Annotated in this window: 54 protein-coding genes and 1 tRNA gene (2 of these 55 cut by a window edge); 40 read left to right on the top strand and 15 right to left on the bottom strand. The window is 60.7% G+C overall.

The window, feature by feature from the left end; all coding sequences use genetic code 11:
* Window positions 1–1,554, bottom strand: the 5' portion of a protein-coding gene (locus tag J7E41_RS02550) for a M10 family metallopeptidase C-terminal domain-containing protein (protein WP_214989861.1). 708 nt of this gene lie to the left of the window's left edge; the window shows 1,554 of its 2,262 coding nt (coding positions 1–1,554); it begins with the start codon at window positions 1,552–1,554; its stop codon lies beyond the left edge, outside the window.
* A gap of 241 nt (window positions 1,555–1,795) precedes the next feature.
* On the opposite strand from J7E41_RS02550, the gene J7E41_RS02545 reads away from it, so the two are divergent.
* The 3 genes from J7E41_RS02545 to J7E41_RS02535 are packed head-to-tail and all read left to right on the top strand — an operon-like array spanning window position 1,796 to window position 4,692.
* Window positions 1,796–3,466, top strand: a complete 1,671-nt coding sequence (locus J7E41_RS02545) for a vWA domain-containing protein (RefSeq protein WP_214989859.1) — start codon at window positions 1,796–1,798, stop codon at window positions 3,464–3,466.
* 30 nt (window positions 3,467–3,496) lie between these two features.
* A complete protein-coding gene (locus J7E41_RS02540) occupies window positions 3,497–4,069 on the top strand; it encodes an RNA polymerase sigma factor (RefSeq protein ID WP_214989857.1) in 573 nt (190 codons plus the stop codon).
* The gene (locus J7E41_RS02535; protein ID WP_214989855.1) at window positions 4,066–4,692 is read left to right on the top strand and encodes a hypothetical protein; all 627 of its coding nucleotides are present in this window, start codon (window positions 4,066–4,068) and stop codon (window positions 4,690–4,692) included. The genes J7E41_RS02540 and J7E41_RS02535 overlap by 4 nt, the downstream gene beginning before the upstream one ends.
* A gap of 61 nt (window positions 4,693–4,753) precedes the next feature.
* On the opposite strand, the gene J7E41_RS02530 is transcribed toward J7E41_RS02535, so the two are convergent.
* A tRNA-Arg gene (locus tag J7E41_RS02530) sits at window positions 4,754–4,830 on the bottom strand.
* Window positions 4,831–5,047: 217 nt separating this feature from the next.
* Between J7E41_RS02530 and J7E41_RS02525 the strand changes: the two genes are divergently transcribed.
* From J7E41_RS02525 to J7E41_RS02475, 11 genes are all read left to right on the top strand, one after another.
* Window positions 5,048–5,764, top strand: coding sequence for a Crp/Fnr family transcriptional regulator (locus J7E41_RS02525; protein WP_214989853.1), 717 nt, complete (start codon window positions 5,048–5,050; stop codon window positions 5,762–5,764).
* An 87-nt stretch (window positions 5,765–5,851) separates the two neighbouring features.
* Window positions 5,852–6,394, top strand: a complete 543-nt coding sequence (locus J7E41_RS02520) for a sigma-70 family RNA polymerase sigma factor (protein ID WP_214989851.1) — start codon at window positions 5,852–5,854, stop codon at window positions 6,392–6,394.
* A gap of 104 nt (window positions 6,395–6,498) precedes the next feature.
* Window positions 6,499–6,732 carry a RebB family R body protein gene (locus J7E41_RS02515; RefSeq protein WP_179448658.1) on the top strand — a complete coding sequence of 78 codons (234 nt, stop codon included), beginning with the start codon at window positions 6,499–6,501 and terminating at the stop codon, window positions 6,730–6,732.
* Window positions 6,733–6,750: 18 nt separating this feature from the next.
* Window positions 6,751–7,323 (top strand): hypothetical protein, encoded by a 573-nt coding sequence (locus J7E41_RS02510; protein WP_214989850.1) that lies wholly within the window; start codon window positions 6,751–6,753, stop codon window positions 7,321–7,323.
* An 82-nt stretch (window positions 7,324–7,405) separates the two neighbouring features.
* Entirely contained in the window at window positions 7,406–8,044 is a 639-nt protein-coding gene (locus J7E41_RS02505) for a hypothetical protein (protein ID WP_214989848.1), read from the top strand.
* A gap of 28 nt (window positions 8,045–8,072) precedes the next feature.
* Window positions 8,073–8,555 (top strand): hypothetical protein, encoded by a 483-nt coding sequence (locus J7E41_RS02500; protein ID WP_214989846.1) that lies wholly within the window; start codon window positions 8,073–8,075, stop codon window positions 8,553–8,555.
* A gap of 83 nt (window positions 8,556–8,638) precedes the next feature.
* Window positions 8,639–8,953, top strand: coding sequence for a RebB family R body protein (locus J7E41_RS02495; RefSeq protein ID WP_005783676.1), 315 nt, complete (start codon window positions 8,639–8,641; stop codon window positions 8,951–8,953).
* Window positions 8,954–9,003: 50 nt separating this feature from the next.
* Window positions 9,004–9,318, top strand: coding sequence for a RebB family R body protein (locus J7E41_RS02490; RefSeq protein WP_003187551.1), 315 nt, complete (start codon window positions 9,004–9,006; stop codon window positions 9,316–9,318).
* A gap of 293 nt (window positions 9,319–9,611) precedes the next feature.
* Window positions 9,612–11,054, top strand: a complete 1,443-nt coding sequence (gabD, locus tag J7E41_RS02485; RefSeq protein ID WP_214989844.1) for an NADP-dependent succinate-semialdehyde dehydrogenase — start codon at window positions 9,612–9,614, stop codon at window positions 11,052–11,054.
* A gap of 186 nt (window positions 11,055–11,240) precedes the next feature.
* Window positions 11,241–12,518, top strand: a complete 1,278-nt coding sequence (gabT, locus tag J7E41_RS02480; protein WP_214989842.1) for a 4-aminobutyrate--2-oxoglutarate transaminase — start codon at window positions 11,241–11,243, stop codon at window positions 12,516–12,518.
* A 137-nt stretch (window positions 12,519–12,655) separates the two neighbouring features.
* Window positions 12,656–13,864 carry an HDOD domain-containing protein gene (locus J7E41_RS02475; protein WP_214989840.1) on the top strand — a complete coding sequence of 403 codons (1,209 nt, stop codon included), beginning with the start codon at window positions 12,656–12,658 and terminating at the stop codon, window positions 13,862–13,864.
* Window positions 13,865–13,866: 2 nt separating this feature from the next.
* On the opposite strand, the gene J7E41_RS02470 is transcribed toward J7E41_RS02475, so the two are convergent.
* Together J7E41_RS02470 and desA are read right to left on the bottom strand one after the other, a co-directional pair.
* The gene (locus tag J7E41_RS02470; protein ID WP_214989839.1) at window positions 13,867–14,877 is read right to left on the bottom strand and encodes a GGDEF domain-containing protein; all 1,011 of its coding nucleotides are present in this window, start codon (window positions 14,875–14,877) and stop codon (window positions 13,867–13,869) included.
* A gap of 487 nt (window positions 14,878–15,364) precedes the next feature.
* Window positions 15,365–16,549, bottom strand: a complete 1,185-nt coding sequence (gene desA / locus J7E41_RS02465; protein ID WP_214989837.1) for a delta-9 fatty acid desaturase DesA — start codon at window positions 16,547–16,549, stop codon at window positions 15,365–15,367.
* A gap of 166 nt (window positions 16,550–16,715) precedes the next feature.
* Here desA and dibA point away from each other — a divergent pair, with 166 nt between their 5' ends.
* The 6 genes from dibA (at window position 16,716) to J7E41_RS02435 (ending at window position 22,998) form a co-directional block, all read left to right on the top strand.
* Entirely contained in the window at window positions 16,716–18,626 is a 1,911-nt protein-coding gene (gene dibA, locus J7E41_RS02460) for a phosphodiesterase DibA (RefSeq protein WP_214989835.1), read from the top strand.
* Between the two features lie 254 nt (window positions 18,627–18,880).
* Window positions 18,881–19,063: a sulfur starvation response protein OscA gene (gene oscA / locus J7E41_RS02455; RefSeq protein ID WP_003170956.1), complete on the top strand. Its 183-nt coding sequence runs from the start codon at window positions 18,881–18,883 to the stop codon at window positions 19,061–19,063.
* Between the two features lie 77 nt (window positions 19,064–19,140).
* Window positions 19,141–20,151: a sulfate ABC transporter substrate-binding protein gene (locus tag J7E41_RS02450; protein WP_214989833.1), complete on the top strand. Its 1,011-nt coding sequence runs from the start codon at window positions 19,141–19,143 to the stop codon at window positions 20,149–20,151.
* A 158-nt stretch (window positions 20,152–20,309) separates the two neighbouring features.
* Window positions 20,310–21,128, top strand: coding sequence for a sulfate ABC transporter permease subunit CysT (cysT, locus tag J7E41_RS02445; protein WP_155585435.1), 819 nt, complete (start codon window positions 20,310–20,312; stop codon window positions 21,126–21,128).
* A gap of 13 nt (window positions 21,129–21,141) precedes the next feature.
* Complete coding sequence (cysW, locus tag J7E41_RS02440; protein ID WP_155585436.1) at window positions 21,142–22,014, top strand: sulfate ABC transporter permease subunit CysW; 873 nt, start codon at window positions 21,142–21,144, stop codon at window positions 22,012–22,014.
* A gap of 3 nt (window positions 22,015–22,017) precedes the next feature.
* Entirely contained in the window at window positions 22,018–22,998 is a 981-nt protein-coding gene (locus tag J7E41_RS02435) for a sulfate/molybdate ABC transporter ATP-binding protein (RefSeq protein ID WP_214989831.1), read from the top strand.
* A gap of 151 nt (window positions 22,999–23,149) precedes the next feature.
* On the opposite strand, the gene J7E41_RS02430 is transcribed toward J7E41_RS02435, so the two are convergent.
* Window positions 23,150–23,674 carry a DUF962 domain-containing protein gene (locus J7E41_RS02430; RefSeq protein WP_214989829.1) on the bottom strand — a complete coding sequence of 175 codons (525 nt, stop codon included), beginning with the start codon at window positions 23,672–23,674 and terminating at the stop codon, window positions 23,150–23,152.
* Window positions 23,675–23,757: 83 nt separating this feature from the next.
* On the opposite strand from J7E41_RS02430, the gene J7E41_RS02425 reads away from it, so the two are divergent.
* On the top strand, window positions 23,758–24,444 hold the full coding sequence (locus J7E41_RS02425) for a Crp/Fnr family transcriptional regulator (RefSeq protein ID WP_214989827.1): 687 nt from the start codon (window positions 23,758–23,760) through the stop codon (window positions 24,442–24,444).
* 37 nt (window positions 24,445–24,481) lie between these two features.
* Window positions 24,482–24,847 (top strand): response regulator, encoded by a 366-nt coding sequence (locus J7E41_RS02420; protein ID WP_214989825.1) that lies wholly within the window; start codon window positions 24,482–24,484, stop codon window positions 24,845–24,847.
* A gap of 9 nt (window positions 24,848–24,856) precedes the next feature.
* Here the strand turns inward: J7E41_RS02420 and J7E41_RS02415 are convergent, their stop codons facing one another.
* Entirely contained in the window at window positions 24,857–25,861 is a 1,005-nt protein-coding gene (locus J7E41_RS02415; protein WP_214989823.1) for an AraC family transcriptional regulator, read from the bottom strand.
* 101 nt (window positions 25,862–25,962) lie between these two features.
* On the opposite strand from J7E41_RS02415, the gene J7E41_RS02410 reads away from it, so the two are divergent.
* The gene (locus J7E41_RS02410) at window positions 25,963–27,042 is read left to right on the top strand and encodes a fatty acid desaturase (protein ID WP_214989821.1); all 1,080 of its coding nucleotides are present in this window, start codon (window positions 25,963–25,965) and stop codon (window positions 27,040–27,042) included.
* On the opposite strand, the gene J7E41_RS02405 is transcribed toward J7E41_RS02410, so the two are convergent.
* From J7E41_RS02405 to J7E41_RS02395, 3 genes are read right to left on the bottom strand one after another with little or no spacing between them, the layout of a single operon-like run.
* Window positions 27,014–28,624 (bottom strand): arylsulfatase, encoded by a 1,611-nt coding sequence (locus J7E41_RS02405; protein ID WP_214989819.1) that lies wholly within the window; start codon window positions 28,622–28,624, stop codon window positions 27,014–27,016. The two genes, J7E41_RS02410 and J7E41_RS02405, sit on opposite strands and share 29 nt — an antisense overlap.
* A gap of 14 nt (window positions 28,625–28,638) precedes the next feature.
* Window positions 28,639–29,454, bottom strand: a complete 816-nt coding sequence (locus J7E41_RS02400) for an ABC transporter ATP-binding protein (protein ID WP_214989817.1) — start codon at window positions 29,452–29,454, stop codon at window positions 28,639–28,641.
* Window positions 29,451–31,049, bottom strand: a complete 1,599-nt coding sequence (locus J7E41_RS02395; protein ID WP_214989815.1) for an ABC transporter permease — start codon at window positions 31,047–31,049, stop codon at window positions 29,451–29,453. Before J7E41_RS02395 ends, J7E41_RS02400 begins: the two co-directional genes overlap by 4 nt.
* A gap of 286 nt (window positions 31,050–31,335) precedes the next feature.
* On the opposite strand from J7E41_RS02395, the gene J7E41_RS02390 reads away from it, so the two are divergent.
* Entirely contained in the window at window positions 31,336–32,316 is a 981-nt protein-coding gene (locus J7E41_RS02390; RefSeq protein WP_214989814.1) for an ABC transporter substrate-binding protein, read from the top strand.
* A 169-nt stretch (window positions 32,317–32,485) separates the two neighbouring features.
* Here the strand turns inward: J7E41_RS02390 and J7E41_RS02385 are convergent, their stop codons facing one another.
* Entirely contained in the window at window positions 32,486–33,406 is a 921-nt protein-coding gene (locus J7E41_RS02385) for a LysR family transcriptional regulator (RefSeq protein ID WP_214989812.1), read from the bottom strand.
* 182 nt (window positions 33,407–33,588) lie between these two features.
* Here J7E41_RS02385 and J7E41_RS02380 point away from each other — a divergent pair, with 182 nt between their 5' ends.
* Window positions 33,589–34,494: a TauD/TfdA dioxygenase family protein gene (locus J7E41_RS02380; protein ID WP_214989810.1), complete on the top strand. Its 906-nt coding sequence runs from the start codon at window positions 33,589–33,591 to the stop codon at window positions 34,492–34,494.
* A 188-nt stretch (window positions 34,495–34,682) separates the two neighbouring features.
* Here the strand turns inward: J7E41_RS02380 and J7E41_RS02375 are convergent, their stop codons facing one another.
* Together J7E41_RS02375 and J7E41_RS02370 are read right to left on the bottom strand one after the other, a co-directional pair.
* Window positions 34,683–36,296 carry an alkaline phosphatase family protein gene (locus tag J7E41_RS02375; protein ID WP_214989808.1) on the bottom strand — a complete coding sequence of 538 codons (1,614 nt, stop codon included), beginning with the start codon at window positions 36,294–36,296 and terminating at the stop codon, window positions 34,683–34,685.
* Window positions 36,297–37,186: 890 nt separating this feature from the next.
* On the bottom strand, window positions 37,187–38,131 hold the full coding sequence (locus J7E41_RS02370; RefSeq protein WP_214989806.1) for a LysR family transcriptional regulator: 945 nt from the start codon (window positions 38,129–38,131) through the stop codon (window positions 37,187–37,189).
* A gap of 155 nt (window positions 38,132–38,286) precedes the next feature.
* Between J7E41_RS02370 and J7E41_RS02365 the strand changes: the two genes are divergently transcribed.
* The gene (locus J7E41_RS02365; RefSeq protein ID WP_214989804.1) at window positions 38,287–40,647 is read left to right on the top strand and encodes a TonB-dependent receptor; all 2,361 of its coding nucleotides are present in this window, start codon (window positions 38,287–38,289) and stop codon (window positions 40,645–40,647) included.
* Here the strand turns inward: J7E41_RS02365 and J7E41_RS02360 are convergent.
* Window positions 40,644–41,828, bottom strand: coding sequence for a CynX/NimT family MFS transporter (locus tag J7E41_RS02360; protein ID WP_214989802.1), 1,185 nt, complete (start codon window positions 41,826–41,828; stop codon window positions 40,644–40,646). The genes J7E41_RS02365 and J7E41_RS02360 overlap by 4 nt on opposite strands.
* The gene (locus tag J7E41_RS02355; protein WP_214989800.1) at window positions 41,815–42,276 is read right to left on the bottom strand and encodes a nucleoside deaminase; all 462 of its coding nucleotides are present in this window, start codon (window positions 42,274–42,276) and stop codon (window positions 41,815–41,817) included. The genes J7E41_RS02360 and J7E41_RS02355 overlap by 14 nt, the downstream gene beginning before the upstream one ends.
* Window positions 42,277–42,381: 105 nt before the next feature.
* Between J7E41_RS02355 and J7E41_RS02350 the strand changes: the two genes are divergently transcribed.
* The 11 genes from J7E41_RS02350 (at window position 42,382) to J7E41_RS02300 (ending at window position 51,743) form a co-directional block, all read left to right on the top strand.
* The gene (locus J7E41_RS02350; RefSeq protein ID WP_214989798.1) at window positions 42,382–43,233 is read left to right on the top strand and encodes a LysR family transcriptional regulator; all 852 of its coding nucleotides are present in this window, start codon (window positions 42,382–42,384) and stop codon (window positions 43,231–43,233) included.
* A 240-nt stretch (window positions 43,234–43,473) separates the two neighbouring features.
* A complete protein-coding gene (locus J7E41_RS02345; RefSeq protein ID WP_214989796.1) occupies window positions 43,474–44,289 on the top strand; it encodes an energy transducer TonB in 816 nt (271 codons plus the stop codon).
* 43 nt (window positions 44,290–44,332) lie between these two features.
* On the top strand, window positions 44,333–45,058 hold the full coding sequence (locus tag J7E41_RS02340) for a MotA/TolQ/ExbB proton channel family protein (protein WP_214989794.1): 726 nt from the start codon (window positions 44,333–44,335) through the stop codon (window positions 45,056–45,058).
* A gap of 1 nt (window position 45,059) precedes the next feature.
* Window positions 45,060–45,461: an ExbD/TolR family protein gene (locus J7E41_RS02335; protein WP_214989793.1), complete on the top strand. Its 402-nt coding sequence runs from the start codon at window positions 45,060–45,062 to the stop codon at window positions 45,459–45,461.
* A gap of 260 nt (window positions 45,462–45,721) precedes the next feature.
* The gene (locus tag J7E41_RS02330; protein WP_214989791.1) at window positions 45,722–46,303 is read left to right on the top strand and encodes an alpha/beta hydrolase; all 582 of its coding nucleotides are present in this window, start codon (window positions 45,722–45,724) and stop codon (window positions 46,301–46,303) included.
* 48 nt (window positions 46,304–46,351) lie between these two features.
* On the top strand, window positions 46,352–47,284 hold the full coding sequence (locus tag J7E41_RS02325) for a sigma 54-interacting transcriptional regulator (RefSeq protein ID WP_214989789.1): 933 nt from the start codon (window positions 46,352–46,354) through the stop codon (window positions 47,282–47,284).
* Between the two features lie 149 nt (window positions 47,285–47,433).
* Complete coding sequence (locus J7E41_RS02320) at window positions 47,434–48,216, top strand: MetQ/NlpA family ABC transporter substrate-binding protein (protein ID WP_214989788.1); 783 nt, start codon at window positions 47,434–47,436, stop codon at window positions 48,214–48,216.
* A 576-nt stretch (window positions 48,217–48,792) separates the two neighbouring features.
* Window positions 48,793–49,458, top strand: coding sequence for an amino acid ABC transporter permease (locus J7E41_RS02315; RefSeq protein ID WP_214989786.1), 666 nt, complete (start codon window positions 48,793–48,795; stop codon window positions 49,456–49,458).
* Window positions 49,439–50,098: an amino acid ABC transporter permease gene (locus J7E41_RS02310; protein WP_214989784.1), complete on the top strand. Its 660-nt coding sequence runs from the start codon at window positions 49,439–49,441 to the stop codon at window positions 50,096–50,098. The genes J7E41_RS02315 and J7E41_RS02310 overlap by 20 nt, the downstream gene beginning before the upstream one ends.
* Window positions 50,095–50,871: an amino acid ABC transporter ATP-binding protein gene (locus tag J7E41_RS02305; protein ID WP_214989782.1), complete on the top strand. Its 777-nt coding sequence runs from the start codon at window positions 50,095–50,097 to the stop codon at window positions 50,869–50,871. Before J7E41_RS02310 ends, J7E41_RS02305 begins: the two co-directional genes overlap by 4 nt.
* The gene (locus J7E41_RS02300; protein WP_214989780.1) at window positions 50,868–51,743 is read left to right on the top strand and encodes a transporter substrate-binding domain-containing protein; all 876 of its coding nucleotides are present in this window, start codon (window positions 50,868–50,870) and stop codon (window positions 51,741–51,743) included. The genes J7E41_RS02305 and J7E41_RS02300 overlap by 4 nt, the downstream gene beginning before the upstream one ends.
* A 60-nt stretch (window positions 51,744–51,803) precedes the next feature.
* On the opposite strand, the gene J7E41_RS02295 is transcribed toward J7E41_RS02300, so the two are convergent.
* Window positions 51,804–52,964 carry an AAA family ATPase gene (locus J7E41_RS02295; RefSeq protein ID WP_214989892.1) on the bottom strand — a complete coding sequence of 387 codons (1,161 nt, stop codon included), beginning with the start codon at window positions 52,962–52,964 and terminating at the stop codon, window positions 51,804–51,806.
* A gap of 117 nt (window positions 52,965–53,081) precedes the next feature.
* Between J7E41_RS02295 and J7E41_RS02290 the strand changes: the two genes are divergently transcribed.
* The 3 genes in view from J7E41_RS02290 to J7E41_RS02280 are tightly spaced (each overlapping or abutting the next) and all read left to right on the top strand, a layout consistent with a single transcriptional unit that may run on beyond the window.
* Window positions 53,082–54,185 (top strand): efflux RND transporter periplasmic adaptor subunit, encoded by a 1,104-nt coding sequence (locus J7E41_RS02290; protein WP_214989778.1) that lies wholly within the window; start codon window positions 53,082–53,084, stop codon window positions 54,183–54,185.
* Window positions 54,182–55,252, top strand: a complete 1,071-nt coding sequence (locus J7E41_RS02285; RefSeq protein WP_214989776.1) for an efflux RND transporter periplasmic adaptor subunit — start codon at window positions 54,182–54,184, stop codon at window positions 55,250–55,252. Before J7E41_RS02290 ends, J7E41_RS02285 begins: the two co-directional genes overlap by 4 nt.
* Window positions 55,249–55,385: the start of an efflux RND transporter permease subunit gene (locus tag J7E41_RS02280; RefSeq protein WP_214989775.1), read on the top strand. It continues 2,911 nt past the right edge of the window; 137 of the gene's 3,048 nt are visible here — the first part of the coding sequence; its start codon is at window positions 55,249–55,251; its stop codon lies beyond the right edge, outside the window. Before J7E41_RS02285 ends, J7E41_RS02280 begins: the two co-directional genes overlap by 4 nt.

Genomic DNA, 55,385 nt, shown 5'->3' with positions numbered 1-55,385 from the left:
CGCCCTTGCTGCGGTGTGCATGGGTGTGCCTTTGAGCGATGCGCTGGACCAGTTCTGCAAAGAAAAGGGGGCCTGTTGCAAGCCTGTTTTTGGAGTGGTTGGGGCGTTATCCGGACGTATCGCCCGTCGGGGATGACTCGGTGTGACGTCGACGGGGAGGGAAGGGCGCGGCGGTAAAATCGGTGTATTCGAGTGGTGGCGGATGACGTCAGCGGGCTTGATGACGCCGTTGCTTCTAATGAACAGGTCCGACTTGCCGGTTCCATTTAAGTCGATAGCCAGGCTGTGTTCCCGGGTGTAGGCGTTATAACCGAGCACTGCTTCGCCGGGTCGTCCACTAAACCGTGTGACAAAGCTCAGCGCATGAATGCCGGCCTCTTTCATCGCGCCGGACACATCGATTTTGTCCTGCCCGCTGGTGAAATCCAGGAGCAGGTCGGGCCGGCTCTCGGTGGAGTCGCTGGCCTTGTCGTAGACAAAGGTGTCCGCACCCGCGCCGCCCTCCAGCCTGTCTGCACCGGCACCACCCTTCAAGCGGTTGTTCGCGGCGTTGCCGGTCAGTTGATCATCCCCGGAGCCTGCGATGGCATTTTCCAGTGTCACACCCTTGGCGATGGACACGTTGCCTTTCATGCCGCCGACATCCGAGAACTGCTCGGCCTTGAGGTTGATGGATTGGTTCTGGTGGAACCCCGAGAAGTCCAGCGTATCGTTGCCGCCACCGTCCCATACACAGAATACAGGGGCATCGGTTGAGGCTTTGAGACTCAGGAAGTCGCTGCCGGTATTGGAGTTGAAGCCATAGATCGTGTCGTCGCTGCGGGTCTTGAAATTGGCGCCGTAGAGTTTTTGTACGGCGCTGATGTCAGCCATCATCGGCCCGGCAGGATAGTGGGCTTCCTGATTCTTGCGATGATCGTGACCGCGATGGCCCTCCCACCAGTAGCTCATGACGCTGTAGGCGCGAGTGTCCTCGGCGTAGCTGGCGTGCTGATCGTAACTGCCACCGCCGTTGTATTTTCCGGGATGCATCAGGCCCAGGGTGTGGCCTATCTCATGGGTCAGCAAATGCCGGCTGTAGCTGTCGTGATTGAAGGGGCGACTCTTGCCGTCTGACGCGAACCAGGCTTGCGTGCCATTGCGGTAGATGCCGGGATAGGACGCATGGGCTGGAAGACCACTGTTGGCATCATTGCCCAGCAACAGTCGCCCTTCAGCGTCTGGCGTATTTTCGTTGAAAGACAGCTTGGCCACATCGGCCCAGGACTGCATGGATCTTCTGGCGTGTTCCTTCTGGTAGCCGGTGAATTCGTTGGCACCGGCCGGGGTGTCGTAAGTGGATTTCGACGGAGTGAAGAATTGATAGGAAATGCTTGTTACACCATCAAGGTTGCGGTCCTTCCAGCGGTAGCCCATTCGGGTGAGTTGCTCGGCCGCTTGATCAGTGGTGTAGGAAGGTTTGCGTGATGGGGGCTCAGAACGGCCATACAGTGGCCAGGATGCACGTGAGTTTGGCTCACCGGACCAAGCGACTCTGCGTTGTAGGTCAGTCATGGCGTTGTTCCTCTTTTTTGACGTCCCGTGCAGCGCAAGACTCAACGTATTTGGCCTGAGGGGCGGGTGCTCGGTGAGTGGCGTTCTCACGACGCCAGGTTCAACGTGCCTGTGTAGCCAAACGTGATTCGAGCCGAGTCCCTCCAAAGCCGTTGCCAAAAAAATTTCGAGCTTTAACCCGAACCGCGAGTGCCCTGCGTCTGATTCTGTGAACGGATCATTCATACTCGAGGTTCAGCCCATGTCCCGTCCTCTTCTGCTCCTGCTTCCTGCTGCCCAGGGCTTTGCCGTTACCTTGCTGGTGGCGCTGGCCGGTTGTGGGTTGTCTTCGTCCCAAGACGTTGCCAAGACCTCCGACGTCGCACCTGTTCCCGAGCTGCAAAGCGAACCGGTTCACCCACAGGGCGCCATGGTCAAACGCGTGGCCACTCCGATGGCGGCCCCGAGGGTCGCGAGCTTTGCCATGCGTGATTCGGTGCAGAGGGAGTACCGCGCCGAACCTCGCGAGCAATATCAAAACCTGCCGGACAACCCCGTTCATAGCGTCGCCGAAACGCCGGTGTCGACCTTCAGTGTTGATGTCGACACCGGCAGTTATGCCAACGTCCGACGCTTCCTCAATCAAGGCCACATGCCGCCCGACGGTGCTGTGCGACTTGAGGAAATGGTCAATTACTTCCCCTACGATTACGCCCTGCCTACAGACGGCTCGCCGTTTGGCGTGACCACCGAAGTGGCAGTGTCACCGTGGAACCCGCACACCCGCCTGTTGCGCATCGGCATCAAGGCTTCGGATCGTGCCGTGGCGGACCTGGCACCGGCTAACCTGGTGTTCCTGGTGGATGTGTCCGGCTCCATGGATCGTCGCGAAGGGCTGCCGCTGGTCAAGGGCACGCTGAAACTGTTGGTGGATCAACTGCGGGACCAGGATCGCGTGTCGCTGGTGGTGTATGCCGGTGAGTCGCGGGTGGTGCTCAAGCCGACGTCGGGGCGCGACAAGGCGAAGATTCGTAACGCCATCGACCAGTTGACCGCTGGGGGTTCGACCGCAGGCGCCTCGGGTATCGAGATGGCGTATCAAATGGCCCGCGAAGGATTTATCGACAAAGGCATCAACCGCATCCTGCTGGCCACGGACGGTGACTTTAACGTCGGCGTCAGTGATTTCGACAGCCTCAAGCAGATGGCCGTCGACCAGCGCAAAAGCGGAGTTTCCCTGACCACCCTGGGGTTTGGTGTGGATAACTACAATGAACACTTGATGGAGCAACTGGCCGACGCGGGCGACGGTAACTACGCCTACATCGACAACCTGCGTGAAGCGCGCAAGGTGCTGGTGGAGCAGCTCAGCTCAACCCTCGCGGTGGTGGCCAGGGACGTCAAGTTGCAGATGGAATTCAACCCGGCCCAGGTCAGTGAGTACCGCCTGCTGGGCTATGAAAACCGTGCCTTGAAGCGTGAGGATTTCAACAACGACAAGGTCGATGCCGGCGAGATCGGTGCGGGGCATACGGTGACGGCGTTGTATGAGATTGTGCCGAAGGGCGAAAAGGGCTGGCTGGAACCGTTGCGCTACGCTGACACTCCTAAGGTGGACGGCAAGACGGGCGAACTGGCGATGTTGCGGGTTCGCTACAAGCCTGCATCAGGTGGCAGCAGCCGGTTGATCGAGCATCTGGTCAGCAGTGAGCAGACGCCCGGCAAACCCAGCGATGACCTGCGGTTTTCGGCGGCCGTGGCCGCCTTCGCCCAGCAACTCAAGGGTGACGGCCGTTACACTGCGGACATGAGTTTGAAAGACACTGCCGCATTGGCCCGTTCTGCCCGGGGCGACGACCCGTTCGGCCTGCGCAGCGAGTTTGTGCAATTGGTGGAGCTGGCGCAGAGCCTCAAGGCGCCTGCCCAACCCTGATCCCCGCACCGAAAGGAGTTCGCCACCTACATGCCTGCTTCGATTGATCCACCCAGCGACGAAGCGCTGCTGGCCCGCTACCGCAACGGCGACGGGGCTTCTTTTGAAGCCCTGTATGCGCGGCATCGACTGGGTCTGTACCGTTTCCTCGTGGGCCTGAGCAACAAGGCCGAACTGGCTGAAGAAGTGTTCCAGGAGACCTGGCTCAGCCTGATCCGCAGCACCACCCAGCCTCAGGGCCGGGCGAGTTTTCGGACCTGGCTGTTCCAGATTGCCCGCAACCGCCTGATCGATCATTGGCGCAAACACGGCATCCACAACCCGTTGCATGACAGCTACGATGAGCAGCTTCATGTCCAGCCCGACGACACCGCCAGCCCCGAGCTGCAGTTGAGCTTGAGCCGCGATCAGGGCCGCCTGGAAGCGGCCCTGCAAGACTTGCCCGAAGACCAGCGCGAAGTATTTCTACTGCGCCTGCATGGCGATCTTGAAGTGCCGCAAATTGCCGCCTTGATCGGCGCGCCACTGGAAACGGTCAAAAGCCGCTTGCGTTACGCCCAGCAGAAATTGCGTCGACTGCTGGCCGAGGAGGTACCCGCATGACTGACTCCCGACATACCCCGGATCCCACCGACGACGTGCTGATCCAACATTTGCGGCAACACACCAGCGGCGAGCCGCCGGCATCGCTGGACGCCTTCATCCTGGCCACCGCCCACCGCGAAGCCCCGGCGCCCCAGCCGAGCCTTTGGCAACGTTGGCTGCAGGCCTGCCAACGGCCACGCTGGCAGATGGCATTTGCCACCGTTGCCGGTGTAGCGCTGATGATTGGCCTGGTCGTGCGCTCACCGGTGCCTGACACCGAACTCTCCGCGCCCGCGCTACGGGACCACTCCACCAACTTCCGTGAACTGGCCCGCCCGGTCCTGTACGCACCCGCGCCTGCCCCGGCAGCTCCCGCTGCACCAGTGGGGTTTGCCATGGCGCCCCAGGCCGACAGTGCGCGGGTTCAGGCTGAGGTCGCGGGCACCATGGCGGATGCGCCTGCGGCAAAAATGAGCAAGCGGATGACGGTCCAGCCACAGTCCCTGGAGCAAGGGCTTCGGGAAATCGTACGCCTGCGCCAGGCGGGTGAGGCCAGGGCGGCCGATGAACAGCTCCTGGCGTTGTATAAACGTTTCCCCCAGGAAGACTTGCCGGCTCGGTTGGAGGCGTTGCAAAAGTAATAAATAAACGGCGACCACGAAAAAGCCCCAGGTCTTTCGACCTGGGGCTTTTTCGTTTGTATGGTGCACCCGGCGGGATTCGAACCCACGACCCCTGCCTTCGGAGGGCAGTACTCTATCCAGCTGAGCTACGGATGCTTGTGCGGGCGACATCATACCCATGTCGGCCTTAGGCGTCCATGCTGGTTTTTTCCGTGGCGATTACCGGCTGTTGCGGCTGGCAAGCGGAACCCATTGCCGCCCTGCGTTCACAAGTCCCCGCGCCGGACGTCCCTTTGTTTGCTTTGCTCTGTTGGCTTCAAAGTCCCTTCTGCCGCGTCTGGCGCGGCATTTTCCTGTCAGACCAGGTGAACGCATGCATTCCAAAGGAACCGTGATGCTCGATCTCCCGTTGCGACAAACATTGTTGGCTCGCTCCGATTTGTTCCGGGGTATGCCAGAACATCTTTTGCACTATGTCGCGACCCATATGGTGGAGCGAACGTTGGCAGATCGCGAACTGCTCTATTTCAAGGACGACACTCTCGAATTTATCGCCGTGGTGGTGGAGGGCCGGGTCTACTCGGTGATGCAGGGGCCTGATGGCCGTGAACAGATCATCGGCAATGCCGGGGCGGGGCAAGTGGTGGGTGAGTCAGCGTTGATTTCGGGCCATGGTCGTGAATCCTCGACCTTTGCCAGTGGCCCGACGCGGTTGCTGCAGCTGGGGAGCAGGCATTTTTCGTTGTTGTTTGAAGAGCCGGTATTTTTGCGGCGTGTGTTGATGTTGATGATGGTTCGCTTGCTCAAAGTTATCGAGTTGCTGGAGCTGGTTTGCCTGCATCGACTGGAGTCGCGGTTGGCAAGGTTTCTGTTGGCCAACATGGACGATATCGACCTGGCGATGGCTTTGCCCAGGGTGTCGTTGCCCGCCAGCCAGAGTCTGCTGGCCTCGATGCTCAATACCAGTCGTCCCAAGCTCAATGTGCAGTTGCAGTTGTGGCGCCGTAGCGGGCTGATCAGCGGGAATCTCGATCGTATGGTGATCAACGATCTTGACCATCTACGGCGCAAAGCCTGTTCGTTGAATTAATCAGGGTGTTGTTCCCTAAGTAACAGCGTCCCCCTGTACATCCCCTACAGACTGACTCCCATCAAGAACGCACAGGGAGTGCCGGCAATGGGGATGAAAGTTCTACAGCAACGCTCAGTAGCGGCGGTGGATCAGTTGTTCGAAGCCAGTTGGCGCGCAGTCTATGAGGAGCTCAAGCGCCGTGCCGTCCGACGGGCCAAGGGCAATACGGAGCTGGGGCAGGAGTGGTTATCGGCTACAGCCGTCAAAGCGTTGCTGTTTTTCCGGCGCTCACCGGAGCGGATTCGCGACCCCGAGGGGTTTCTGTTTCTGGTACTCAACCACGTATTTCTCGACAGCCTGCGGCGCAGCAAGCGGGAAGGGCGGCTGTTCGATCACTCGATTGATCTGCAGCACGATCATCAAGCCATTCTGGCGGCGCCTTGTGTCTCGGTGCTGGAGCGTACCGAGTTGTATGAGCGCCTTGCCCAGGTCGATCTGCGTGTAGCGCAATTGCCGCTGATGCAGCGTCGACTGTTTGAAATGCGCTTCGTCGACGACATGCCTTACCCGCAAATCGCTGCCGAGCTGGGCATCACCCTGCCTTTGGTGCGCAAGCGAGTGCAATTGTTGCGGGCCGCGTTGCGCTGAACCATTCACAACTGTCGGCGCGGGGCGTTCTAGTTCAATGAGTACAAGCCCTACGTGATAACCACCGGCGCCCTTGCCGGGTCGATTCCATCAAGGAGAGATGTATGACAGATCCGATGGTCAACAGCCAGATTACCGACGCTGTAACCCAAACCAACGTCAAGGTGGTCGCGGAGGCGCCGGCCCAGGCCATTGCGTCGCTGTATCAGGTGGCCAGCAGTGCTGCCGGCCTGTCCTTGCAGAACGCGGTCAACAGCCAGCAGGCCATGAACCAGATCTCCAATGCGGTGATCTCCAAGGCGGTCGCGTTGATCATGCAAATTGGCGAGAAGGGCTGAGCCCTGGGGAGCCGCATCATGTCGTGGTTCAGCAGAAAAACAACCGCTACCCCGCCCGCCGCGCCAGCGACTGATCCGCCCGCGCCGCCTCCTGCCACACCGGCACGACGTTCGGTGATAGACCGCATGAACGAACATCTGCTCACCCAGGCGAGCACGCCGTCCACGGACAGCACGGCAGCGCTCAACAGCCAGATCGTCCAGGCCGTGCAGTTCACCAACGCGCAGAACTACGCCTATGCCCCGGCACAGATCGCCGTGGCCGCCGACATGATGATCAGCCAGGCCGCGGGTTTGGTGGCGCAGTCGGCGGCGGGGTATTTCGACGGGGTCACCAAACTCGCCCTTGCCGCCCAGGCGGTATTGCTGGAGCAGATGACCAAAAACATCGTTGAAAACCACCCCGCCAAAGCGGCCGAGGACGCCTTGGGTGCGCTGGCCACCGACCTGCTGGTGGGCGCGGCCGCTGCCGTTGCGGCTGCTGCGGGTGCGATGGAGGCCGAAGCCGCCAGCGTGGCGATCGACAAGATCGACCAGAGCATCGCCAAGTACAGCAGCACCCTGGCCAATCGCGCCGCGCCGGCGGCGTAGACCGAGCATCGAGTTCCAGAACCCTTCTGGAGCTGTGCAACAGCAACTTGAAAGTAACTTTTCTTAAATGAGGAGCGACATCATGCAGCCTGGAGATATTGTTTTTTCAGTGGCGCAAGTGGATGACAACGTGCCTACCAGTCTTCCCCGTGCCTTTATTCGGGCGGGCCAATGGCTCAAGGCCAAAATCTTCGGTACAGGCGATCCCAACGTGCCGGTGGTGCATGCGGCCATTGCCGTCGATGCCACCCACGTGATCGAAAGTGTCGGCGATGGCATTCAACTGACTGACCTGACCAGCGAAACCCCGCCCCGTGGGGCGATGGTCTTTACTTGCACTGAACCCGATCTGGCAAACGCTGCCGCCTATGCCGCCGGCCAGTTCTACGGCGACGTGGTCAGCAAGGACATCAGTGGGCGCTACAGCAAGTGGAACGCGATGCTGTCGATCTTCAAGCTGTCGGCCTATGAGCCCGGCATCATGAGCCGGATCAACGAGTCGGTGTCCATCAGCAACGCCGCGTTCTGTTCGCAATTTGTCGCCAACGCGTACGAGGTGGGCAACCTCTATACCAACGCCAATCTGCTACCGGTGCCTGCGCCGATTTTCGACACGCGGCCCACCGTCATGACCCCGTGGGAATTGGCCTCCAGTTGCGACAACGACGAAGACTTCTATTTCGCCGGCTTCTGGGAAAACAACGCAGAGGTGCGGCTTTAGCGGCCCATCCACGGCCCAGGAGAGCGAAATGGCTCAACCCGAACAAAACCCCGTAGCGGATATCTACCGCCTGGCAGAAGCCCTCGAACTGCCGCTGACCCCCGGCGACCGGCAAGTGCTGGAAGCACTGGTGCGCAGCAGGCCGCAGACCTTTGCCGGCACCTCGCAGGCGCTCATCGATCAGGCCCGGGAGCAGACGAGCCAGTTGATCGAAACTGAGCGCGCGCGTACCCATGAGCTGCTTGAGCGGGCCAAGGCCAATGAAAACACCCTCCGGCAAACCGCCGAGCAGCGTGAAGCGCTGATCCAGCAATGGCTCAAGGCGCAGCAACCGCAGGCTTCAGCGGGTACGCCGGAGCAGGCTGAGCGCTCCTTCAAGGAGCAGTGGTCCGAGCAGATCAGACAGGAAGTCAAAGCCGCTATTGATGTGCAAATGAAAGAGTTGATTGCGCAAATTGAATCGACCCTTGGCCAGTTGAGCGAACAACACAGTCAGCGTGTGCAGAGTTGATTTCGACCCGCTTCACACCGGCTGTTTTGCAACGTTCATTGATGAACACGGAATGCTCCGTGTACTAAATAAGGAAATTGATCATGGCATTTGTAAACGAGCAAATCACCGACGCGGTCACCCAGACCAACGTCAAAGTGGTGGCCGAATCGCCAGCAATGGCGATGAGTACCATCTACCAATCCATGGCCCAGGCCACGGCGATTCTGTTCCAGAACGCAGTGTCGGCCCAACAGCAACAAAACACCCTGGCCCAGGCGGCTACCAACCAGGGCGTGATGCAGATCTACAGCGTCGACACCACCGCTGGCGCCGCCGCCACCGAGAAGGTCGCCCAGGGCGGGGTGTCGGATAACCTCACCAGCCTGTTGACCGTGCTCAAGTCGTTCCAGCCTTGATGGCTGAGCGTTAACGGATGTTGTTCTTTCTAAAACCAGGAGTTCTAACCATGAGTACAGTCAGCCCGCAAATCACCGATGCCGTCACCCAGACCAACGTCAAGGTCGTTGCCGAATCGCCGGCCATGGCCATGAGTACCATTTATCAGTCCATGGGTCAGGCCACCGCGATTCTGTTCCAGAACTCGGTCTCGGCCCAGCAACAGCAAAACACCTTGGCCCAGGCGGCTACCAACCAGGGCGTGATGCAGATCTACAGTGTCGACACCACGGCTGGCGCCGCAGCCACCGAAAAAGTCGCTCAGGGCGGCGTGGCCGACAACCTGACCAGCTTGCTGGCCGTGCTCAAGTCGTTCCAGCCGTAAGTCGTAGGCGTCCCAACGCCCCCATCGCCAGCAGGCGATGGGGGCGTTGTCGTTTGTGCGTTTGATCTGAAAGGTGGGACAAATGCGTCGTTTACGTTCTTTTTTTCGAACAGACTATTGTCCTTTACCCCCATTGATCCTAGGATTCGTTTGAGATTTCAAACGCTCTGTCTCCCGTGCGCTATGTATTTGCTTGCGCCCAGTGACTGATTTCCCTGACGGCAGCCCGAAAGGCGCCTTTCAACAACTCTAATTTGCTCCGCGCGCGCGCGGTGCTGTTAAGGAAAGCCGACATGCAGCTTAAAGACACCCAGTTGTTCCGCCAGCAAGCCTTTATTGATGGCGCTTGGGTCGATGCGGACAACGGTCAAACGATCAAGGTTAATAACCCCGCGACCGGCGAAATCCTGGGCACCGTGCCGAAGATGGGCGCTGCCGAAACCCGCCGCGCCATCGAAGCGGCCGACAAGGCCCTGCCGGCCTGGCGTGCACTGACCGCCAAGGACCGCGCCAACAAGCTGCGTCGCTGGTTCGAGCTGATCATCGAGAACCAGGAAGACCTGGCTCGCCTGATGACCCTGGAGCAAGGCAAGCCGCTGGCTGAAGCCAAGGGCGAAATCGTCTACGCCGCCTCGTTCATCGAGTGGTTCGCCGAAGAAGCCAAGCGCGTCTACGGTGACGTGATTCCCGGCCACCAGCCCGACAAACGCCTGATCGTGATCAAGCAGCCGATTGGCGTGACGGCGGCAATTACGCCGTGGAACTTCCCGGCCGCGATGATCACCCGTAAAGCAGGCCCGGCCCTGGCCGCCGGTTGCACCATGGTGCTCAAGCCTGCGTCGCAAACACCGTTTTCCGCGTTCGCCCTGGCTGAACTGGCCCAGCGTGCCGGTATTCCAAAAGGCGTGTTCAGCGTGGTGTCCGGCAGCGCCGGCGACATCGGCGGTGAGCTGACCAGCAACCCGATCGTGCGCAAGCTGTCCTTCACCGGTTCCACCGAAATCGGTCGCCAGCTGATGGCTGAATGCGCCAAGGACATCAAGAAAGTCTCCCTGGAGCTGGGCGGCAACGCACCGTTCATCGTGTTCGACGACGCAGACCTGGATAAGGCCGTCGAAGGCGCGATCATTTCCAAGTACCGCAACAACGGCCAGACCTGCGTCTGCGCCAACCGCCTGTACATTCAGGATTCGGTGTACGACGCGTTCGCCGAAAAACTTAAAGTGGCCGTGGCCAAGCTCAAGATCGGCAACGGTCTGGAAGAAGGCACCACCACCGGCCCGCTGATCGACGAAAAAGCCGTGGCCAAGGTTCAGGAACACATCGCTGACGCCCTGAGCAAAGGCGCGACCCTGCTGGCGGGCGGCAAGGTCATGGAAGGCAACTTCTTCGAGCCGACCATCCTGGTCAACGTGCCGAAAAACGCCGCCGTGGCCAAGGAAGAAACCTTCGGCCCATTGGCACCGCTGTTCCGCTTCAAAGACGAAGCCGAAGTGATCGCGATGTCCAACGACACCGAGTTCGGCCTGGCGTCCTACTTCTATGCCCGTGACCTGGGCCGTGTGTTCCGTGTGGCCGAAGCCCTGGAATACGGCATGGTCGGCGTCAACACCGGGTTGATCTCCAACGAAGTGGCGCCGTTCGGCGGCATCAAGGCGTCGGGCCTGGGCCGTGAAGGTTCCAAGTACGGGATCGAGGATTACCTGGAAATCAAATACCTCTGCCTGGGCATCTAAACCCGGCAAGGCATTGCGTTAAACGCAAAGGGCACGAGAGCGCTGTCCCTTTGCGTGCTTCAACACGTTATTCGAAGTGGCCGGGAAAGCTGTGGCAGTCGATCATCGCATGCTGCCGTAGTTGCCTCCCTGCCACGTATTCCTTGGACCACGCCGCCCGATGAGCGGCGCATGAGGACTTTTTTGATGAGCAAGACCAACGCTTCTTTGATGAAACGCCGCGAAGCCGCTGTACCGCGCGGTGTTGGCCAGATTCACCCGATCTTCGCCGAGTCGGCGAAGAACGCCACCGTGACCGACGTTGAAGGTCGCGAGTTCATCGACTTCGCCGGCGGTATCGCCGTGCTGAACACCGGTCACCTGCACCCGAAAATCATCGCTGCGGTCACCGAACAGTTGAACAAGCTGACTCACACCTGCTTCCAGGTACTGGCCTACGAGCCTTACGTGGAATTGTGCGAGAAAGTGAACGCCAAGGTGCCAGGTGATTTCGCCAAGAAAACCCTGCTGGTCACCACCGGTTCCGAAGCGGTAGAAAATGCCGTGAAAATCGCCCGTGCTGCCACTGGCCGTGCTGGCGTGATCGCCTTCACCGGCGCTTACCACGGTCGCACCATGATGACCCTGGGCCTGACCGGTAAAGTCGTACCGTACTCGGCCGGCATGGGCCTGATGCCAGGCGGTATCTTCCGCGCGCTGTACCCGAACGAACTGCACGGTGTGAGCGTGGATGATTCCATCGCCAGCATCGAACGTATCTTCAAAAACGATGCCGAGCCGCGTGACATCGCCGCCATCATCATCGAGCCGGTCCAGGGCGAAGGCGGTTTCTACGTCGCACCTAAAGCCTTCATGAAGCGCCTGCGCGAACTGTGCGACAAGCACGGCATCCTGCTGATCGCCGACGAAGTGCAAACCGGCGCCGGTCGTACCGGTACCTTCTTCGCCATGGAACAGATGGGCGTTGCTGCCGACCTGACCACCTTCGCCAAATCCATTGCTGGCGGCTTCCCGCTGGCCGGTGTGTGTGGCAAGGCTGAATACATGGACGCCATCGCACCCGGCGGCCTGGGCGGTACTTACGCCGGTAGCCCGATCGCTTGCGCCGCGGCCTTGGCCGTGATGGAAGTGTTTGAAGAAGAGCACCTGCTGGACCGCTGCAAGGCGGTGGGCGAGCGTCTGGTGACCGGCCTGAAAGCCATCCAGGCCAAGTACCCGGTGATCGGTGAAGTGCGTGCCCTGGGCGCGATGATCGCGGTCGAGCTGTTCGAAGACGGCGACACCCACAAGCCCAACGCCGCAGCCGTCGCCTCCGTGGTAGCCAAGGCCCGTGACAAGGGCTTGATCCTGCTGTCCTGCGGCACCTACGGCAACGTGTTGCGCGTACTGGTGCCGCTGACCTCGCCGGACGAGCAGTTGGATAAAGGCCTGGCGATCATCGAAGAGTGCTTCTCCGAGCTGTGATCGAAGAGTGACCTGATCGACAAAAAACCCGCCTCGGCGGGTTTTTTCATGGGGGATGCTCGCTATTCAGGCGCGGTTCCTTGTACGTGGGCGGCTCCTTTGTCTAAGGTGCAAGCATTGTCGATGGAGCGTGCTGGATGACTGCTGTTGATTTACCTGCTGTGCCCCGTGTGCTGATTGCCGAGGCCGACCCCTGGTCGCGGGATCTGCTCAAGCAGGTGCTGTTGAATGTGCGCTGTGACGCGCGGCTGGATCTGTGTGCCGATGGCCAGCAAGCGGCCTTGATGCTGAGTGAGAAAACCTACGACCTGATCATTGCCGACTGGGAACTGCCCGGTGTCGACGGCTTGAGCCTGTTGCGCCGTATGCGTCAACAACGACGGTCCCCGGCGTTGCCATTTATCCTGCTCAGTACCCGCAATGACAGCGCCAGTGTGCGCGAAGCCTTGCCCCTGGCGCCGACGGCGTACCTGACCAAACCCTTGAACATGGAAGGCCTGACCCAGCGTCTGCAAGACCTGCTGCTCAACGAAGGCGAGACGGTCTATTGCGACGTCCCGGCGCTGGTGCCCGGCATGACCTTGCCGGTGTTCCTCGAGCGTCGCCGGGATACGTCTGACGGCGCGCCATTACGAGTCGACGTCAAGGTGGCTGTGCAACACAGCCTTGAGCCGGAAGGCCTGGACCTCAGGCGCCTGGAAGAACAGGTGCGGGTGGACCCGCAAATCAGCGCCGTGCTGATCGCTGCTGCCAACAGCGCCGGCCATCACGGTACGCCGGTGCAAACCCTGTCCATGGCGCTGCACAAGTTGGCCGCCGGGCAGAGCATGAACCTGATCCTCGGCCTGGCCCTCAAGCACAACGTGATCTTGAGCGACCCTGGCCTGGTGGATTACGCCGAGCGTCATTGGCAACTGTCTCAGCGCACTGCTGAATACGCCCGCTCGCTGGCGCGCATGCTCGACCTGGACCATGAGCGCTGCTACAGCGCCGGCATTCTCCATCGGTTGGGCGACCTGGCGCTGCTGCGTTGCTTGCAGGAGTGGCGCCAGGGCGGTGGGGAACTGGATGACGAATTGATTGGCGAGTCGCTCTTTACCTTCGGCGCCAGCTACGGCTCGGCGTTGCGCACCCGCTGGCGCTTGCCCTTGGAGTTGCGGCAGTTGATCGCGGCGGTTTATTCACTGGAAGGCGGGGTGTATTCCCGCGAAGCGCTGGTGATGCATATGGCTGCGCAACTGGCGCGGCTGACGGAGCATGAAGGCGTCGAGGAGCTGGCCAGGAGCAAGGCTGCGCGATTGCTCAAGGTCGGGTTGCCGGAGCTGACCCGGATGCGCAAGGTGTAGCGCTAACCCACCTTCACCTGATTCTTACCCTGGCGCTTGGCTTCATACATCGCCGTATCGGCGCGGCCAAACAGGCTGTCCAGGTTGGCATCCTCGGCGGTGAGGTTGGCCAGGCCCTGGCTGACCGTCACGCTGAAGCCTTGCTCTTCATGGCTGAAACTTAACTCCTGGATTTCGTGCCTCAACCGTTCCGCCACGTGTAACGCCATCTCCGGCGCGCAGCCGGGGAGCACGGCGGCGAACTCTTCGCCGCCAATGCGCCCGAACAGGTCGCCACGGCGTAAAACCCCTCGACCGCTCCCGGCGATGCGCTGCAGCACCTGATCGCCCTCCAGATGGCCGTAGGTGTCGTTGATGACCTTGAAGTCATCGATGTCCAGCAACAGGAACGCCAGGGGAGTGCCCTGGGCGCAAGCGCGGTCGAACTCACGGTTGGCGCATTCAAAGAAGTGCCGGCGGTTGCTGCTCTGGGTCAGCACGTCGGTGGTGGCCAGGCGGTGCAACTCCAGCTCCAACTGCTTCTTTTCGGTAATGTCCTCGGCCATGCCCACGATGATGACCGGCTGTCCGGGCTCGGCGTGCTGGTTGATATAGCACTTGTCGCTGATCCAGCGGATCTGCCCGTCTGCCGTGATGATGCGGTACTCGCGGTCTTCCACCACGCCCTTGTCCAGCACCTGGGCCAGACTGTGCTCGGCATAGTCGAGGTCTTCGGGGTGGATGCTGTTGCGCCATTCCCGATAATCGGTCAGCAGCAAACCTGCCATACGTCCGAAAACTCGCTCGTAGGCCGGGCTGACGTACAGCACACGACGGGTTTCCCATTCGATTGCCCAGAGCACGGCATTCACGCTGACCAGCAGCGAACTCAGCAATTGCTCACGTTCGCTCAGGCGTTCCACTTCGCCTTGGGCATGCATCAGGGCCAGCAAGGTAGCGGCCGCAGCCGGGCGTGGTTGTTCAACCGTGGGCGGGGAGGATGTCGTTGTTGAGGTGGTCGTATCGTGGACCATCAGCACAAGTCTCTCTGGGCGTGCCGCAGTATCGGACCGCGGTCACAACAAGGCTCGCCAGGATGACGAAGCGTTGCTTGAGAGGAGGGATTTGCAGCGAAGTTCCGTTATCGAGGGGCGAATGGGCGGGATAACGAGGTGCCTGTGAAATGGCGTCAAAAACCTGTAGGCGCCCCGGAGATACCGGGCCTACGTAGCCTCGCTGGGGCTCGACAACTGCTACGGGGGGGACGTTGGTGGATGAGGTCGTAGCTTGGCGAGGCTGCGTTGGGAGCGGCTTGGCTTGGGAGTGGTAGCGCGGCGTACGTAGCCTCGCTGGGGCTCGACAACTGCTACGGGGGGGACGCTGATGGATGAGGTCGTAGCAGCTGTCGAGCCTTGGCGAGGCTGCGTAGGCCGCACCGCAGTCATCGAGCCTAAAACCGCGTCGTCCTTGACGCAGCCTCACTAAAGCTCAACAGCTATTACGGATGTGCCGGCTTGGCGTTTAGACCTTGGCAGGCCGTAACGAATAGGTTTTCAACTGATGGGCAAAATCACGCAGGGATTGAATCCCGCTGGCCTCGGCCTCGTGGACCCATTCCTTGATCGCCGCCAGCATGTCATGCCCGTTGGTGCTGGTCTTGAGCCAGATCTGTTGCAGCGCCAGGCGTTTCTCGTAGATCACTTTCAGCGCCTGGCTGTGCTCCAGCATGCGTTGGATGCGCACATGGTGACGGTCATCCAGCAGGCTGGTTTCCCGTGACAGCAGTCGCTTGGCGCGATGGAATTGGTGACGGACCGAGTGATCGACCTTCTCCAGCTCCTGCTTGACCAGCGGCGCGATCACCAACTTGCGGTACTGGGCCATGATCTGGAAACGGTTGTTGAGGATCGCCATGGCGGTGTCCATGTCCAGGTGGCCCTTGCCTTCGACCCGGTGGGCGATAGGTGCAACCCGCTGGACCTTGGCCAAGCGCAGGAAGCTGAACACTTTGATCCAGGCCCAGCCCAGGTCGAACTCCCATTTCTTCACCGACAGCTTGGCGGAGTTGGGGTAGGTGTGATGGTTGTTATGCAGCTCTTCGCCACCGACGATAATGCCCCAGGGAATCAGGTTGGTCGCCGCGTCCCGGCATTCGAAGTTGCGATAGCCGACCGCATGGCCCAGGCCGTTGATCACGCCGGCGGCCCAGAACGGGATCCACATCATCTGGACCGCCCAGATGGTGATGCCGATGGTGCCGAACAGCAGCAGGTCAATGACGCCCATGATGGCGATGCCCAGCAGGGGGAAACGGGTGTAGAGGTTGCGTTCGATCCAGTCTTCCGGGCAGTTCTTGCCGTAGATACGCAGTGTTTCGGGGTTTTCCGCCTCGGCGCGGTACAGTTCGGCGCCTTTGCGCAGGACAGTGGACAGGCCCTTGATCACCGGGCTGTGGGGATCGTCGACGGTTTCGCACTTGGCGTGGTGTTTACGGTGGATGGCGGTCCACTCGCGGGTGTTCTGCGCCGTGGTCAGCCACAGCCAGAAGCGGAAGAAGTGTTTCAGGCCGGCATTAAGCTCCAGGGAGCGATGGGCTGAATAGCGGTGCAGATAGACCGTGACGCCAACAATGGTCACGTGGGTCATCAACAGGGTGACTGCCACCAATTGCCAAGGCGACAAGTCAAGAAAACCGTTGTACCACATAGGCTGTATGGCCCTCAGATAAAGAAAAAAACAGCTCACGCATTATCACTAAGCCCACAGATAAAACCAGTCGCCCTTTCAGATAGGAGTGACTGGATGTTTCTTATTCTATAATCCGTAACCTTTGTAGGGCGAATCTGGTTTTTTAGTAAGGATTACTAGCCATATGCTGTTTTCATACCGAGGTGCCCTATGCGCAGGGCTGTTGTACCTGCTGGTTTCTATTGTTTGGATACAACTCAGTCAGCACCTATTGATCAATCTTCTCGATGAACCGCTGAAAATTATCCACTGGCAACTGATCCGTGGTTACGCGTGGATAGTACTCAGTGCGCTGGTGATTTTTCTCCTCTGCACCCGTTTTGCCCGGGCGAACCTGATCCAGCAGCCCCTGAAGGAGAACCGCGAACGCCTGCGCCAGGCTGCAGCGGTGTTCGATTGCACCCGCGAAGGGGTATTGGTCACCGATATCCAGGGCCTGATTGTTCACGTTAACCGGGCCTTTATCGAAATTACCGGCTATCGGCGTGAAGACGTGCTGGGCCATCGCCCCAGTCTGTTCAAGTCAGGGCGCCATTCGGTCAGTTTCTATCAGCAGATGTTTCAGACTCTGGAGCGCTGCGGCGAATGGAGCGGCGAGATCTGGAACCGCCGCAAGAGCGGCGAAATTTATCCACAGTGGCAAACGATCCGGGTCGTGCGCGATGACCAGGGCCAGGTCAGCCACTACGTCGCGGTGTTCTCCGACATCAGTGCGATCAAGCATTCCGAGCACGAACTGGCGCACCTGGCTCACCACGATCCGCTGACCAACCTGCCCAACCGCCTGTTGTTCACCGACCGTGCCGAGCAGGCGCTGGCGTCGGCGCAAGTGCACAAGCGAGGCTGCGCATTGCTGCTGATCGACCTCGACCATTTCAAAATCATCAATGACAGCCTAGGCCACAATGTGGGCGACCAGTTGCTCAAGGTCGTGGGCGAGCGCCTGCAAGGTTTGTTCGGCCCAGGTGTCACCCTTGCGCGTCTGGGGGGCGATGAGTTCGCAGTACTGGCGGAAAGTTGTCCACAGGTGGCCCAGGCCGCCGTCTTGGCACAGCGAATCCTCGATGCGATGAAAGAACCGTTCATCTTCGACGGCCACCAGCTGTTTATCAGCGCCAGCATTGGCATCAGCCTGTTTCCCAGCGATGCCTTGAGCGCCGAGCAGTTGTTGCGCAACGCTGACTCTGCGCTGTTCAAGGCCAAGAGCGTCGGCCGCGAAGGTTATGCCTTGTACACCGAAGAACTCACCGCCCACGCCCAGCACCGGGTGGAAATCGCCAATGAGTTACGCCGCGCCCTCGACCAGCAGGAACTGCGGGTTTACTACCAGCCAGTACACGACCTGCAGAGCAGCCACCTGATCGGCGTCGAAGCCCTGGTGCGCTGGCAGCACCCGGAACGCGGCCTGGTGCCGCCGGCGGAGTTTATCCCGATCGCCGAACGCACCGGGCTGATTGCCGAGATCGATGCCTGGGTCATGGATCAGGCCTGTCGCCAGATGTGCCAATGGCTGGCCGACGGGGTGCCCTTGTCCTTCCTCGCCGTGAATGTCTCCAGCCGTCTGTTCGCCCGGCGTGAGCTGTACGAACAAGTGGCCAAGGTGCTGCATGACACCGGCCTGGATCCGGCCTTTCTGGAGCTGGAAGTCACTGAAAGCGCGGTGATGGACGACCCGGAAGTCGCCCTTGAACAACTGCATCGCCTGCGGGAACTGGGCTTGCGCCTGGCCATCGACGACTTTGGCACCGGTTATTCGTCACTGCTGCGCCTCAAACGCCTGCCGGTGCAGAAGCTCAAGATCGACCAAGGGTTCGTGGCGGGGCTGCCGTGGGATGAAGATGACGCAGCGATTGTTCGCGTGGTCATTGCCTTGGCGCAGAGCATGGGTATGCAGGTGCACGCCGAGGGGATCGAACAGGTGGAGCAGGCGCGGTTCCTGTTGGACCACCAGTGTGATCTGGGTCAGGGCTATTGGTTTGGCCGGCCGATGCCGGCTCATGAAATTGATTGGCAAAGAGCGCCTGCAATCCTGTAGCCGCTGCCGAGGTACGAGGCTGCGATGCGGTCCGCAGGACCGCCCGTCAGGGCCTGCTTCGCAGTCCATCGCAGCCTCGTGCCTCGGCAGCGGCTACAAAAGGGTGCAAGCCTCTGTCTAATCAGAAAATTCTTTCTGGTTATATAAACATTCTTAAATAGTATTTTTAAGAATATCCGCGCTTATCTACTATCGCCCTCACGCCGCAAGCAGTGCCGCCACTGCCAGGCACTTCTCATTTCAGGAGCACCACCATGAGCGCATCTCTACGTAGCGTTGACGGCCAGGACGAAGCAGCCATTTTGCGCGAGATCCAGAGCGCTCTGCGCGATCTGCGGTTTGGCGCGGTGGAAATCACTGTGCATAACGCCCAAGTGGTACAGATCGAACGCAAAGAGAAATTCCGTCTGCAAAACCCGGGTAACAAACCGAGCTAAAGCAGAATCGGCGATTCGATTGCTAGACCCGCACTTATAAGAAAAAGCCAACACGAAAGAATTTCAGGAGCTTCTCTATGTCGTCGATTCGCCGTTATGCCCTGGCAGCACTGGCCAGTGCCGTGTTTGCCGGTTCCGCTGTTGCCAAGGATTACGAGTTGCTCAACGTTTCGTACGATCCGACCCGTGAGCTGTACCAGGACTACAACGCCGAATTCACCAGTTTCTGGAAGAAAGAGCACCCAGGCGACAACGTCAAGATCCAGCAATCCCACGGTGGCTCGGGCAAACAAGGCCGTGCGGTAATCGATGGCCTGCGCGCCGACGTAGTGACCCTGGCCCTGGCCGGCGACATCGACGAAATTGCCAAATTGGGCAAGACCCTTCCGGAAAACTGGCAGACCCGCCTGCCGGACGCGAGCACGCCTTACACCTCCACCATCGTGTTCCTGGTGCGCAAGGGCAACCCTAAAGGCATCAAGGACTGGGGCGACCTGATCAAGCCAGACGTCTCCGTCATTACCCCGAACCCGAAAACCTCCGGCGGTGCTCGCTGGAACTTCCTCGCCGCCTGGGCCTATGGCCTCAAAGCCGGTGGCAGCGAAGCCAAGGCTCAGGAATACGTGAAAGCGCTGTTCAAGCACGTACCGATCCTGGATACCGGCGCTCGCGGTTCGACCATCACCTTCGTCAACAACGGTCAGGGTGACGTGTTGCTGGCCTGGGAAAACGAAGCCTTCCTGGCCTTGAAGGAAGATGGCGGCGCCGACAAGTTCGACATCGTCGTGCCGTCCCTGTCGATCCTCGCCGAACCGCCAGTGGCGGTGGTCGACAAGAACGCCGAGAAAAAGGGCAACACCGAAATCGCCACCGCGTACCTCAAACACCTGTACAGCCCGGCTGGTCAGGAGATCGCGGCCAAGAACTTCTACCGCCCGCGTGACAAGGAAGTCGCTGCCAAGTACGCCCAGCAGTTCCCGAAACTGGAGCTGGTGACTATCGACAAAGACTTCGGCGGCTGGAAAACTGCCCAACCGAAATTCTTCAATGACGGTGGCGTGTTCGACCAGATCTACACTGCCCAGTAAGAGCGAGCTTGCTCGCGAAAACGCATAGGCGACGCGGGCAACCAGGTAGCACTGCGTTATCGTTGACGTTCTTCGCGGGCAAGCCCGCTGCTACAGGGATCAGTAGCCCGCATTCGTTTGCGGGCTTTGCATGTCCGTTCCGTTAACCAAGGACTTTTATGTCGCGTCGTATCTCCCCCGTCATACCCGGCTTCGGGCTGACGCTGGGCTACACCTTGGTGTACCTCAGCCTGATTGTGCTCATCCCCCTGGCGGCGATGTTCGTCCACGCCGCCCAACTCACCTGGGATCAGTTCTGGGCGATTATTTCCGCACCGCGGGTGCTGGCGGCGTTGAAGCTGAGCTTCGGCACCGCGTTGTACGCCGCAATTATCAACGGCGTGATCGGCACGCTGCTGGCCTGGGTGCTGGTGCGCTACACCTTCCCCGGACGCAAGATCATCGATGCGATGATCGACCTGCCGTTCGCCTTGCCCACCGCCGTGGCCGGTATCGCGCTCACCGCGCTGTACACGCCGACCGGTCTGGTGGGGCAGTTCGCCGCCGACCTGGGCTTCAAGATCGCTTACACCCCATTGGGCATCACCCTGGCGCTGACCTTCGTCACGCTGCCTTTCGTGGTGCGTACCGTGCAGCCAGTACTGGCCGATATCCCCCGTGAAATCGAAGAAGCCGCCGCCTGCCTGGGTGCCAAACCGTTGCAGGTGTTCCGCTACATCCTGGTACCGGCGCTGCTGCCGGCCTGGCTGACCGGTTTTGCCCTGGCCTTTGCCCGTGGCGTTGGCGAGTACGGTTCGGTGATTTTCATCGCGGGCAATATGCCGATGAAAACCGAGATCCTGCCGCTGCTGATCATGGTCAAGCTCGATCAATACGACTACACCGGCGCTACTTCCATCGGCGTGCTGATGCTGGTGGTTTCCTTTGTCCTGCTGCTGCTGATCAACTTGTTGCAGCGGCGCATCGAAACCCCATAAGGAGGCGCGGAACATGTCCCAATCGTCTATTACCGCCGCGTCTTCGGCCAACGCTGCCCGTCGTGGCAGCGCGGTGTCTCGACGTATCCTGATCAGCCTTGGCTGGCTGATCTTCGCGTTGTTCCTGCTGCTGCCGCTGTTTATCGTGGTGTCCCAAGGCCTGAAGCTCGGCCTGGGGGCATTCTTCGCCGCGATCTTCGAGCCCGATGCACTGTCGGCACTGAAACTCACGGTGATCGCCGTGCTGATTTCGGTGCCGCTCAATGTGGTCTTCGGCGTCAGCGCCGCCTGGTGCGTGAGCAAGTACTCGTTCCGTGGCAAGAGTATGCTGGTGACGCTGATCGACCTGCCGTTCTCGGTCTCGCCGGTGATCGCCGGTCTGGTCTACGTGCTGATGTTTGGTGCCCAGGGGTTCTTCGGCCCGTGGCTGCAAGACCATGACATTCAGATCGTCTTCGCCTTGCCGGGCATCGTGCTGGCGACGATCTTCGTCACCGTGCCGTTCGTGGCCCGGGAGCTGATCCCGTTGATGCAGGAGCAGGGCACCCAGGAAGAAGAGGCCGCGCGCCTGCTAGGCGCCAATGGCTGGCAGATGTTCTGGCACGTTACCGTACCGAACATCAAATGGGGCCTGATCTACGGCGTGGTGCTGTGTACCGCGCGGGCGATGGGTGAGTTTGGCGCGGTGTCGGTGGTGTCCGGGCACATTCGTGGCGTCACCAACACCCTGCCGCTGCACGTCGAGATTCTCTACAACGAATACAACCACGTCGCCGCGTTTGCGGTGGCGAGCCTGTTGCTGATCCTGGCGCTCTTCATCCTGCTGCTCAAGCAGTGGAGCGAGAACCGTATCAACCGCCTGCGCGCCAGTGCAGCTGAGGAATAACGCATGTCCATCGAAGTCCGTAATGTCAGCAAGAACTTCAACGCCTTCAAGGCCCTGGACAGCATCAGCCTGGATATCCAGAGCGGCGAGCTGGTGGCGTTGCTCGGCCCGTCCGGCTGCGGCAAGACCACCTTGCTGCGCATCATTGCCGGCCTGGAAACCCCGGATGCCGGCAACATCGTGTTCCACGGCGAAGACGTCTCCGGCCACGACGTGCGTGATCGCAACGTCGGTTTTGTGTTTCAGCATTACGCGTTGTTCCGCCACATGACGGTGTTCGACAACGTCGCGTTCGGCCTGCGCATGAAACCGAAAAACCAGCGCCCCACCGAAAGCCAGATCGCGACCAAGGTTCACGAGCTGCTGAACATGGTGCAACTGGATTGGTTGTCCGATCGTTATCCGGAACAACTCTCCGGTGGCCAGCGTCAGCGTATCGCCTTGGCCCGCGCCTTGGCGGTGGAGCCCAAAGTACTGCTGCTCGACGAGCCGTTCGGTGCCCTGGATGCCAAGGTCCGTAAAGAGCTGCGTCGCTGGCTGGCACGCCTGCACGAAGACATCAACTTGACCTCGGTATTCGTGACCCACGACCAGGAAGAAGCCATGGAAGTGGCTGACCGTATCGTGGTGATGAACAAGGGGGTGATCGAGCAGATCGGCTCACCGGGCGACGTCTACGAAAACCCGGCCAGCGATTTTGTTTACCACTTTCTCGGTGACTCCAACCGCTTGCATCTTGGGGAGGACAAGCACGTGTTGTTCCGCCCGCATGAGGTGTCGCTGTCGCGCCATGAACTGGAAGATCACCATGCGGCCGAAGTGCGGGATATTCGTCCACTGGGTGCGACGACTCGGGTGACGTTGAAAGTCGAAGGCCAGAGCGAGCTGATCGAGGCTGAGGTGGTGAAAGACCACGACAGCCTGACCGGTTTGGCGCGGGGCGAGACGTTGTTCTTCAAACCGAAGGTCTGGCAGAAGGCCTGAGACGGCAGCTCCCGAAAAACGTTGTAGCCGCTGCCGAGGCACGAGGCTGCGATGCGTGTCCGCAGGACCGCCCTAGGGGTCTGCTTCGTCGGAATGCCGCACCAAACCCATCGCAGCCTCGTGCCTCGGCAGCGGCTACAACCGCTTCGCTTTAGACCGCGGCGTGCTTGCCCCTGACTGCCACCGGCCCGGAACGCTCTTCAATCTGCTGCTTGAGGTCGTGCCGCAAACCCAACAGAAACGCCAGCTCTGCGACGACAAACAACGGCCCGACAATCAGCCCTGACACGTCATCGACAAACGCCGGTTTGCGCCCTTCGTAGTAATGACCGACAAACTGGATCACCCAGCCCACCACAAACATCCCGATGCCGCTGCCGAGCCACACCAGGGTGCTTTGGGCGGCGAGTGCGTGGCCGAGCCATACGGACAAGCCCATCAATACCGTCATCAGCGCGCCAAGCGCCAGTTCCAGGCGCAGGTAGAACCCGGCCGAGAACAACGCCAGCAACACGGCTGGCGACAGCCAGAGGCCAGCCACCGACCATTCGGGGCGCGAGAGCAAGACGGCCACGGCCACCACGATCAGCGGAATGCCGATGAAGTGGCTGGCGATATTGCGCGGGTCGCGGTGGTAGGCGGCGTATTGACTGAGGTGGTCGACGAGGCTTTTCATTGTTATTCCTCCTGTAGGATGTTTGATCATGCCCTGTAAGCCTGTGGCGAACTGTCAACTGGGCGACAATCTTCGGAGTTCTCATGGACGCAGAGAAATGGCATGCACGGCTGTCCACCGGCCACTGGTACAGCCATCTGCCTGCTGCCTTTCAGAATAGTTTGTGCAAGCAGGGCAGGTTGCGACAGCTGACCGCTGGCCAGTATTTGTTCAAGCGCGGGGACCCGCCTTGCGGGCTGTATGCGGTGCTGGATGGCAGCGTGCGCATCAGCGCGGTGAGCGAACAGGGCAAGGAGGCGGTGTTGAGCCTGGTGGAGCTGCCACACTGGTTTGGCGAGATTTCCGTGTTCGACGGTTTGCCCCGCACCCATGACGCTTGTGCCGTCGGGCCCTGCACCCTGTTGCAAGTGCCGCAGCCGGCGATGCTGCAGATCCTCGAAGCGCACCCGCGTTACTGGCGTGACATGGCCCTGCTGATGAGCCAGAAACTGCGCCTGACCTTTATCAATATCGAACAACTGAGCCTGATGCCAGCGTCGGTGCGCGTTGCGCACCGCCTGCTGATGATCGCCGAAGGCTACGGCGAGATCGAACAGGCGCGGCGAATACTGCAACTGCCCCAGGAGGACCTGGCAGTCATGTTGAGCCTGTCACGCCAGACCACCAACGCCTTGCTCAAGGATCTGCAAGGCCAGGGCATTGTGCGCCTGGGCTATGGCGAGATCGAAATCCTCGACGTGCAGCGGTTACGCGAGGCAGCGCACGCCTGAGGGTGTTAGCCTGCGGTCCTATTATTCGAGGTGTGTTATGCGTGTGCTGTTAGTGGAACACGAGTCGGAGACGGCCGAGTGGATGGGCAAGCGTCTGGAGGAGGCCAGTTACACGGTGGAGGTGGCGGCCAATGGCATGGCGGCCCTGCGCTTTGTCGAAAGCACCGAGTACGACCTGGTGATCCTCGATGTGATGCTGCCGGGGCTGAATGCCTGGAAACTGCAGCAGGCGATTCGGCTGAAGGGTGAGACACCGGTGTTGTTCCTGACCACGCCCGATGGCATTGAAGACCGTTTGCGTGGGCTGGAATTGCATGAGGATGATTACCTGCTCAAGCCGTTCGATGCCAAGGGTTTGGTGGCGCGGGTGAGGAAGTTGCTGCGGCGCGACCGGGCGCGGTGAGAAACCTGTTTATCGCAACCCATCCCGAAACTGCCCCGGCGTGATCCCGGTCCAGCGCTTGAACGCCCGATTGAAGCTGCTGGTATCGGCAAATCCAAGTAAGTGACTGACTTGCGCCAACGAGCACTGGGGATCGCGCAGGTGCAACAGCGCCAGATTCTCACGGCATTCATTGAGCAGCGCATCAAACCGACACCCTTCATCCGCCAAATGCCGCTGCAAGCTGCGCAAACTCAAATGCAAGGTCTGGGCAATGCGCTCGGCACTGGGCTCACCCTCGGGCAACTGCGCTTCGATGGCCGCGCGTACCTTGCGCTCCCAGGTCAGCGGTTGCAGTTGGGCGAGGGTGCGCTTGAGCACCGTTTCATTGTGTTCGGCCAGTTCCGGGTTGGCATCGTCCAGGTGGCTGTCGAAGTCGCTGGCGGCGAACTCCAGGCGATCCTCATTGGCGCCGAAAAACACCGGGGAACGAAATACTGTGTACCAGGGCTTGGGATCTGCCGGTTCCGGACGTCTCAAATACACCGCCAGCGGCGCATAGTCGCGGCCCAAACGGTTGCGGCAGGTGCGCACGTAAATCGCCGCGAAGGCATCGATGGCTTCAAGCGCCGGCGCCGGGCTGTTGCTGGGCTGCAGCAGGTGCAAGCAGTAACGCTCACCTGTTCGACTAAGCTCCAGCATCAGCGCGTCGCTGACGACTGGGTGGTAGCGCACGATTCGCTCGAATACTTCCCGCAGGCTGCCGCTGGCCACCAACGCATAGCCCAGGGCATGGAAGGTGGTGGGGCTGACGAAACGTGACACCCGCAAGCCAATGGCCGGATCGCCGCTGGCCTGCACTGCCAGTTCCCACAGGCGCGTGGTGGCCGACAGTGGGTAGCGGGCATTGGGATCGTCCATCTGCTGAGGGGCGAGCCCGGCTTGCACGCACAGCGCTGCACTGTCGAGGCCCAGGGCATCGAGTTGCTTGCGCAAGGCGCGGGTCCAACTGGCGAGGGAAGTGGGTTCAGTCATGTTAATTGGCGCTTGCGGTCAACAGGTTGGCGTGCCGAGCTAGCGTCCTGCCAGATCGCATAGGGCAGGATGTACGCATCAATAAGTAAGAGGATGGAAGCATGGACGGTACTTCTGCAAGTCCCCAGCGGATGAACGCACAACAGCGTTCAGCGCATATCCGTGAAGTGGTGCTCGCCGAAGGCGTGAAATTGCGCCAGCGCCACCCCTGGCTACGGCATCAGGACGCCCTGGGCGCGGGGATCCTGGCGTTTGCCTTGCTCGGCATGATCGGCTCTGCGGCGTTGTATATCACCGGCCATATGGCGTGGTGGGTGTGCCTGCTGCTCAATGCCTTCCTGGCGTCGCTGACCCATGAGCTTGAACACGACCTGATCCACAGCATGTACTTTCGCAAGCAACGCCTGCCCCACAACTTGATGATGGGCCTGGTCTGGCTGGCGCGACCAAGCACCATCAATCCGTGGGTACGCCGGCATATTCACCTCAATCACCACAAGGTGTCGGGCACTGAAACCGATATCGAAGAGCGGGCGATCACCAACGGCGAACCCTGGGGCATTGCCCGGTTGCTGATGGTGGGCGACAACATCATGTCGGCGCTGATCCGCGTGTTGCGGGCGCCGTCCTGGCAGCAAAAACTGAACATCCTCAAGCGTACGGCGTTGGTCTACGCACCGCTGGCGCTGCTGCATTGGGGCGCGTGGTATGTGTTCCTGGGGTTTCACGCCACCAATGGCATCGCCAGCCTGCTGGGCATGCCGATCGAGTGGTCAGCGGGCACCTTGTCGGTGATGCAGGTTATCGACATCGCGGCGGTGGTGATCATCGGCCCCAACGTGTTGCGCACTTTCTGCCTGCACTTTGTCAGCTCCAACATGCACTACTACGGCGATGTGGAGCTGGGCAATGTGATCCAGCAGACCCAGGTGCTGAACCCGTGGTGGTTGTGGCCGTTGCAAGCGTTCTGCTTCAACTTCGGCAGCACCCATGGCATCCACCACTTTGTGGTCAAGGAACCGTTCTACATCCGGCAGATGACCGTCAAAGTGGCGCACAAGGTGATGGCCGACATGGGCGTGCGCTTCAACGACTTCGGGACCTTTGCCCGGGCCAATCGGTTTGAGCGCACCACGGATTCGTCCGTGATGGTTAATCCGGCTGAAACGGCGACGCGCTGAGCACCACGCCGGTTTCTTCGACGTACTGTTGCCAGTGGCCGATCAAGGTGGTCAGTTTCTCCGGGTGGCTTTGGGCGAGGTCATGAATCTCGCCCGGGTCCTGGCCCAGGTCATACAGTTGCCAGGTTGCCGGCCCCACGGGGCCTGGGATGTACACGGCTTTCCATTGGCCCTGGCGAATCGCCCTGCGCCCGAACAGCTCCCAGCCGGTGACGGTGTGTTCGTCGTGCACCTGCTCGGTCTCGCCGGACAGGAACCCCAGCCACGACTTACCCCGCAGCGGTGCCACCGGTTTGCCGCGCCACTGCTTGCCGGGATGACGCACGCCGGCCAGATCAAGAATGGTCGGCGTGATGTCCATCACCGTGCCGAAGCCATGGCTGATCTGCCCCTTGAGTGACAGTTGGGGGTAATGCACCAGCGCCGGCACTCGAATCCCGCCCTCGGTGGTAAACGCCTTGAACAGTCGTGACGGCGCCGTCGCCACCTGGGCCCAGGATGGCCCATACCAGACGTAGGAATTGGCGCGGCCGATGTTCTCAAGGCGGTTGTCGTAATGCTGGTTGAGGTAGGTCAAAAGCTCTGGCCCGAACTTGGGAAAGGCTTCCAGCAGGGCGCCTTCAGCGCCGTTGTCGGACATGAACAGAATGAAGGTGTTGTCCAATTGCCCCTGTTGGCGCAGGTACTCCACCACCCGCCCGATATTCCAGTCCATGCGCTCGACCATCGCCGCATACACTTCCATGGCCCGCGCCGACACCTGGCGCTGTTCGTCGCTCAGGGCAGCCCATTGGGTATTGAGTTCGATCAGCGGATGGGGCTCGACATCAGCGTCGATCAAGCCCAGCGCCTTGAGTTTTTCCAGGCGTTCCAGGCGCAGCACTTCGGGGCCGGCGTCATAGCGGCCACGGTACTTGTCGACAACCTCGACGGGGGCCTGCAATGGCCAGTGGGGTGCGGAAAACGGCAGGTAGGCGAAGAACGGTCGGGTCTGGTCGCGCTCCTTGAGGTACTGCAGCAGCTTGTCGCCAAAGGCGTCGGAGGAATAGAAGTCCTTGGGCAGTTGCTCGACGAAGGTGTCGTCTTCGATGTACAGCGCGGGCGTGGATTTGAGCAGGCCTGGCGTGCTGTCGTCATAGGTTGGCTCGAAGCCATAGTGATTGGCCGCCCCCGGCAACAGTGAAAACGAGCGCTCGAAACCCCGGGCGTGGGGTGCCAGTTCGGCGGTCAGGCCCAGGTGCCATTTACCGCTCATCAACGTCTGGTAGCCGGCGTCCCGCAGCAGTTCCGGCAGGGCCACCACCTTGTCGTTGAGGTAGCCCTCGTACCCCGGTTTGCCGATCAGTTCCGGCGTCAGCGCCTCGGCCATGGTGCCGATGCCAGCAATGTGGTGATCGGTGCCGGTCAGCAGCATCGAACGGGTCGGCGAACAGGTGGGTGCGGTGTGAAAATCCGTCAGGCGCAGGCCGTTCAGGGCCAGGGCGTCCAGGTGCGGCGTGGCGATTTCCCCACCAAAGGCTCCCAGGTCGGAGAAGCCCATGTCATCGGCCAGGATCACTAAAAAGTTGGGACGTTGCGGCATCAAGGCGCTCCTCATTAGCAGGCAATAAAGGCCAGCGGAAGGTCGCGGATCTGCTCGCGCACCGGTGGCTGGTAATGGTCGTCGCTGATCAGTTCGTGCAGCAGTTCTTCACGCAGTTGATGGAAGTCGAAACTGCTGCGCTGGCGGGGATGAGGCAGGGCGATGTCCACCACCTGCTTGATCCGTCCGGGGCGGGGCTCCATCACCACCACGCGGTCGGCGAGGAAAATCGCTTCCTCCACATCGTGGGTCACCAGCACCGTGGTGATTTTTGCTCGGGCACGGATTGCCAGGAGTTCGTCTTGCATCTGCTGGCGGGTCAGGGCATCCAGGGCGCCGAAAGGTTCGTCCAGCAGCAGAATACGTGGGCTGGCCACCAGGCCGCGGGCGATCGCCACCCGTTGCGCCATGCCACCGGACAGTTGATGCGGGTAGGCGCGGGTGAAATCGGTGAGCCCTACCAGCTCGATAAAATCGCCGATACGCCGTTTGCGTTCGGCGTCGCTCAACGGTTCGTTAACCAGGCCCAGGCCGATGTTTTCTTCCACGGTCAGCCAGGGGAATAAACGGTGTTCCTGGAACACGATGCCGCGTTCGCCGCCGATACCGCTTACCGCCTTGCCATCTACGCGGATCTCGCCGCGAAACTGCGTATCCAGGCCCACCAGCAGTCGCAGCAGGGTGGATTTGCCACAGCCGCTGGAGCCGACAATGGCGACGAATTCGCCCTCGGCGATGTCCAGGTTGAATTCGCGAATGGCTTCCAGTTCGAAGCCGTCGACGTCGAAGGTCTTGCCCACGTGATTGAAGCTGACAATAGGTGCAGTCATGCGTGTCTCCAGCGCGTGGCGCGGGTTTCGATGTGTTGGCCGATCAGGTTGAGGGCCGCGCCGGTGAGGCCCACCAGCAGCATGCCGCTCATGATTAAGTCCATGCGCAGCAACTGTTGGGCGCCGATCATCAGGCTGCCAATACCACCGTTGGACGGCATGAAATATTCGGCGCCGATGGTGCCCAGCCAGGCGTAGATCAGGCTCAGGCGCAGCCCGGCGAAAATCCCTGCCGCCGCGCCCGGCAACACCAGGCGCCGCAACCGCTGGCCCAGGCTCAGACGCAGGACTTGCGCGGCTTCATTGAGTTGTGGCGACAGGTTCACCACGCTGCGTTGGGTGGCGATAAACAATGGGAAGAAGGCGGCGAGCGCGATGAACACCCACTTGGCCAGTTCACCCAGGCCAAACCAGGCAGTGAGCAACGGCACCCAGGCGAAAATCGCGATCTGACGCAGGGCGGCGAGCGTTGGGCCGAGCACCCGTTCACTGGTGCGTGACAGGCCAAGCAGTAACCCCAAGGCAAAGCCGAGGCCGCCGCCGAGGATCAATCCGCCCAAGGTGCGCTCCAGGCTCAAGCCCAAGGCGCTGACCAGGCTGCCATCCTGCACGCCGGCGGCCGCGGTTTGCAGCACTGCCCAAGGGCTGATCAGAATGTTCGGGTCCACCCAGTCCTGCTGCGTTGCCACCTGCCACAGCGCCAGCAAACTCAGGGGCAGCAACCACGGTTGCAGGCGTTGCCAGCCTTGATAGCGTGGGCCGCGCCGGATCTGCGCGGTGGCGGGATGCGGCCAGTGCACCCACTTGCGATCCAGCCAGCCGATTCCACGATCCATCACCACGCCCAGCACACCGATGACCACGATGCAGACGAAGACGATATCGAGCATGAACAACTGCCGCGCCCACACCATCAGGTACCCGATGCCTTCGCTGGACGCCAACAGTTCCACCGCCAGTAACGATGTCCAACCGGCGGCCAGCGCCAACCGCACGCCGGCCATGAAGGCGGGCAGCGCAGCAGGCAGGATCAGGCGGCGGATCAACAGGTGAGCGGGTAAACGCAAGACGCGCGCGGCTTCACGCAAAGCGGGCTGGGCATCGCGTACGCCCACCAGGGTATGCAGGGTGACCGGCACCACAATCGCCTTCACCAGCACCACCAGCTTGAGGGTTTCGCCGATGCCGAAAAACACCATGAACAGCGGAATCCAGGCCAGGGTCGGTACTTGCGACAAGGCGCTGAACGTTGGGAACACCAGGCGCTCGGCCCGGGCACTGAAGCCCAGCAACGCGCCCAATAACGCCCCGGCGCTGACGCCCGCCAACAAGCCCCAGAACAGCCGTTGCAAGCTGACCGCCAGGTGACTCCACAACTCGCCGCCCGCCAGTTCCACGGCGCTGCTCCAGACCAGTGAAGGCGCCGGCAGAATCTGTTCGCTCATCCAGTGATTACGGCTGGCCAGCCACCACAGGGCAAACAGTGCGACGGGCAGCAGCCAGGGCAACAGGCGTTGGCTCAGGTGTGGCCAACGTGGTGGCGTACCTTGGGCCGGGGCCGTCAGCGGCAGGCTCAACAGCGAGATTCGGGCCATGGATGACCTCCGTTGTCCGGTGGGGCTTATGTGTTTTTGGTCTTATAAACAAAAAATCAATACGATTGAGGGATAAGAAAAACCATTTAAAGCCTCTGCCTGACACGCATCCAATGCATTCGGAGAATATTTTCCATGCTGTGGATGCATAGCCCTCTGGAGCCTGCGTATTGGCTCGTATAGTTCTAAAAGTTATTAAATTGTGAATTTATAGTATTTATAGTTTTGATCGGCTTGTGCCTACTTTCTGCTCCCCAGGCAACCGTCGCCCACAGGAGCACTACCCATGAAGCTGCCGTTCAAACGTTTGATCACGCTGTTCGCAGGTACTGCATTGGCCGGGTTGGTACACGCCGCCGACCTCAAGGAAATCCGTATTGCCGTGCCCGACCTGAGTGCGGGTGCCCAACACAGCGGCGGCGGTGTGACGGACGTGTTGCGCCAACAGCAGATCTTTGAAAATGCCTTCGCCGACCAAGGCATCAAGATTCAATGGAATTACTTCAAGGGCGCCGGCCCGGTGATCAATGAAGCCTTCGCCAACGGTCAGGTGGACCTGGCTTATCTGGGCGACCTGGCGGCGATCATCGGCAAGTCCAATGGCCTTGATACGCGGCTGCTCAGTGCCAGCGCGCGAGGTGTGAAACATTATCTGGGCGTGGTGCCGGGCTCGGGCATCAAAACCTTGCAGGACCTCAAGGGCAAGCGCGTCGCGGTGTTTCGCGGCACGGCCAGCCAGCTGTCGTTTGACAGCGCCCTGGCCAGCCAGGGCTTGAGTGAAAAGGATTTGAAAGTGATCAACCTGGACTTCAACGCGGCCGTCGCCGCACTCGCGGCCAAGCAGATTGATGCCACGTGGGGCAGCTCGGGCCTGAGTGCTTTGCAGGCGAAGGGGTTGGCCGAAATACCGCTGAGCACCAAAGACCTCGGTGACGCGGGCAGTATTCAGGCAGTGTTGGTGGGCAGCGGCAAGTTTGTCGATGAGCATCCAGAAGCGGTGGCCAAGTTGCTCAAGGCGCAGCAACAAGCGGTGCAATGGCTGACTGATGACAACAACAAGCAGGCTTATATTGACCTGGTTTCAGGGTTGGCCAGCTATCCGCCGGTGATTCTGACCAACGATCTGAGAGACCAGAAACTCAGCGAGATTTTCCCGTCGAGCCTCGACCCGGTGTTCCTCGGCAAATTGCAGGACGCGGTGGATTTGGCGTCGAAAGAGCGGCTGATTCGCAAGTCGTTCCAGGTGAGTGAATGGGTGGCGCGATAACCCCCGTAACCCCGTAGCAGCTGTCGAGCGCCAGCGAGGCTGCGTCAGGGGCAGCACGGTTTTGAGCCTGGCTTGAGGACGGCCGTGTGGCCAACGCAGCCTCGCTGGCGCTCGACAGCTGCTACGAGTAGGGGCGCGAGCGTCACGCCCATGTCACGATGCCGCCACGCTAGACCGCCACACTCACCTCCTGCCGATCCACCGCCACCAACGTCTCGATCATCGCTTTCGCCGCCGGCGACAACCGGAACCCGGTGCGGCTGACAATCCCGCACCGCGCACTCATGGTCTCCATGTTCTGCGGCAGGTTGCGCCAATGCAGCAGCACCAGCTCACCCTTGGCGACGTCCTCGGCAAACGCTTCTTCGGTGCCCACGCCAATCGCATTGGACTGCAGCACGATCTTCACCAGCGCCGGGAAGTGTTCGGTCTGGATGTTGGGTGAAAAATCCATCCGTCCACTGAGGTTCGCCAGCAGTTTTCGAATGCCCTGGGAGATCAGCGGCGTCGCCAATGGGTAGTCAAACATATCGTTGGTCGACAGGCTGTCCTTGGCCAGCAGCGGGTGCCCCGGCCGGCAGAAAAACACCCCGCGCTTGGGGGTCAGTGCCTGGGTCTGAAAGTTCGGGTCGGCTTCGAACTGGCGGATGTCGGCGATAAAGAATTCGATCTCTTCACGGCTCAGGCTGCGGCTGAGTGTTTCCCAGTTATCCACCTGGAAATGGGTGCGGATTTTCGGGTGGGCGTTGATAAATCGCGCCACCGCGTCGGGCACCAGTTTCACCGCCGGTGCCGGGCCGCAACCGAAGCGCAGTTCACCGGCATCGAGCTTGGTCATGCGCGTCACTTCACTGTTCAACAAGGCGGCGCCCTGCACCAGGGTCAGGGCATGTTGCAGCACCACCTGGCCTTCCGGGGTGGGGCGCAAGTCCTTGTTGCCGCGGTCCACCAGCACGCAGCCGAACTCCTGTTCCAGCCCCTGGATACTGCGGCTGAACGCCGGTTGGGTGATGCCCATGGCGTCCGCCGCGCGTACAAAACTGCGGTGTTCGTTGAGGGCGATGAAGTACCGCAGTTGGCGAAGATCCATATGCTTTCCCGGCATCTGAAAAATAGGTCGAAGGCATTTGCGACCCAGGGACCTGAGGTTTTAAATGCAAGCTCTTATTCCGTCAACGAAGCATACGTTCATTTGCTAGATCTAAATTGCATATGAATAGAGCGTTGTCGACGCGCTTCCCCACCGTAAGCAGGCACATGAGGGTCATCACAATGAGCAATGCCGCACTCGCTGTTCAACCTGTCGCCCAGGCGCTGGACATTCACCCGGTAGCCGGACGCATCGGCGCCGAGATCCGGGGCATCAAACTCTCCGGCAATCTGGACGCTGCCACCGTCGAAGCCATCCAGCAGGCGCTGGTGCAGTACAAGGTGGTCTTCTTCCGTGAGCAGACCCACCTAGATGATCAGAGCCAGGAAGCCTTCGCCCATTTGCTCGGCGAGCCGATTGCTCACCCGACGGTGCCGGTGCGCGACGGCACGCGCTTTCTGCTGGAACTGGACGGCGCCCGTGGTCATCGCGCCAACTCCTGGCACACCGACGTGACCTTCGTCGACGCTTATCCGAAAGCTTCGATCCTGCGTTCGGTGTTGTCGCCGGCCTCGGGGGGTGACACGGTCTGGGCCAATACCGCCAGCGCCTACAACGATCTGACACCTGAGCTGCGTGCGCTGGCGGACAACCTTTGGGCAGTGCACAGCAACGAATACGACTACGCTGCGCGCAAGCCGGACGTGTCGGTGGAGAAGCTTGAGGAGTACCGCAAAGTGTTCACCTCGACGGTGTACGAAACCGAACACCCGGTGGTACGTGTACACCCGGTCAGCGGCGAAAAAAACTTGTTGCTGGGGCATTTCGTCAAACGCCTGAAGGGCTATTCACAGGCCGACTCGACGCAGTTGTTCAACCTCCTGCAAAGCCACGTCACCCGCCTGGAAAACACCGTGCGCTGGCGCTGGAGCACCGGGGATGTGGCGATCTGGGACAACCGCGCTACCCAGCATTATGCGGTGGATGACTACGGTACCCAGGAGCGCATTGTGCGGCGGGTGACGTTGAAAGGTGATGTACCGGTGGGTGTGCAGGGGCATCGTAGCCAGACCATTAAGGGACTGTAGATAACCACGATCTCCAGAACACTGAAGATCAAAAGGGTGGGAGCGGCGGTGCGACGATTCGACTTGCTCGCGAATGTGGTTGTAGCCGCTGCCGAGGTACGAGGCTGCGATGGGCTGCGCAGCGGCCCCCGAGGGGGCGGTCCTGCGGACGCGCATCGCAGCCTCGTACCTCGGCAGCGGCTACAGGTTTACCAGACGCCTATTTGCACCACCTTCTGCGCCTCAGGCTCACCATAACGAAACCGTTGGCCACGCAGATCAATCTCCGCGTGGCTGATGGTGGTGCGTCGCTTCAACCCGCGCAGCCATTCGAACAGATACCCCTGATGAGTCTCGAGCACTTGGGCATACGCAGGATCAGCGCCCAGGTCGCGCAATTCCTGTGGGTCATTTTCCAGGTCAAACAACTGCGCGCGAAAGCCGTCATACGCCAGGTATTTCCAGCGCTCGCTGCGCACCATGGTCATCCGGCAACGGTCGATGGGCTGCTCCAGGCGCTCGCGGGCCGGGGCCTGGAAGGCGTAGTCATATTCGGCGATGGCGTAGCGGCGCCAAGGGATATCTTCGCCGTGCAAAAGCGGGACAAGCGAGCGACCTTCAAGGCGGTGCTCGGCAGCGGGCAACCCCAGAGCCTGCAGGAAAGTGGGCAGGGCATCGATGGTTTCCACCAGGCGTTCATCCACCGAACCACGGCTGATATCGGCAGCAGCCCGCGGGTCACGCACGATCAGTGGAACGCCTACCGCAGGCTCCAGCAGAAACTCTTTTTCTCCCAGGAAATGATCGCCAAGGAAGTCACCGTGATCGCTGGTGAACACGATCAGCGTGTCGTCCCAACGGCCCTTGTTTTCGAGGAAGTCGAACAGCCGACCCAGTTGGTCGTCGATCTGCTTGATCAGGCCCATGTAGGTTGGGATGACGTTGAGCCGAACCTCATCCCGGGAAAAATTCAGGCTCTCCTGGTGTTGGCGGAAGGCCTGGTACACCGGGTGATTGCTGGCTTGCCCAGGCTGCGGCCGAATCGGTTGTTGCACATGCTCGGCGCCATACAGCGCGTGGTACGGCGCCGGGGCAATGTAGGGCCAGTGCGGCTTGATATAGGACAGGTGCAGGCACCACGGTTGTTCGCCTTGCTCGGTGATGAAGTCCATGGCGCGGTCGGTGGTGTAGACGGTTTCCGAGTGTTGTTCGGCCACCCGCGCGGGCAGGTGAGCGTTGCGCATGTGCCAGCCGCTGAGGATTTCTCCTGATTCGCCAGCGGCCGCATTGGCCCATTCATGCCAGGGATTGGTGCCGTCATAGCCGTGTTCGCGCAGGTAATGGGTGTAGGGCGCGGACTCGCGTTTGTCGGTGAATAACGGGCTGTCGGGATAGATCCCGTCGTGGCGAAAGTAGGCGTCGAAACCGACCTCATTCAGTGGCTCGGCCTGGGGGCCGTCGGGGTCAATCTTCAGGCGTTGCAAGGCCTCGAGGTTGGGCGTGGCGTGGGTTTTGCCCACCAGGGCCGTGCGGATGCCGTGGGGGCGCAGGTAATCGCCGATGGTCAGCTCTTCCAGTGGCAGCGGCACCGCGTTCCATGCCACTTGGTGGCTGCTGACGTAGCGCCCGGTGTAGGCCGACATCCGCGATGGGCCGCAGATGGTGCCTTGGGTATAGGCGCGGCTGAAGCGCACGCCGGCTGCTGCCAGGCGGTCGATATTGGGGGTGTGCAAATGGGCGTGGCCGTAGCACGAAAGGTAATCGCGGCGCAGTTGGTCGCACATGATGTAGAGCACGTTGCGCACGGGTTGGGGGTGGGGCATGAGGGTTCACCGATCAGAAGACAGGTGAGGGTTTTCGCTGGTTGGGTGGGGGTGAGGCAAGTGCATTTGGGGAATGGGGGTTATGCAGTGTTTGCATGGATTGGGGGCATGTCCATTTTTTTGGTGATGGCGGCTATTGGTTCCGCTCTTACAGCGGCTCACTTTGCAAAAGCGGCAAAGTAAGCAAAACGCTCTTGCCCCACCACTCGGCACCTCGCTTATGCTCGGTGTGCCCTCACTCCGGCATTACTCCGTGGGCCGCCGCGACGGGCCATCCATGGCCCAACGCGGCTAAACCGGCGTCCTGCCGGTTTACCCACGGACCAATGCCTGCGTTCAGCCAGCGTGGTTTAACGGGGCACCTAAGATCAAAGTCAAAAGCAGATCAAGAACACAGCGGCCTACCGGCCGGCTTGAGTGGTGTGAAGCAAAGGCAAAATCAAAAGCGGGCACGGTCTACTGTGGGAGCTGGCTTGCCTGCGATGCAGGCAACTCGGTTTTTCAGGAACACCGAGGTGATGCCATCGCAGGCAAGCCAGCTCTCACAGAAAAGCAAAAAAAGCAGCTTGGCTGTTGATCTGCTCTGCTTGTGATTTTGATCTAGGCGCCCCGTTAAACCACGCTGGCCGCACGCAGGTATTGCGTAGTGGGCACCCCGGCATGGATGCCGGGGTAGCCGCGCACGGCCATGGATGGCCGATCGTGGCGGGCCCACGGAGCAATGCCTGCGTGCGGGCATGCCGAGCCACGGCGAGGCACCGAGTGGTGGGGCAAGAGCCCTTTTTGGTTACTTTTGGGGCTCTTTTCCAAAAGTGACCCGCTGTAAAAGCGGAACCAATAGTCGCCGTTACCACAGCAACGGATATGCCCCCCAACACCAGCCTATCCCCTCAAACCGCAAAATTCTCCAACACACACACCTCCTCATCCTCTTCATCAACCACCTTGATCTGCTCAATCATCGCCTCCGCCAGCGGCGACAACCGATACCCCGCACGACTGACAATGCCATAGCGGGTATAGCGTTCCTCCAGATCCTCGGCCAACCCTTCAATCGTCAAACACACCAACTCACCCCGAGCCATGCGCAGCACATCGCTGTTGGCACTGACGATGCCAATGGCGTCGGACCGCAACACCACCCCCAACAAGCTGTACCCGTTTTCGCATTCAACATTGGGGATGTAATCAGGCCGCCCGCTGAGGTCGACGATGACCTTGCGCAAGTTCGGCGGGCGGATGGTTACCGCCAAGGGATAACTCATCAGCTCGGCCGCGCTCACGCTGTCCAACTGGCCCAGCGGATGCCCCGCACGGCAGCAGAAATGCCACTTGCGTGGGCGCAGGCGGTACGTCTGGTAGTCCGGGTTGGCTTCGAAGTGGCGGGTGTCGGCGACGAAAAATTCGAACTCTTCGCTGAGCAGCCGCTTGCTCAGGCTTTGCCAATCGTCCACCTGGAACTGCACCCGCGCCTTGGGATAGCGCCCGATAAAGCTGCCGATGGCTCGGGGGATCAACCCAGCTGCCGGCGCCGGGCCGCAGCCGAAACGCAACTCGCCAGCTTCCAGGCCATTGAACTGGCTGATCTCGTTGGCCAGTTGCTGGGCACCGCTAACTAGCCGTCGTGCATGTTCAAGCAGCACCTGGCCTTGTTTGGTCGGCGCCAGGTCCTTGCGGCCGCGATCCACCAGTTGGCACCCGGCGGTGTGTTCAAGGGCCTGAATGCTCCGACTGAACGCTGATTGCGACAGGTTCACCGTCAACGCGGCCGCGACAAAACTGCGCTGTTCGGCGAGGGCGATGAAGTGGCGAAGTTGGCGCAGATCGATATGCATTTTTCACATTAAAAATATCGGGGAAATGCATTGGCTATGCATTAGGTCGACTCCTTATAAAGGCTATCTCTTATGCAGTAAATGTTTGTAAAAACATAAATAAATAACCAAAGGGAATATGTGTTGCTGCCTATTTCCTGATGCCGGAGCCGCTTATGAGCCTGTTGAAGCCCGCTGTCCCTTCCTCTCCCTTGCGGCTCAAGCGCCTGCCCCTGGCGTTGTTGCTGGCTGGCAGCGCGAGTTGGTCCCATAGCCAGGCGGCTGAAACCACGGACGCCGCGCCTGTACCTGCAAGCAAGGGCCAGAGCGCCAGCGGCCAGTTGGAAACCGTCACAGTCACGGCCCGCCGCCGTACCGAAAGTGCACAGGACGTGCCCACGCCCATGAGCGTGATCGGTGGCCAGGCGTTGGAGAGTCAGCGGGTCTACCGGATTCAGGATTTGCAGCGATTGGTGCCCAGCGTCAACGTCGCCTATATGCACGCGCGCCAATCCAGCGTGTCGATTCGCGGGCTGGGCAACAACCCGGCCAGTGACGGCCTGGAAGGCAGCGTCGGGCTGTACATCGACAACGTGTACCTCGGCCGACCGGGGATGGCGGTATTCGACCTGATGGACATCGAGCAGCTTGAAGTATTACGCGGCCCGCAAGGCACGCTGTTCGGCAAGAACACCACGGCGGGGGTGATCAATATCAGCACCCGTGCGCCGAGTTTTACCCCCGAGCGCAGCATCGAAACTTCGTTGGGTGAGGACGGTTACTTCCAAACCAAAGGTACGATTTCCGGGCCACTCACTGACGAGTTGGCGGGACGTTTCTCCGCCTATCGCACCCGCAGCGACGGCGACATCAAGAATGAATACGACGGCCACGACCTCAACGGCGGCTCACGCCAGGGCTTTCGCGGGCAACTGCTGTACAAGCCCAACGAGGCGTTCAACCTGCGCTGGATCGGCGATTACAACGAGGAGGATTCAAGCGCCGGTACCCGTGTGTTGTACAACACCGGGCCGACGATCAACGGCACCAACCTCTATGAGTCGCGGGCGGCTGCGGCGGGGGCGACCCTGGTGGATGGCACCCATCGCAAGGTCAATCTGGACGGCCAGCAGCACGTCACCGTGTTCCAGGGCGGCACGTCGCTGGAGGCCAACTGGACCTTGCCCAGCGACTTCACCCTGACGTCGGTCAGTAGTTATCGCTGGTGGAATTTCACCCCGCGCAACGATGACGGCCTCAACGTGCCGACGTCCTATAACGCCGGCGTGTCGGTGCAAGACAAACAGTGGTCCCAGGAATTTCGCCTGGCGTCGCCCACTGGTGGTTTCTTCGATTACGTGCTCGGTGCCTATTACTTCGGCTCTGACCTGGACAACAAATCCTTTGCCTATTACGGGCCCAAGGCCGACATCTGGAATGGTACACCCGCGGGCGCCTTGAACAACGTCAGCAGCGTTGGCAACGGTCATATCCGCACCGACAGTTTTGCCCTGTTCGCCCAAGGCACCTGGCACCTGACCGAGCGCCTGGATTTCACCGCCGGCTTGCGCGGCACCTACGAAGAGAAAAGCGCCTGGGTCACCCGCAATGCGCCCGTCGGCGGCGCTGCGGTAACGGGCGCCGCCGCCACAGCCCGACGTGGTCGTGCCGGCGCCTATGACTCCGGCGACCTCAACCAATACAGCACCAGCCCGTCCGGCCTGTTGAACCTCAGCTATCGCTTTACCGACAACCTGCTGGGTTACGCCACCTTGTCCCATGGCGAGAAGTCCGGTGGTGTCAACCTGGCGGTGGGCTCTGCGCCGACGGCGGGGGCGGACTCGTTGCTGATCGGTACCGAGCGCGCCAACAACGCCGAGCTGGGTTTCAAAAGCACCTTGTGGGACCGTCGCTTGCAGCTCAACGCCAACCTGTTCTGGACCCAGGTCAACGGCTACCAGACCAACGCCTACGACGACAGCAACCGCGTGCAGTACCTGACCAATGCCGGCTCGGTACGTTCACGGGGCGTAGAGTTGGAAAGCACCCTGGTGCCGATCAAGGGCCTGACGTTGAACGTCAACGGCTCCTTTAACGACGTGAGCTATCTGTCTTACAAGGATGCGCCTTGCCCGCCGGAAGTCAGCCTGCGTCCTGGTGCGCCGGCTTCGTGCGACCTCAGCGGGCATCAAGTGGTGGGGGCTTCGAAGTGGATTGCCAACGCCAATGGCGAATACAAATGGAACCTGGATAACGGCTTCGAACCCTACGTCACCGCCAGCTACGCCTTCCGTTCCAAGGCGGTGGGTACGGTCGAGGATTCCGACTACGGGCAGATCCCCAGCTATGCGGTGGTCAACCTGTCTACCGGGCTGCGCGGCAATTACCAGCAAGGGCAGTGGGACGTGTCGTTGTGGCTGAAAAACGCCTTCGACAAGACGTACTACACCACCCTGTGGACTGGCGGTAACGGTGGCTATGAAGGGCTGCTAGGCACTCCGCGCACGCTGGGGGTGACCGGGCGCTACGACTTCTAGCCGGGCACGGGGGCGGTGCGATAGGTCGCCGGGCTGAACACCCGGGTCACCACCAGCATCGCCACCACGGTCACCAGCAACACCACCCAGGCGCTGACGAAACTGCCGGTCAGCGCGCGCAGCCAGCCGGTCAGCCACGGCGAAATGGCGTTGATCAAAAAGCCTACGCCTTGCACAAACGCCGCCAGTTGCCCGGCTTCCCGAGGGTCGCGGCGGTGGTCGAGGGTCAGCAGCAGGCTAAGCGCAAAGCAGGCGCCAAGGCCGAAACCGATCAGCGCCACCCACAGGTGCGGCTGTTGCAACGGCGCCATCAGCAAGCCGAGATAGCCCGCCGCCTGGGCCAGCAGGCTGATGCCCAACAAGGGCCGACGGTCGACACCTCGTTGAGCCAGGGCTGGCATCAGCAGCGCGGCAATCACCTGGAAAATCGTCATGAAGGCCAGCAGCGAGCCGCTGGGCAACACGCCCCAACCCAGTTGCTGAAAGTAGGCCGGCAGCCACGCCACCATGCTCATATAGCCGCAATTGATCAGGCCAAAATACACCGCCAGCAACCACGCCCGACGATTGCGCAGGCCTTTGAACGGCGTTGTGATCTGCTGACTTTTCGCTGCACCCAGCGGCAGCCAGCTCCATAGCAGCAAAGCCCCCAACGCCGGTAAAAGCCAGATACCCAGCCCTGCCTGCCAGTGCTGAAAATGGCTGGCGAACACAGGGCTAAGCAATGCCGCCAAACCGCCGCCGGCCATTAACGATGCTGAATACACACCCATCGCCAGCGGTACCCGTTGATGAAACTGGCGCTTGATCATTGCTGGCACCAATGCCTGAATCAGCGCCACGCCGGCTCCGCCGAGCAATGCAGTGGCCAGCAGCGCTGCCGCCTGACCAAACATCCAGCGTGCCAGGCATGCCAGCAGAATCATCATCAGCCCAAGGGCAATTCCTCGTCGTTCCCCCAACTGCGCTTCCACGCGTACGCCCACCAGCGCCACCAGGCCCATGCAGATCACCGGCAGGCTGGTGAGCAGGGCACTGCTCTGGAAGCTCAGGCCGGTGGCCAGGCGAATCTCTCCCAACAGCGGGCTGATGGAACTGAGGATCGGCCGCAGGTTGAGCCCCAACACCACCAACAAGCCCCAGCCAGCCAGTTTGCCGGCCAGTGAATTATTCAGCGTCATGCAAGGCCTGCCAGTCGTGATAAAGGGTGGCCATGGCGGCCTGTGGCACATGTTCGATGGCCAGGCGCTGCTCGGTCAGGGGCAGTGCGAGTTGCTGATAAATGGCTGCGGTCGACAAGCCAAATGGCGCCGCCACTTCATTGCTGGCGGCGAACACCACCCGTGATACGCCACTCAGGTACATCGCGCTCAAGCACATCGGGCAGGGCTGGCCGCTGGCGTAGATCACACAGTCTTGCAGGCGGGCACCCAAGCGTTGGCTGGCCGTGCGGATCGCGAGCATCTCCGCGTGGGCGGTGGGGTCCTGGCTCAGGTGGATCTCGTTGACGGCCTCCACCAACACTTCGCCGTTATAGGTCAGTACCGCACCAAACGGACGGCCGCCATCGGCCACGTTGTGTCGGGCCAACGCTACGGCTCGCTGCAAATGGCGTTTATCGTCAGTCATGGAAAGCCTCCGGGCGCAATGAAGGGTGAAGTATGGGCAGCCTGCGAGGTATTCTGAAATTAAATATAACCATGCTAACCAGTGGCAAATGGAATGGTGATGCCCATGTTCGATCCCGTGTTGTTGCGCAGTTTTGTCGCCGTCGCTGATTGCGGCAATTTCACTCGCGCGGCCGAGCGCCTGCACTTGACTCAGTCCACCGTCAGCCAACAAATTCGACGCCTGGAGGAGGGCCTGGGCTGCGTACTGCTGGACCGCGATCAGCGCCGCGTCGTCGCCACCGCCGAGGGCGAGCGGCTGTTGGCCTATGCACGACGGATCCTGACGCTGCACGAAGAAGCGGCCGACGTCATGGCCAATCAGCAAAGTGGTGGCGTGCTGCGCCTGGGTGTGCCCGAGGACTTTGCGGCCGAGAGACTGATGCCGCTGCTCTCGGCCTTTGTCGTGGCTTATCCACGGGTGCGCCTGGAGGTCACCAGTGGTTTGGGGCCCGAGCTACTGCGCCAGTATCGCGGCGGTGAATTCGATGTGCTGCTGGTCAAGCAGATGGGCGACAGCGATGACTGCCTGGCGTCATGGCCGGAACCGTTGTGCTGGGTCGACAGTCGCCGTACGCCGGCCCTGGGCCGTGATCCACTGCCGCTGGTGGCGTTTCCCGTAGGCGGTTTGTACCGCAATGAAATGCTCCATCACCTGGAAGTCGGCGGTTGGCGTTGGCGCATCGGTTATTCCAGCGCGAGCCTGGCCAGCGTCTGCTCGGCAGTGGCTGCGGGGCTGGGGATCAGTCTGCTGCCGGTACGGGTGGTGCAAGCCGGGCATGTGATGCTCGGGCCAGACAGTGGTTTACCGGCAGTGCAGGGCGTGCGCCTGGCGTTATATGGGCGCAGTGGCTTGGGAGCGGCGGGGCAGACATTACAGCGGCAGTTGCTGGAGTTGTGCGGGCGTAATCCGTGCTGAATGGATGCCTTTGGTGAATATTTCTTATGCCTGTAGAGCATTGGAATTCAGCGCCTGGGCGCGAGCCCACGAACGGCGTGGCTTTGCTGTGTGTGTCGATTTTTAATATTCGATTTAAGTCTATGTATAACTTTAAAGGTTACTTTAAGAGATAAGCGTCTGACCCCGATGATTCAGCTCTCGACGGCCGCTCAGGCAGGCCTGTCGGTTTTTTTGCTAAGGACCGTAGGGAGTTAATCAATGGGCAATGTCCAGACCGCTGCCAGTGCACAAGAGGCGCTATGGCGCCAGGCACCGGGTGGTGAGTTGGTCGACCTTGGCCGGCCGCACCGCGTACCGTTGGGGCAGTTGCGTTTGCAGAGAACCCCCAAGCGCATCTTGAGCCGGCGTGAAGGGATTTTGCTGGGGATTCTCGTACTCGCGCTGCATGGCGCGGTGATCTATTGGGTCAGCCAGAAAGAAACGCCGGTGCTGCCGATTGTGCCGCCGGAAATTCCACCGATGACCATCGAATTTTCCCAGCCGGCGCCCCCGGTTGTGGAGCCGCCGCCACCCGTTCCGCCACCACCACCGCCACCTGTGGTCGAGCCGCCGCCGCCGGTGGTGGATGAGTTGGCGGCCAAACCGGCGCCGCCCAAACCGATTCCGAAACCCAAGCCCAAGCCGGTCCCTAAACCCGAGCCCAAGCCTGCACCCAAAGCCGTCGAGCAACCGCCCGCGCCACCGCAACCGGCACCGCCTGCACCAGCGGCTGCACCCGCCGCGCCGGCGCCGGTCACACCGGCCTCGGCCAACGCCGCGTACCTGAAGAACCCGGCGCCCGAGTACCCGTCACTGGCCCAGCGCCGGGGTTGGGAGGGCACGGTGTTGCTACGGGTGCATGTATTGGCCAGCGGCAAGCCGGGGGAGATCCAGATTCAGAAGAGCAGCGGTCGCCAGCAACTCGATGACGCTGCATTGACCGCCGTAAAGCGCTGGAGCTTCGTGCCGGCCAAGCAAGGCGACGTCGCCCAGGATGGCTGGGTCAGCGTACCGATCGACTTCAAGATTCATTGAGCACGGGCTCAACACCACATCGCTTACACCGAGGGAACACATCATGACGTTATTGGCATCTCCACTTGAATCCATCGAAAGCGCGGTGATCTGGCTGCTGGTGGTTTTTTCTGTCGCCACCTGGGGCCTGGCCCTGCTCAAGGGTGTGCAATTCGGTCGCCTCAAGGCCCAGGATCGCAAGTTCCACAAACAGTTCTGGGCCGCATCGAGCCTCGACGCGGCCGCCGAATTGAGTGAAACCCAACCCGGCGCCGCTGCCCGTGTGGCCCAGGCCGGTTATGCCGCGATTCAGGTGGGCGAGGCGCCTCACGCCGCCGACTTGAGCCAGGCGATCAATCATCAGGACCGTTTGGAACGCGCTTTGCGCCAGCAGATCGTCCGTGAGCGCCGCTCCCTGGAAACCGGCCTGGCCGTGGTCGCCAGTATCGGCAGCACCTCGCCGTTTATTGGTTTGTTCGGCACCGTGTGGGGGATCATGGAAGCGTTGAAAGGCATCAGTGCCGCCGGTTCCGCCAGCCTGGAAACCGTGGCCGGTCCTATCGGTGCGGCATTGGTCGCGACCGGCGTGGGGATCGCCGTCGCCGTGCCGGCGGTGTTGGTCTACAACTACTTCCTGCGCCGCCTGAAGCTGACCGCCGCCGACCTGGACGACTTCGCCCACGACTTCTACAGCCTGGCGCAAAAGAATTCGTTCCGCGTGTTGATCCATCCGGCCCTGCACAAGAACGCAACCCCGGGCGGCACACAGAAAGTGAAGGAGGCGTCCTGACATGGCCTTCTCCACACAAGACAGCGACGAGGTGTTGAGCGAGATCAACGTCACACCGCTGGTGGACGTGATGCTGGTGCTGCTGGTGGTGTTTATCGTCACCGCCCCGCTGCTGACCAACGCGATCCCGATCAACTTGCCCAAGACCGAAGCCGTGGCGCCGGTGGAGCAGAAAGACCCGCTGGTGGTGAGCATCGATGCGGCGGGCAAACTGTTTATCAACAAGGACGAAATCCAGCCGAATCTGCTGGAGTTCAACCTGCAGGCGGCCAAGGCCAAGGACCCGGAAGTACGGGTGCAACTGCAGGCCGATGATGGTGTGAATTACGGCGAAGTGGCCCGGGCCATGGCGTCTATCGAGCGAGCAGGCATCACCAAATTGTCGGTGATTACGGCACGTTAGTTTCAAAAGCCTCGACAATTTTTTGGCCGTCTCCTTGGCAGGGTGCGGCCTTTTTTTTGCGTCGCAATCCTTGTCGCCGCCCTCGAGGGTCGCATTCGTCGGAATGCCGCACCAAACCCATCGCAGCCTCGTGCCTCGGCAGCGGCTACAGTGCTATATATTCGATATGGGTATTAATAAATAGCTTCTTATTCCTTAACGAATATATGACCCATCCCTATACTGATCAGCAACGTTAAACGCTGCAGGAGGGCAGACCCATGCACAGCGAGTCGATTCGTTATCTGATCGTGCCGGGCTGGCAAGGATCGCCAGAAGATCATTGGCAAAGTCACTGGCAGAACAGCCTGCCCAACAGCGCCCGCGTGGAACAGGCCGACTGGCTGACGCCACGCCGCGAAGACTGGGTGGCGGCACTGGCTGAAGCCATCGCCGCCGACAGCACGCCGGTGATTCTGATTGCCCATAGCCTGGGCTGCATCACGGTTGCCCACTGGGCGGCCACCGCGCCGGTGGAGTTTCTGCGTCAGGTGCGTGGTGCCTTGCTGGTGGCGCCGGCTGATGTCGAACGACCTGCCTGCGCGCCCGCCCTGCGTAACTTTTCGCCGATTCCCACTGACCTGTTGCCGTTTCCATCCCAGGTTGTCAGCTCCGACAACGACAGCGCCGTCAGTGCCCCTCGGGCCGTGGAGCTGGCGCGTAACTGGGGCGCCGAAGCCGGGATCCTGGCGGGTGCCGGGCATATCAATGTGAAGTCCGGCCACCAGCGCTGGGAACAGGGATTCGCCTACCTCTATCGTCTGCAAAATCGCCTGGAACAGCACTCCCGGCGCCGTGCATAAATTTTCTTCAACGCCCCGTCCCTGCGCGGATGTGGGCGGGAGCCTGCCATGAGCTTGCATGAAACCTACGGCCAGCCGCTGCTGACCTTTCCCGACGCCGATAAAAGCCCCCTGAGTATCCGTGCCAAGGCGCTGGTGTTTGTCGACCCACGTTCCCGGCAACTGCGCGAAGACCTGGAAAGCCTGGCGCCGCGTGCGTTGCCGGTGCTGATTCGCGGCGAAACCGGCAGCGGCAAGGAGTTGCTGGCGCGGCATATCCACCGCGGCAGTGACCGCACCGGCTTGTTCGTCTCGGTCAATTGCGGCGCCATCAGCCCCACCTACGCGGACGCCGAGTTGTTTGGTTATGCCGCTGGCGCCCATAGCGGCGCGGCCAGTAGTCGTGCGGGTTGGTTCGGTTCGGCCAATGGCGGCACGCTGTACCTGGATGAAATCGGCGACTTGCCGCTGCCGATCCAGATCAAACTGTTGGCCGCTCTGGAGAATCACGAAGTCACCCGCGTCGGGGCTCATCAGCCCAGTCCGGTGGATGTGCGGTTGGTAGCGGCCACCAGCATCGACCTGGCCCAGGCCGTGGCGGTCGGTAAATTTCATGAGCGCCTGTTCCATTACCTCAACGAAGGCCAGCTTGAATTGCCCGCCTTGCGCGAGCGAGTGGGTGACATTTTGTCCCTGGCCGAGTACTTCCTCGGCATCTACAGCCAGCGCCTGGATTTGCCTGTGCCGCTGATCAGCGATGCGGCTCAGCGAGTGCTGGAACACCACAGTTGGCCGGGCAATACCCGCGAGCTGGAAAACGTCATTCACTTTGCGTTGCTGGTCAGCAGTGGCGATGAAATCTTGCCGGAGCATCTGAATTTGCCGGTGAGCCCACCGTCGCTGGCGCAGATCGAACACCAGGCCCGGCAGATCCTCAATCACGGCACCGACGCCGAGCGCCGCGCGTTGAAGCGTCTATTGGAAGGGTTGGCGTCTGTATGAGCAAAATGGAATATCAAAGTGAATAAAAGATATTGTTCGGGAATAAAAAATCTCGGTATTGTCCGTTCCACGCCGCGATAGCAATTCGCTGGCACACCACATAAGAAGCGGCCGTCGCTGACGCCCCGGATTTTCGAGAAGGACACTGCATGAAAAAGGTTCTGTTGTTTACCGCACTGGCGGCTGCCCTGACTGCTGGCATCGCCCAGGCCAACGAGAAACTGGTCGTTGCGGCCACTCCGGTCCCGCACGCGGAGATCCTTGAGCTGGTCAAACCGACCCTGGCCAAAGAAGGCGTTGACCTGGAGATCAAGGTCTTCACCGACTACGTACAACCGAACGTGCAAGTGGCCGAGAAGCGTCTGGATGCCAACTACTTCCAGACCCTGCCGTACCTGGAAAACTTCAACAAGGGCAAAGGCACTAACCTGGTCACCGTGGTCGGTGTGCACGTTGAACCTTTCGGTGGTTATTCGAAAAAGATTAAAAATATTTCAGAGCTGAAAGACGGCGCCACCGTAGCGATCCCGAACGAAGGCAGCAACAGCGGGCGCGCACTCTTGCTGCTGCAGAAGGCGGGTGTGATCACCCTGAAAGACCCGACCAATGCCCTGGCTACGCCGAAAGACATTGCCAGCAACCCGAAAAACCTGAAGTTCAAGGAACTGGAATCGGCCCTGTTGCCACGGGTCCTGGACCAGGTTGACCTGGACATGATCAACACCAACTACGCCCTGGAAGCTGGCCTGAACCCAGCCAAGGATGCGCTGATCATCGAAGACGCCAAATCGCCGTACGTGAACTTCCTGGTGGCCCGTCCGGACAACAAGAACAGCGACGCCATCCAGAAGCTGGCCAAGGCCCTGACCAGCCCGGAAGTGAAAGCGTTTATCGAGAAGAAGTACAACGGCGCGGTCGTGCCGGCGTTCTGATCGAACTCCAAAACCCCTTCAAGGTTTAAACGCCGACGGCTAATACAGCGTCGGCGTTTTTTATGGTTGGAATACGATCAAAAATGTGGGAGCTGGCTTGCTCGCGAAGGCGGTGTATCCGTCAGCAGATGTGTTGTCTGACCCACCGCATTCGCGAGCAAGCCCGCTCCCACACAAGCCCGCTTCCCCATTGGACCTCCGTCAGTTTAGAGGTCCCGGCGATTGATCGCCCGTCGCAGCGCCACCAACCACTTCACCAAATCCTGTGGGTCAATCGGTTTTGTCTGTGCCATTTGTCATTCCCTCGCCCGTTAAATGGCCCCCAGCCTGGCCAACCGCTGCCCATCCCTGTAGCGCAGCGCTGATAAAAAGAAGACTCCTACAACCCCGAGAGCAATAGCTGTCGCCTGCTTATCCCGCGAATCCGCAGGTTAGCTGTTTGGGTGATATCAATATGCTATTTGGGTATTTAAATTTTACTTTTTATACCTTTAAAGTCGGTGCTACTCGACGTTATCCACGTCGATTCGGACCGCACCAACGCCGCATTATCCCTGTGGCGTCAGGGATTTTCAGATGACCTTCGATTACGCTTTTATCCTCAGCACCCTGCCGGCGTTTCTCAAGGCCGTGGGTGTGACCCTGCAAGTGGGCTTGATCGCCATCGGCACGTCGTTGCTGGTGGCGTTGATCAACGCCACCTTGTTGGTATTTCGCACACCGTACCTGTGGCGCCTGGTGGCGTTGTATGTGGAACTGGCCCGCAACACGCCGTTGCTGATTCAACTGTTCTTCGTCTACTTCGCCTTGCCGGCCCTGGGAGTGAATATCTCCGGGTTTTGGGCGGCGATCATCACCATGACGTTTCTCGGCGGTGCCTACCTCACCGAGGTGCTGCGCGCCGGTGTTGAAGCGGTGCCGCTGGCACAGATCGAGTCCGGCAAGTCCATTGGCCTGTCTCACTGGCAACTGCTGCGCCATGTGATCCTGCCCCAGGCCGGGATCCTCAGCTTGCCGGCGCTGTTTGCCAATTTCATCTTCCTGCTCAAGGAAACCACCGTGGTCTCGGCAGTGGCGGTGCCGGAGATTCTCTACACCACCAAAAGCTACATCACCCTCTACTACAAAACCTATGAAATGCTCGCGGTGCTGACCTTGATCTGCGTGCTGTTGTTCCTGCCGCTGTCGCTGCTGCTCAGCCGTCTGGAAAGGAGGCTCCAGCATGGCCAGTTCGGGTCTTGAATTGTTGTGGGTGTCGTTGCCGCAACTGGGCAAGGGCGCGGCACAAACCCTGTCGATTTCATTCTTGAGCATCGCTTTCAGTACGGTCGGTGGTGTGTTGTATGGCGTGTTGCGCACCCTGAACGTGAAAGCCATCGACGTTGTGCTGCGGATCTATCTGGAACTGTTTCGCGCAATTCCGGTGCTGGTCTGGCTGTACCTGCTGTTTTTCGGACTGCCGATTTTCTTTGGCCTGAGCATTCCCAGTTTCTGGTGCGCGGTGTTGGTGTTGTCGTTGTGGGGCGCCAGTGAAGTCGGCGAAGTGGTGCGCGGTGCTTTGCATTCCTTGCCGCGTGGCCAGCGGGAAGCGGGGTTGTCGATTGGCTTGTCCGATCCGCAACTCTACGGCTATGTACTGCTGCCCCAGGCCCTGAAGCGCATGACGCCGCCGACCATCAACGTCTACACCCGCATCATCAAGACCAGTTCGTTGGCGGTGCTGATCGGTGTGGTGGATGTGATCAAGGTCGGCCAGCAAATCATCGAGCGCACCTACGAGTCGGTATTGATCTACGGCGCGCTGTTCCTGTTTTTCTTCTTTATTTGCTACCCGTTGTCGGCCGCCTCCAAGGTGCTGGAACGGCGCTGGGCCCAAGCATGAGCGCATTGATCGAGTTCCAGGGTTTCAACAAATTCTTTGGCGAGCAGCAGGTGCTCAAGGGCATCGACCTGAGCGTCGAAAGCGGTGAAGTGGTGGTGATTCTCGGCCCCAGCGGCTGCGGCAAAAGCACGTTGTTGCGTTGTCTCAACGGCCTGGAGGTGGCCCACAGCGGCCATCTGCGGTTCGCCGGTAAAGAGCTGTTGGACAAGGCCACCGACTGGCGCCAGGTGCGCCAGGACGTAGGCATGGTGTTCCAGAGTTATCACCTGTTCCCGCATATGAGCGTGCTCGACAACATCCTGCTGGGCCCGCTGAAAGTACAAAGGCGCGCCCCACGAGAAGCCCGCGCCCAGGCAGAACAACTGCTGGAGCGGGTCGGTCTCGCGGACAAGCGCGACGCCTATCCGCGCCAGCTTTCGGGCGGCCAGCAACAACGCATCGCCATCGTCCGTTCGTTGTGCATGAACCCGCAGGTCATGCTGTTTGACGAAGTTACCGCCGCCCTCGACCCGGAGATGGTCAAGGAAGTCCTGGAAGTGATCCAGGGCCTGGCCCGGGACGGCATGACCCTGCTGATCGTCACCCACGAAATGGCCTTCGCCCGCGCTGTCGCCGACCGCGTGGTGTTTATGGAGGCTGGCCGCATCCTCGAACAGAACACCCCCGAGGCATTCTTTACGAACCCGCAAACCGCACGCGCGCAGCAGTTCCTGGAGAAGTTCTCCTTTGTTTCAACACTGCCCAAAAAAACCAAGGAACTGGAGCTGTTATGAAAACTGCCAAGTCTTCACTGCTGTTATTACCACTGTTCGGCCTTGCTCTGCTGGCCGGCTGCAACAAGCCCGACGAGCCTGCCAAACCTGCGGCCGCAGCGCCGGCAGCGGTGAGCTACATCGACAAGATCAAGGCGCGGGACAAGCTGATTGTCGGTGTGTTCACCGACAAGCCGCCGTTCGGCTTTGTCGACGAAGCCGGTCGTTACGTCGGCTTTGATACCGACATTGGCCGTCGTTTTGCCAAGGATTTGCTGGGCGATGAGAACAAGGTTGAGTTCGTTGCCGTGGAACCGGCGAGCCGCATTCCATTTCTGCAAAGCGACAAGGTCGACCTGATCCTCGCCAACATGACCGTGACCCCGGAGCGCAAGGAAGCGGTGGAGTTCACCAACCCCAACCTGAAAGTTGCGGTGCAGGCTTTGGTGCCTCAGGGCAGCGAAGTGAAAAGCCTGGATGACCTGGCCACCCGCACCACCATCGTCACCACAGGCACCACTGCCGATATCTGGCTGACCAAGAACCACCCGGACTGGAAACTGCTCAAGTTCGAGAAAAACTCCGAGTCCCTGCAAGCCCTGGCCGGCGGTCGCGGTGATGCTTACGCACAAGACAATCTGGTGCTGTTCAGTTGGGCCAAGCAGAACCCGGGCTACCGCGTGCTGGAGCAGAAACTGGGCGACGAAGCGCCGATTGCGCCGGCGGTGAAGAAGGGCAATATCGAACTGCGTGATTGGGTGAATGCCGAGTTGGCCAAGCTGGGTGAGGAGAAGTATCTGCTCAAGCTGTATGACCAATATGTGCGCAAGGAACTGAGCGATGACACCCAGCCTGAGAGTGTGATTGTGGGAGGGGGTAAGTGGCAGGGTTGATCCCTTGTTTCTGCGTTGAATGTTACACCGCTTTCGCGAGCAAGCCCTGTCAGGCGCCTCTCAACTCGGCCAGTGCCAGGCTGGCTGATCCAACACCTTCTGTCCCACAATCTGTGTTTGCCCCATCACCTTCTCCAGCACGATCGAGTTGCACCCTTCATCCTGCTGCAACGCCGCAATCAAGCGGCTGGCATGGGACACCACCCACACCTGACACTGCTCGGATACCTTGATGATCAACCGCGCCAGCGCCGGCAACAGGTCCGGGTGCAGGCTGGTTTCCGGTTCGTTCAGTACCATCATTGTCGGTGGTCGGGGCGTCAGCAGCGCCGCCACCAGCAGCAAGTAGCGCAAGGTACCGTCCGATAACTCTGCCGCTGATAACGGCCGCAGCAAGCCTTCCTGATAGAACTCGATGGCAAAGCGTCCGCCTTGCAGCGGCTCGATATTCAGCCGTGCGCCAGGAAACGCATCACTGACGGCCTGCTGCAAGGCTTCGGGATCGCCTATCTCGCGGATGGTCTGCAATGCCGCCGCCAGGTCGCGACCATCGTGATGCAGCACCGGCGTGCGCGTGCCCAGTTGCGGTTGGCGCACGGGCGCGTCGACGTCACTGCGAAAGTGATCGTAGAAGCGCCAGCCGCGAATGCTCTCGCGCAGCAGCAACACCTCCGGTGAGCCGCGCAGGTTGCCGACTTGATCGAACAGGCTGTTGTAGTTCGGTGTGTGCTGGGCCAGTACATCCCAGCCCCGACCATCACGGGCACGCACCATCGGCCCCGAACGCTGCACCAGCAGGCTTGCCGGGCGATACACGTGGCCGGCCCAGATGCATTCCTTTTTGACCTCGGGGTCCAGGGAGAAAAATGACTCGCTGGGTTCAGGCAATCCGAGGGAGATCGCGTAGCTGAAATCCTCCCCGGCAAAACCCAGACGCAAGCGCTTGACGCCCTTGCGCACGGTCGGCTCCACCTCCACCTCGCCACTGAGCATGCGTCGGCTGATATTTTCAGGCCCGGCCCAGAAGGTCGAATCCAGCCCGCCCTCACGGGCCAACGCGTTGATCACCCCGCCCTGGGCGGTTTCCGCCAGCAGGCGCAGGGCGCGATACAGGTTGGATTTACCGCTGCCGTTGGGGCCGGTGATCAGGTTCAAGCGATCCAGCGGCACCACCAATTTATTGATCGAGCGGTAATTGGCTACCGCGAGGGTCTTGAGCATGGTCATCTTGTCTACTTGGGAACCCCCGGAGTATGGGATCCTTGATACAGATAAGGAACCCTGATCTACGCTCACAGTCGCATGATCACCGACGCGTCAACCAAGCAAGGAGCCTGCATGGGCGGTCCCACCTCGACATTCATTTTCAGCTTTGCCCTCTTGGCATTGCTGACCGGTTGCGGCCGGGAAACAGGCGTGCCCAAGGAGCATTCCCGGGTGTTTGTGCAAACCGTGAAGTCGGCCGATTTCGCCGCGGCCGTGACCCTGACCGGTGACATCCAGGCGCGGGTGCAGACCGACCTGTCGTTCCGCGTCGGTGGCAAGATCATCCAGCGCATGGTCGATGTCGGCGACCGGGTGACGGCCAAGCAAGTGCTGGCCAAGCTGGATCCCAAGGATTTGCAGACCAATGTCGACTCCGCCCAGGCCCAGGTGGTGGCCGAACAGGCTCGGGTCAAACAGACCGCCGCCGCCTTTGTGCGACAGGAAAAGCTTTTACCGAAGGGTTACACCAGCCGCAGCGAATACGATGCGGCCCAGGCCGCTTTGCGCAGCAGCCAGAGCGCGCTGACCGCTGCCCAGGCGCAGTTGGCCAACGCGCGCGAACAATTGGGCTACACCGCCCTGGTCGCTGATGCACCGGGGGTGATTACCGCGCGTCAGGCCGAGGTCGGCCAAGTGGTGCAGGCCACGGTGCCGATTTTCAGCCTGGCCCGGGATGGCGAGCGTGATGCGGTGTTCAACGTCTATGAATCCTTGCTGGTGGAGCCGCCACCCGATGCGTCGATCACCGTCAGCTTGTTGGATAACCCGACTATCAAGGCCGTGGGCAAGGTCCGTGAAGTCACCCCGGCGGTGGCGGCCAATAGTGGCACCGTGCAGGTGAAGATCGCGCTGAGCGCGTTGCCGGCAGGCATGCAACTGGGCTCGGTGGTCAGCGCCACTGCCAATGCACCGGCCAAGGCCAGCGTCGAGTTGCCTTGGGCGGCCTTGACCAAAGACCTCAACGAGCCGGCCGTGTGGTTGGTGGACGACGACGGCAAGGTGCAATTGCACAAGGTCACGGTTGCCCGTTACCTCACGGGCAAGGTGATCATCGGCGACGGTCTTAAGGGCGGCGAAAAAGTCGTGGTAGCCGGTGGGCAGTTGCTGCACCCGGGCATGATCGTGGAAATCGCCCAGCCGCCGGATCAGGCCCAGGCGCAGGGAGTTCAGCCATGAAGCGGTTGACTGTATTCATTGCGTCCAGCCTGTTGCTGATGGCCTGCTCCAAAGAAGAACCGGCACCCGAACCGGTACGCCCGGTGCTGTCGATTGAAGTGAAATCCGAGAATCAGGAAAACCTCGGCCGATTCGCCGGCACCATCCAGGCGCGCTACGAAAGCAATCTGGGCTTTCGCGTGCCTGGCCGCATCGCGCGGCGTGCCGTTGACGTCGGCAGTGAAGTGGAGAAAGACGCGTTGCTCGCGGTCCTCGACCCCACCGATCAACAGAACCAGTTGCGCGCAGCCCAAGGTGATCTGGCCCGGGTTGAGGCCCAGTGGATCAACGCCCAGGCAAATGCCCGGCGCCAGCAGGAACTGTTCAACCGTGGCGTCGGTGCGCAGGCGCAACTGGACGTCGCCCAGACTGACCTGAAAACCACCCAGGCCTCTCTCGACCAGGCCAAGGCTTCGGTCAATCAGGCCAAGGACCAGCTCAACTACAGCGAGCTACGCACCGACCACGCGGGCATCGTCACCGCCTGGAACGCCGAGGCCGGCCAAGTGGTCAGCGCCGGCCAGCAAGTGGTGACCCTGGCCCGTCCCGACATCAAGGAAGCGGTGATCGACCTGCCCGCCGGCCTGGCCGAGCGCTTGCCGTCCGACGTGGTATTTCGCGTCGCCGGGCAACTGGACCCGAGCGTCAACACCACCGCCACCGTGCGCGAGATCGAACCCCAGGCCCAAAGCGCGACCCGCACCCGTCGCGCGCGCCTGACTCTGGCCCAGACGCCAGCGGCCTTTCGCCTCGGTACTGCGATCAGCGTGACCTTGAGTTCGGCCATCGCCCCACGTATCGAACTGCCCCTGAGCGCCTTGCAGGAAGCCGACGGCAAAACCCGCATCTGGGTGATTGATACCCAAAGCCAGACCGTGCAACCGCGGGATGTGACGATCATCAGCCGTAACGCCGACAGCGCGTTGCTCAACGGCGGCGTCAAACCCGGCGAACGGGTGGTCAGTGCCGGCGTCAACAGCCTGAAACCTGGGCAAAAAGTCAAAATCGACGAGGACAGCCCGCGATGAAAGGGAGCTTCAACTTATCCGACTGGGCCCTCAAGCATCAGTCCTTCGTCTGGTACCTGATGTTCGTTGCGCTGCTGATGGGCGTGTTCTCGTACATGAACCTTGGCCGGGAAGAGGACCCCTCGTTCACCAT

Source organism: Pseudomonas fluorescens (assembly GCF_018614655.1).
GTDB classification, from domain to species: domain Bacteria; phylum Pseudomonadota; class Gammaproteobacteria; order Pseudomonadales; family Pseudomonadaceae; genus Aquipseudomonas; species Aquipseudomonas fluorescens_BX.
Note: the sequence above shows the minus strand (reverse complement) of the source record. Positions and strands in the feature narration are given on the sequence as shown.

What these genes read in the sequence shown, in the direction of transcription:
- J7E41_RS02545 (WP_214989859.1), top strand. Translation starts at nt 1,796, where the DNA reads ATGTCCCGTCCTCTTCTGCTCCTGCTTCCTGCTGCCCAGGGCTTTGCC.
- J7E41_RS02540 (WP_214989857.1), top strand. Translation starts at nt 3,497, where the DNA reads ATGCCTGCTTCGATTGATCCACCCAGCGACGAAGCGCTGCTGGCCCGC.
- J7E41_RS02535 (WP_214989855.1), top strand. Translation starts at nt 4,066, where the DNA reads ATGACTGACTCCCGACATACCCCGGATCCCACCGACGACGTGCTGATC.
- J7E41_RS02525 (WP_214989853.1), top strand. Translation starts at nt 5,048, where the DNA reads ATGCATTCCAAAGGAACCGTGATGCTCGATCTCCCGTTGCGACAAACA.
- J7E41_RS02520 (WP_214989851.1), top strand. Translation starts at nt 5,852, where the DNA reads ATGGGGATGAAAGTTCTACAGCAACGCTCAGTAGCGGCGGTGGATCAG.
- J7E41_RS02515 (WP_179448658.1), top strand. Translation starts at nt 6,499, where the DNA reads ATGACAGATCCGATGGTCAACAGCCAGATTACCGACGCTGTAACCCAA.
- J7E41_RS02510 (WP_214989850.1), top strand. Translation starts at nt 6,751, where the DNA reads ATGTCGTGGTTCAGCAGAAAAACAACCGCTACCCCGCCCGCCGCGCCA.
- J7E41_RS02505 (WP_214989848.1), top strand. Translation starts at nt 7,406, where the DNA reads ATGCAGCCTGGAGATATTGTTTTTTCAGTGGCGCAAGTGGATGACAAC.
- J7E41_RS02500 (WP_214989846.1), top strand. Translation starts at nt 8,073, where the DNA reads ATGGCTCAACCCGAACAAAACCCCGTAGCGGATATCTACCGCCTGGCA.
- J7E41_RS02495 (WP_005783676.1), top strand. Translation starts at nt 8,639, where the DNA reads ATGGCATTTGTAAACGAGCAAATCACCGACGCGGTCACCCAGACCAAC.
- J7E41_RS02490 (WP_003187551.1), top strand. Translation starts at nt 9,004, where the DNA reads ATGAGTACAGTCAGCCCGCAAATCACCGATGCCGTCACCCAGACCAAC.
- gabD (WP_214989844.1), top strand. Translation starts at nt 9,612, where the DNA reads ATGCAGCTTAAAGACACCCAGTTGTTCCGCCAGCAAGCCTTTATTGAT.
- gabT (WP_214989842.1), top strand. Translation starts at nt 11,241, where the DNA reads ATGAGCAAGACCAACGCTTCTTTGATGAAACGCCGCGAAGCCGCTGTA.
- J7E41_RS02475 (WP_214989840.1), top strand. Translation starts at nt 12,656, where the DNA reads ATGACTGCTGTTGATTTACCTGCTGTGCCCCGTGTGCTGATTGCCGAG.
- J7E41_RS02470 (WP_214989839.1), bottom strand. Translation starts at nt 14,877, where the DNA reads ATGGTCCACGATACGACCACCTCAACAACGACATCCTCCCCGCCCACG.
- desA (WP_214989837.1), bottom strand. Translation starts at nt 16,549, where the DNA reads ATGTGGTACAACGGTTTTCTTGACTTGTCGCCTTGGCAATTGGTGGCA.
- dibA (WP_214989835.1), top strand. Translation starts at nt 16,716, where the DNA reads ATGCTGTTTTCATACCGAGGTGCCCTATGCGCAGGGCTGTTGTACCTG.
- oscA (WP_003170956.1), top strand. Translation starts at nt 18,881, where the DNA reads ATGAGCGCATCTCTACGTAGCGTTGACGGCCAGGACGAAGCAGCCATT.
- J7E41_RS02450 (WP_214989833.1), top strand. Translation starts at nt 19,141, where the DNA reads ATGTCGTCGATTCGCCGTTATGCCCTGGCAGCACTGGCCAGTGCCGTG.
- cysT (WP_155585435.1), top strand. Translation starts at nt 20,310, where the DNA reads ATGTCGCGTCGTATCTCCCCCGTCATACCCGGCTTCGGGCTGACGCTG.
- cysW (WP_155585436.1), top strand. Translation starts at nt 21,142, where the DNA reads ATGTCCCAATCGTCTATTACCGCCGCGTCTTCGGCCAACGCTGCCCGT.
- J7E41_RS02435 (WP_214989831.1), top strand. Translation starts at nt 22,018, where the DNA reads ATGTCCATCGAAGTCCGTAATGTCAGCAAGAACTTCAACGCCTTCAAG.
- J7E41_RS02430 (WP_214989829.1), bottom strand. Translation starts at nt 23,674, where the DNA reads ATGAAAAGCCTCGTCGACCACCTCAGTCAATACGCCGCCTACCACCGC.
- J7E41_RS02425 (WP_214989827.1), top strand. Translation starts at nt 23,758, where the DNA reads ATGGACGCAGAGAAATGGCATGCACGGCTGTCCACCGGCCACTGGTAC.
- J7E41_RS02420 (WP_214989825.1), top strand. Translation starts at nt 24,482, where the DNA reads ATGCGTGTGCTGTTAGTGGAACACGAGTCGGAGACGGCCGAGTGGATG.
- J7E41_RS02415 (WP_214989823.1), bottom strand. Translation starts at nt 25,861, where the DNA reads ATGACTGAACCCACTTCCCTCGCCAGTTGGACCCGCGCCTTGCGCAAG.
- J7E41_RS02410 (WP_214989821.1), top strand. Translation starts at nt 25,963, where the DNA reads ATGGACGGTACTTCTGCAAGTCCCCAGCGGATGAACGCACAACAGCGT.
- J7E41_RS02405 (WP_214989819.1), bottom strand. Translation starts at nt 28,624, where the DNA reads ATGCCGCAACGTCCCAACTTTTTAGTGATCCTGGCCGATGACATGGGC.
- J7E41_RS02400 (WP_214989817.1), bottom strand. Translation starts at nt 29,454, where the DNA reads ATGACTGCACCTATTGTCAGCTTCAATCACGTGGGCAAGACCTTCGAC.
- J7E41_RS02395 (WP_214989815.1), bottom strand. Translation starts at nt 31,049, where the DNA reads ATGGCCCGAATCTCGCTGTTGAGCCTGCCGCTGACGGCCCCGGCCCAA.
- J7E41_RS02390 (WP_214989814.1), top strand. Translation starts at nt 31,336, where the DNA reads ATGAAGCTGCCGTTCAAACGTTTGATCACGCTGTTCGCAGGTACTGCA.
- J7E41_RS02385 (WP_214989812.1), bottom strand. Translation starts at nt 33,406, where the DNA reads ATGGATCTTCGCCAACTGCGGTACTTCATCGCCCTCAACGAACACCGC.
- J7E41_RS02380 (WP_214989810.1), top strand. Translation starts at nt 33,589, where the DNA reads ATGAGCAATGCCGCACTCGCTGTTCAACCTGTCGCCCAGGCGCTGGAC.
- J7E41_RS02375 (WP_214989808.1), bottom strand. Translation starts at nt 36,296, where the DNA reads ATGCCCCACCCCCAACCCGTGCGCAACGTGCTCTACATCATGTGCGAC.
- J7E41_RS02370 (WP_214989806.1), bottom strand. Translation starts at nt 38,131, where the DNA reads ATGCATATCGATCTGCGCCAACTTCGCCACTTCATCGCCCTCGCCGAA.
- J7E41_RS02365 (WP_214989804.1), top strand. Translation starts at nt 38,287, where the DNA reads ATGAGCCTGTTGAAGCCCGCTGTCCCTTCCTCTCCCTTGCGGCTCAAG.
- J7E41_RS02360 (WP_214989802.1), bottom strand. Translation starts at nt 41,828, where the DNA reads ATGACGCTGAATAATTCACTGGCCGGCAAACTGGCTGGCTGGGGCTTG.
- J7E41_RS02355 (WP_214989800.1), bottom strand. Translation starts at nt 42,276, where the DNA reads ATGACTGACGATAAACGCCATTTGCAGCGAGCCGTAGCGTTGGCCCGA.
- J7E41_RS02350 (WP_214989798.1), top strand. Translation starts at nt 42,382, where the DNA reads ATGTTCGATCCCGTGTTGTTGCGCAGTTTTGTCGCCGTCGCTGATTGC.
- J7E41_RS02345 (WP_214989796.1), top strand. Translation starts at nt 43,474, where the DNA reads ATGGGCAATGTCCAGACCGCTGCCAGTGCACAAGAGGCGCTATGGCGC.
- J7E41_RS02340 (WP_214989794.1), top strand. Translation starts at nt 44,333, where the DNA reads ATGACGTTATTGGCATCTCCACTTGAATCCATCGAAAGCGCGGTGATC.
- J7E41_RS02335 (WP_214989793.1), top strand. Translation starts at nt 45,060, where the DNA reads ATGGCCTTCTCCACACAAGACAGCGACGAGGTGTTGAGCGAGATCAAC.
- J7E41_RS02330 (WP_214989791.1), top strand. Translation starts at nt 45,722, where the DNA reads ATGCACAGCGAGTCGATTCGTTATCTGATCGTGCCGGGCTGGCAAGGA.
- J7E41_RS02325 (WP_214989789.1), top strand. Translation starts at nt 46,352, where the DNA reads ATGAGCTTGCATGAAACCTACGGCCAGCCGCTGCTGACCTTTCCCGAC.
- J7E41_RS02320 (WP_214989788.1), top strand. Translation starts at nt 47,434, where the DNA reads ATGAAAAAGGTTCTGTTGTTTACCGCACTGGCGGCTGCCCTGACTGCT.
- J7E41_RS02315 (WP_214989786.1), top strand. Translation starts at nt 48,793, where the DNA reads ATGACCTTCGATTACGCTTTTATCCTCAGCACCCTGCCGGCGTTTCTC.
- J7E41_RS02310 (WP_214989784.1), top strand. Translation starts at nt 49,439, where the DNA reads ATGGCCAGTTCGGGTCTTGAATTGTTGTGGGTGTCGTTGCCGCAACTG.
- J7E41_RS02305 (WP_214989782.1), top strand. Translation starts at nt 50,095, where the DNA reads ATGAGCGCATTGATCGAGTTCCAGGGTTTCAACAAATTCTTTGGCGAG.
- J7E41_RS02300 (WP_214989780.1), top strand. Translation starts at nt 50,868, where the DNA reads ATGAAAACTGCCAAGTCTTCACTGCTGTTATTACCACTGTTCGGCCTT.
- J7E41_RS02295 (WP_214989892.1), bottom strand. Translation starts at nt 52,964, where the DNA reads ATGCTCAAGACCCTCGCGGTAGCCAATTACCGCTCGATCAATAAATTG.
- J7E41_RS02290 (WP_214989778.1), top strand. Translation starts at nt 53,082, where the DNA reads ATGGGCGGTCCCACCTCGACATTCATTTTCAGCTTTGCCCTCTTGGCA.
- J7E41_RS02285 (WP_214989776.1), top strand. Translation starts at nt 54,182, where the DNA reads ATGAAGCGGTTGACTGTATTCATTGCGTCCAGCCTGTTGCTGATGGCC.